The organism is Microbacterium sp. KR10-403 (assembly GCF_040196215.1).
In the GTDB taxonomy this organism is placed as follows: domain Bacteria; phylum Actinomycetota; class Actinomycetes; order Actinomycetales; family Microbacteriaceae; genus Microbacterium.
The window spans coordinates 1-55860 of sequence record NZ_JBEGDC010000003.1; the positions used below are offsets into that span (position 1 = coordinate 1).

Annotated in this window: 56 protein-coding genes and 2 pseudogenes; 25 read left to right on the plus strand and 33 right to left on the minus strand. The window is 70.7% G+C overall.

Going from position 1 to position 55860, the window contains the following annotated elements; genetic code table 11:
- Positions 1 to 476 (plus strand): annotated as a pseudogene (locus ABMQ42_RS06710) (hypothetical protein); the annotation flags it as partial.
- Between the two features lie 35 nt (positions 477 to 511).
- Positions 512 to 877 carry an MmcQ/YjbR family DNA-binding protein gene (locus ABMQ42_RS06715; RefSeq protein ID WP_349722099.1) on the plus strand — a complete coding sequence of 122 codons (366 nt, stop codon included), beginning with the start codon at positions 512 to 514 and terminating at the stop codon, positions 875 to 877.
- 9 nt (positions 878 to 886) lie between these two features.
- Here the strand turns inward: ABMQ42_RS06715 and ABMQ42_RS06720 are convergent, their stop codons facing one another.
- Positions 887 to 1087, minus strand: a complete 201-nt coding sequence (locus ABMQ42_RS06720; protein WP_349722100.1) for a hypothetical protein — start codon at positions 1085 to 1087, stop codon at positions 887 to 889.
- A 10-nt stretch (positions 1088 to 1097) separates the two neighbouring features.
- Positions 1098 to 1808 (minus strand): beta-ketoacyl-ACP reductase, encoded by a 711-nt coding sequence (locus ABMQ42_RS06725; RefSeq protein ID WP_349722101.1) that lies wholly within the window; start codon positions 1806 to 1808, stop codon positions 1098 to 1100.
- An 85-nt stretch (positions 1809 to 1893) separates the two neighbouring features.
- Here ABMQ42_RS06725 and ABMQ42_RS06730 point away from each other — a divergent pair, with 85 nt between their 5' ends.
- From ABMQ42_RS06730 to ABMQ42_RS06740, 3 genes are read left to right on the plus strand one after another with little or no spacing between them, the layout of a single operon-like run.
- Complete coding sequence (locus ABMQ42_RS06730; protein ID WP_349722102.1) at positions 1894 to 2268, plus strand: DUF3099 domain-containing protein; 375 nt, start codon at positions 1894 to 1896, stop codon at positions 2266 to 2268.
- Positions 2265 to 2486: a hypothetical protein gene (locus tag ABMQ42_RS06735; protein ID WP_349722103.1), complete on the plus strand. Its 222-nt coding sequence runs from the start codon at positions 2265 to 2267 to the stop codon at positions 2484 to 2486. The genes ABMQ42_RS06730 and ABMQ42_RS06735 overlap by 4 nt, the downstream gene beginning before the upstream one ends.
- Positions 2483 to 3403, plus strand: a complete 921-nt coding sequence (locus tag ABMQ42_RS06740) for an SURF1 family cytochrome oxidase biogenesis protein (RefSeq protein WP_349722104.1) — start codon at positions 2483 to 2485, stop codon at positions 3401 to 3403. The genes ABMQ42_RS06735 and ABMQ42_RS06740 overlap by 4 nt, the downstream gene beginning before the upstream one ends.
- Positions 3404 to 3439: 36 nt before the next feature.
- Here ABMQ42_RS06740 and ABMQ42_RS06745 read toward each other — a convergent pair whose 3' ends face one another.
- Complete coding sequence (locus ABMQ42_RS06745; protein ID WP_349722106.1) at positions 3440 to 5038, minus strand: ABC-F family ATP-binding cassette domain-containing protein; 1599 nt, start codon at positions 5036 to 5038, stop codon at positions 3440 to 3442.
- Positions 5039 to 5192: 154 nt separating this feature from the next.
- Between ABMQ42_RS06745 and ABMQ42_RS06750 the strand changes: the two genes are divergently transcribed.
- From ABMQ42_RS06750 to ABMQ42_RS06780, 7 genes and pseudogenes are all read left to right on the plus strand, one after another.
- Positions 5193 to 5834: a DedA family protein gene (locus ABMQ42_RS06750; protein ID WP_349722107.1), complete on the plus strand. Its 642-nt coding sequence runs from the start codon at positions 5193 to 5195 to the stop codon at positions 5832 to 5834.
- Between the two features lie 119 nt (positions 5835 to 5953).
- Positions 5954 to 6103, plus strand: a pseudogene (locus ABMQ42_RS06755) (response regulator transcription factor); the annotation flags it as partial.
- Between the two features lie 67 nt (positions 6104 to 6170).
- Positions 6171 to 7208, plus strand: a complete 1038-nt coding sequence (locus ABMQ42_RS06760; RefSeq protein ID WP_349722109.1) for an iron-siderophore ABC transporter substrate-binding protein — start codon at positions 6171 to 6173, stop codon at positions 7206 to 7208.
- Between the two features lie 22 nt (positions 7209 to 7230).
- Positions 7231 to 8277 (plus strand): FecCD family ABC transporter permease, encoded by a 1047-nt coding sequence (locus tag ABMQ42_RS06765; protein ID WP_349722110.1) that lies wholly within the window; start codon positions 7231 to 7233, stop codon positions 8275 to 8277.
- Positions 8274 to 9329 (plus strand): FecCD family ABC transporter permease, encoded by a 1056-nt coding sequence (locus tag ABMQ42_RS06770; RefSeq protein WP_349722111.1) that lies wholly within the window; start codon positions 8274 to 8276, stop codon positions 9327 to 9329. The genes ABMQ42_RS06765 and ABMQ42_RS06770 overlap by 4 nt, the downstream gene beginning before the upstream one ends.
- Positions 9326 to 10156: an ABC transporter ATP-binding protein gene (locus ABMQ42_RS06775; protein ID WP_349722113.1), complete on the plus strand. Its 831-nt coding sequence runs from the start codon at positions 9326 to 9328 to the stop codon at positions 10154 to 10156. Before ABMQ42_RS06770 ends, ABMQ42_RS06775 begins: the two co-directional genes overlap by 4 nt.
- Positions 10153 to 11046: a siderophore-interacting protein gene (locus ABMQ42_RS06780; protein ID WP_349722115.1), complete on the plus strand. Its 894-nt coding sequence runs from the start codon at positions 10153 to 10155 to the stop codon at positions 11044 to 11046. The genes ABMQ42_RS06775 and ABMQ42_RS06780 overlap by 4 nt, the downstream gene beginning before the upstream one ends.
- A 3-nt stretch (positions 11047 to 11049) precedes the next feature.
- On the opposite strand, the gene ABMQ42_RS06785 is transcribed toward ABMQ42_RS06780, so the two are convergent.
- The 6 genes from ABMQ42_RS06785 to sufB are packed head-to-tail and all read right to left on the minus strand — an operon-like array spanning position 11050 to position 16343.
- Positions 11050 to 12207, minus strand: coding sequence for a MalY/PatB family protein (locus tag ABMQ42_RS06785; protein ID WP_349722117.1), 1158 nt, complete (start codon positions 12205 to 12207; stop codon positions 11050 to 11052).
- A gap of 54 nt (positions 12208 to 12261) precedes the next feature.
- On the minus strand, positions 12262 to 12591 hold the full coding sequence (locus ABMQ42_RS06790; protein ID WP_275279567.1) for a metal-sulfur cluster assembly factor: 330 nt from the start codon (positions 12589 to 12591) through the stop codon (positions 12262 to 12264).
- 9 nt (positions 12592 to 12600) lie between these two features.
- The gene (sufC, locus tag ABMQ42_RS06795) at positions 12601 to 13383 is read right to left on the minus strand and encodes a Fe-S cluster assembly ATPase SufC (protein WP_349722118.1); all 783 of its coding nucleotides are present in this window, start codon (positions 13381 to 13383) and stop codon (positions 12601 to 12603) included.
- Positions 13384 to 13725 carry a non-heme iron oxygenase ferredoxin subunit gene (locus tag ABMQ42_RS06800; RefSeq protein WP_349722119.1) on the minus strand — a complete coding sequence of 114 codons (342 nt, stop codon included), beginning with the start codon at positions 13723 to 13725 and terminating at the stop codon, positions 13384 to 13386.
- Positions 13722 to 14924 carry a Fe-S cluster assembly protein SufD gene (gene sufD, locus ABMQ42_RS06805; RefSeq protein WP_349722120.1) on the minus strand — a complete coding sequence of 401 codons (1203 nt, stop codon included), beginning with the start codon at positions 14922 to 14924 and terminating at the stop codon, positions 13722 to 13724. Before sufD ends, ABMQ42_RS06800 begins: the two co-directional genes overlap by 4 nt.
- On the minus strand, positions 14925 to 16343 hold the full coding sequence (gene sufB, locus ABMQ42_RS06810; protein ID WP_349722121.1) for a Fe-S cluster assembly protein SufB: 1419 nt from the start codon (positions 16341 to 16343) through the stop codon (positions 14925 to 14927).
- Between the two features lie 248 nt (positions 16344 to 16591).
- On the opposite strand from sufB, the gene ABMQ42_RS06815 reads away from it, so the two are divergent.
- Both ABMQ42_RS06815 and ABMQ42_RS06820 read left to right on the plus strand, forming a co-directional pair.
- Positions 16592 to 17527 (plus strand): COX15/CtaA family protein, encoded by a 936-nt coding sequence (locus ABMQ42_RS06815; RefSeq protein WP_349722122.1) that lies wholly within the window; start codon positions 16592 to 16594, stop codon positions 17525 to 17527.
- 87 nt (positions 17528 to 17614) lie between these two features.
- Positions 17615 to 17989 carry a dinucleotide-utilizing enzyme gene (locus tag ABMQ42_RS06820; RefSeq protein ID WP_349722123.1) on the plus strand — a complete coding sequence of 125 codons (375 nt, stop codon included), beginning with the start codon at positions 17615 to 17617 and terminating at the stop codon, positions 17987 to 17989.
- Here ABMQ42_RS06820 and ABMQ42_RS06825 read toward each other — a convergent pair.
- Positions 17986 to 18891: a heme o synthase gene (locus ABMQ42_RS06825; RefSeq protein WP_349722124.1), complete on the minus strand. Its 906-nt coding sequence runs from the start codon at positions 18889 to 18891 to the stop codon at positions 17986 to 17988. The two genes, ABMQ42_RS06820 and ABMQ42_RS06825, sit on opposite strands and share 4 nt — an antisense overlap.
- Positions 18892 to 19120: 229 nt before the next feature.
- Between ABMQ42_RS06825 and tkt the strand changes: the two genes are divergently transcribed.
- Genes tkt through pgl form a run of 6 tightly spaced genes read left to right on the plus strand, consistent with a single transcriptional unit; the run spans position 19121 to position 27258 of the window.
- Positions 19121 to 21217, plus strand: a complete 2097-nt coding sequence (gene tkt / locus ABMQ42_RS06830; RefSeq protein ID WP_349722125.1) for a transketolase — start codon at positions 19121 to 19123, stop codon at positions 21215 to 21217.
- A complete protein-coding gene (gene tal, locus ABMQ42_RS06835) occupies positions 21214 to 22329 on the plus strand; it encodes a transaldolase (RefSeq protein ID WP_349722126.1) in 1116 nt (371 codons plus the stop codon). Before tkt ends, tal begins: the two co-directional genes overlap by 4 nt.
- The gene (locus ABMQ42_RS06840) at positions 22326 to 23945 is read left to right on the plus strand and encodes a glucose-6-phosphate isomerase (protein WP_349722127.1); all 1620 of its coding nucleotides are present in this window, start codon (positions 22326 to 22328) and stop codon (positions 23943 to 23945) included. Before tal ends, ABMQ42_RS06840 begins: the two co-directional genes overlap by 4 nt.
- Positions 23946 to 23952: 7 nt before the next feature.
- Entirely contained in the window at positions 23953 to 25503 is a 1551-nt protein-coding gene (zwf, locus tag ABMQ42_RS06845; protein WP_349722128.1) for a glucose-6-phosphate dehydrogenase, read from the plus strand.
- Positions 25500 to 26465 carry a glucose-6-phosphate dehydrogenase assembly protein OpcA gene (locus tag ABMQ42_RS06850; RefSeq protein ID WP_349722129.1) on the plus strand — a complete coding sequence of 322 codons (966 nt, stop codon included), beginning with the start codon at positions 25500 to 25502 and terminating at the stop codon, positions 26463 to 26465. The genes zwf and ABMQ42_RS06850 overlap by 4 nt, the downstream gene beginning before the upstream one ends.
- On the plus strand, positions 26458 to 27258 hold the full coding sequence (gene pgl / locus ABMQ42_RS06855; protein WP_349722130.1) for a 6-phosphogluconolactonase: 801 nt from the start codon (positions 26458 to 26460) through the stop codon (positions 27256 to 27258). Before ABMQ42_RS06850 ends, pgl begins: the two co-directional genes overlap by 8 nt.
- 14 nt (positions 27259 to 27272) lie before the next feature.
- Here pgl and ABMQ42_RS06860 read toward each other — a convergent pair whose 3' ends face one another.
- The 17 genes from ABMQ42_RS06860 to coaE form a co-directional block, all read right to left on the minus strand.
- Complete coding sequence (locus ABMQ42_RS06860) at positions 27273 to 27626, minus strand: RNA polymerase-binding protein RbpA (RefSeq protein ID WP_349722131.1); 354 nt, start codon at positions 27624 to 27626, stop codon at positions 27273 to 27275.
- A gap of 1 nt (position 27627) precedes the next feature.
- Positions 27628 to 27876, minus strand: a complete 249-nt coding sequence (gene secG / locus ABMQ42_RS06865) for a preprotein translocase subunit SecG (protein WP_349722132.1) — start codon at positions 27874 to 27876, stop codon at positions 27628 to 27630.
- Positions 27877 to 27966: 90 nt separating this feature from the next.
- Positions 27967 to 28758 (minus strand): triose-phosphate isomerase, encoded by a 792-nt coding sequence (tpiA, locus tag ABMQ42_RS06870; RefSeq protein WP_349722133.1) that lies wholly within the window; start codon positions 28756 to 28758, stop codon positions 27967 to 27969.
- Positions 28746 to 29978 carry a phosphoglycerate kinase gene (locus ABMQ42_RS06875; RefSeq protein WP_349722135.1) on the minus strand — a complete coding sequence of 411 codons (1233 nt, stop codon included), beginning with the start codon at positions 29976 to 29978 and terminating at the stop codon, positions 28746 to 28748. Before ABMQ42_RS06875 ends, tpiA begins: the two co-directional genes overlap by 13 nt.
- A 5-nt stretch (positions 29979 to 29983) precedes the next feature.
- Positions 29984 to 30994: a type I glyceraldehyde-3-phosphate dehydrogenase gene (gap, locus tag ABMQ42_RS06880; protein WP_349722136.1), complete on the minus strand. Its 1011-nt coding sequence runs from the start codon at positions 30992 to 30994 to the stop codon at positions 29984 to 29986.
- A 101-nt stretch (positions 30995 to 31095) separates the two neighbouring features.
- Positions 31096 to 31722, minus strand: coding sequence for a superoxide dismutase (locus ABMQ42_RS06885; RefSeq protein ID WP_275279542.1), 627 nt, complete (start codon positions 31720 to 31722; stop codon positions 31096 to 31098).
- Positions 31723 to 31817: 95 nt separating this feature from the next.
- Positions 31818 to 32786, minus strand: coding sequence for a DNA-binding protein WhiA (gene whiA / locus ABMQ42_RS06890; RefSeq protein ID WP_349722137.1), 969 nt, complete (start codon positions 32784 to 32786; stop codon positions 31818 to 31820).
- Positions 32787 to 32834: 48 nt separating this feature from the next.
- Entirely contained in the window at positions 32835 to 33722 is an 888-nt protein-coding gene (gene rapZ, locus ABMQ42_RS06895) for an RNase adapter RapZ (protein ID WP_349722138.1), read from the minus strand.
- Positions 33723 to 33763: 41 nt separating this feature from the next.
- On the minus strand, positions 33764 to 35629 hold the full coding sequence (gene uvrC, locus ABMQ42_RS06900) for an excinuclease ABC subunit UvrC (protein WP_349722139.1): 1866 nt from the start codon (positions 35627 to 35629) through the stop codon (positions 33764 to 33766).
- Between the two features lie 4 nt (positions 35630 to 35633).
- On the minus strand, positions 35634 to 38537 hold the full coding sequence (gene uvrA / locus ABMQ42_RS06905; protein ID WP_349722140.1) for an excinuclease ABC subunit UvrA: 2904 nt from the start codon (positions 38535 to 38537) through the stop codon (positions 35634 to 35636).
- Between the two features lie 52 nt (positions 38538 to 38589).
- On the minus strand, positions 38590 to 39102 hold the full coding sequence (locus tag ABMQ42_RS06910; RefSeq protein ID WP_349722141.1) for a hypothetical protein: 513 nt from the start codon (positions 39100 to 39102) through the stop codon (positions 38590 to 38592).
- Positions 39099 to 40373 carry a DUF58 domain-containing protein gene (locus ABMQ42_RS06915; protein WP_349722142.1) on the minus strand — a complete coding sequence of 425 codons (1275 nt, stop codon included), beginning with the start codon at positions 40371 to 40373 and terminating at the stop codon, positions 39099 to 39101. The genes ABMQ42_RS06910 and ABMQ42_RS06915 overlap by 4 nt, the downstream gene beginning before the upstream one ends.
- Positions 40373 to 41353, minus strand: coding sequence for an AAA family ATPase (locus tag ABMQ42_RS06920; protein WP_349722708.1), 981 nt, complete (start codon positions 41351 to 41353; stop codon positions 40373 to 40375). The genes ABMQ42_RS06915 and ABMQ42_RS06920 overlap by 1 nt, the downstream gene beginning before the upstream one ends.
- 20 nt (positions 41354 to 41373) lie before the next feature.
- Positions 41374 to 41862, minus strand: a complete 489-nt coding sequence (locus tag ABMQ42_RS06925; RefSeq protein WP_349722143.1) for a hypothetical protein — start codon at positions 41860 to 41862, stop codon at positions 41374 to 41376.
- Positions 41859 to 42581: a DUF4129 domain-containing protein gene (locus ABMQ42_RS06930; RefSeq protein ID WP_349722144.1), complete on the minus strand. Its 723-nt coding sequence runs from the start codon at positions 42579 to 42581 to the stop codon at positions 41859 to 41861. Before ABMQ42_RS06930 ends, ABMQ42_RS06925 begins: the two co-directional genes overlap by 4 nt.
- A gap of 31 nt (positions 42582 to 42612) precedes the next feature.
- Positions 42613 to 44694, minus strand: coding sequence for an excinuclease ABC subunit UvrB (gene uvrB, locus ABMQ42_RS06935; RefSeq protein WP_349722145.1), 2082 nt, complete (start codon positions 44692 to 44694; stop codon positions 42613 to 42615).
- The gene (gene coaE, locus ABMQ42_RS06940; RefSeq protein ID WP_349722146.1) at positions 44694 to 45308 is read right to left on the minus strand and encodes a dephospho-CoA kinase; all 615 of its coding nucleotides are present in this window, start codon (positions 45306 to 45308) and stop codon (positions 44694 to 44696) included. The genes uvrB and coaE overlap by 1 nt, the downstream gene beginning before the upstream one ends.
- A 70-nt stretch (positions 45309 to 45378) precedes the next feature.
- On the opposite strand from coaE, the gene ABMQ42_RS06945 reads away from it, so the two are divergent.
- The gene (locus ABMQ42_RS06945) at positions 45379 to 46098 is read left to right on the plus strand and encodes a response regulator transcription factor (protein WP_349722147.1); all 720 of its coding nucleotides are present in this window, start codon (positions 45379 to 45381) and stop codon (positions 46096 to 46098) included.
- On the opposite strand, the gene ABMQ42_RS06950 is transcribed toward ABMQ42_RS06945, so the two are convergent.
- From ABMQ42_RS06950 to rpsA, 3 genes are all read right to left on the minus strand, one after another.
- Positions 46039 to 47241, minus strand: coding sequence for a hypothetical protein (locus tag ABMQ42_RS06950; protein ID WP_349722148.1), 1203 nt, complete (start codon positions 47239 to 47241; stop codon positions 46039 to 46041). The two genes, ABMQ42_RS06945 and ABMQ42_RS06950, sit on opposite strands and share 60 nt — an antisense overlap.
- Complete coding sequence (locus tag ABMQ42_RS06955; protein WP_349722150.1) at positions 47231 to 48544, minus strand: sensor histidine kinase; 1314 nt, start codon at positions 48542 to 48544, stop codon at positions 47231 to 47233. The genes ABMQ42_RS06950 and ABMQ42_RS06955 overlap by 11 nt, the downstream gene beginning before the upstream one ends.
- 95 nt (positions 48545 to 48639) lie before the next feature.
- Complete coding sequence (rpsA, locus tag ABMQ42_RS06960; RefSeq protein WP_349722151.1) at positions 48640 to 50091, minus strand: 30S ribosomal protein S1; 1452 nt, start codon at positions 50089 to 50091, stop codon at positions 48640 to 48642.
- A gap of 204 nt (positions 50092 to 50295) precedes the next feature.
- Between rpsA and ABMQ42_RS06965 the strand changes: the two genes are divergently transcribed.
- Positions 50296 to 50793: an STM3941 family protein gene (locus tag ABMQ42_RS06965; protein ID WP_349722152.1), complete on the plus strand. Its 498-nt coding sequence runs from the start codon at positions 50296 to 50298 to the stop codon at positions 50791 to 50793.
- Positions 50794 to 50800: 7 nt separating this feature from the next.
- Here ABMQ42_RS06965 and ABMQ42_RS06970 read toward each other — a convergent pair whose 3' ends face one another.
- The gene (locus ABMQ42_RS06970; protein WP_349722153.1) at positions 50801 to 51844 is read right to left on the minus strand and encodes an FUSC family protein; all 1044 of its coding nucleotides are present in this window, start codon (positions 51842 to 51844) and stop codon (positions 50801 to 50803) included.
- A 63-nt stretch (positions 51845 to 51907) separates the two neighbouring features.
- Here ABMQ42_RS06970 and ABMQ42_RS06975 point away from each other — a divergent pair, with 63 nt between their 5' ends.
- Positions 51908 to 52390: a MarR family winged helix-turn-helix transcriptional regulator gene (locus ABMQ42_RS06975; protein ID WP_349722155.1), complete on the plus strand. Its 483-nt coding sequence runs from the start codon at positions 51908 to 51910 to the stop codon at positions 52388 to 52390.
- On the opposite strand, the gene ABMQ42_RS06980 is transcribed toward ABMQ42_RS06975, so the two are convergent.
- Positions 52391 to 52753, minus strand: a complete 363-nt coding sequence (locus ABMQ42_RS06980) for a TraR/DksA family transcriptional regulator (RefSeq protein WP_349722157.1) — start codon at positions 52751 to 52753, stop codon at positions 52391 to 52393.
- A gap of 54 nt (positions 52754 to 52807) precedes the next feature.
- Between ABMQ42_RS06980 and ABMQ42_RS06985 the strand changes: the two genes are divergently transcribed.
- Positions 52808 to 53860 carry an FUSC family protein gene (locus ABMQ42_RS06985; protein ID WP_349722158.1) on the plus strand — a complete coding sequence of 351 codons (1053 nt, stop codon included), beginning with the start codon at positions 52808 to 52810 and terminating at the stop codon, positions 53858 to 53860.
- A gap of 4 nt (positions 53861 to 53864) precedes the next feature.
- Positions 53865 to 54776: a 5'-3' exonuclease gene (locus ABMQ42_RS06990; protein WP_349722159.1), complete on the plus strand. Its 912-nt coding sequence runs from the start codon at positions 53865 to 53867 to the stop codon at positions 54774 to 54776.
- Between the two features lie 4 nt (positions 54777 to 54780).
- On the opposite strand, the gene trpD is transcribed toward ABMQ42_RS06990, so the two are convergent.
- On the minus strand, positions 54781 to 55842 hold the full coding sequence (gene trpD / locus ABMQ42_RS06995; RefSeq protein WP_349722160.1) for an anthranilate phosphoribosyltransferase: 1062 nt from the start codon (positions 55840 to 55842) through the stop codon (positions 54781 to 54783).
- Positions 55843 to 55860: the final 18 nt, after the last annotated feature.

A 55860-nucleotide genomic window follows, 5' to 3' on the forward strand; every position in this document is an offset into this window, starting at 1 on the left:
TGCGCGGTCACGTTCCGGGTCGCAAGGGTCTGAACCTGAACCGTAAGGCGCAGATCCCCGGCGAGGGCCCCATCGACGATGCGACCGCGCGGCAGATCCTCCTCGATGAGGGCGCGTTCACCCGGGTCGTCACCGATCCGGTCACCGGGGTGATCCTGGACATGGACCGCCGCTCCCGCACAGCCACCCCCGCGCAGCGGGCATGGCTGGCACTCTGGCACGGCACCTGCGTGCGAGACGGGTGCGACCGGCTCGCGATCGACGCGGACATCGACCACTACTGCCAGTACCACGGCCCCGGGCGGGGCCCGACGAACATCGGCAACCTCGGACCCGAGTGCGATCCCGATCACGCGACCAAAGACGTCACCAAGATCACACACCGACGCCGGGCCGATGCGAGCATCGAACTCGAGTTCCCCACCGGCCATCGCACCAGACCCACGCCCGAACTGCCCGACGCGCCACCGTTCTGAACGATGAGCGACTGAGACGAACGGCTGAGACGGTCATGGCAGGCATCGACGACGTGCGCGCGCTCGGGTCCGAGCTTGAGCGCTCGTACCCGGTGCGTGTGCGAGGGCGGCTGAAGTTCCGGGTCGGGCAGCTGGTCTACGTCGCCTTCTCGCCCGACGAGCGGGTGATGGGCTTCGCTTTTCCGAAGGAGGAGCGGGCGGCCCTGGTCGGCGGCCAGCCGGAGAAGTTCCAGCTGCCGTCGGCGTCAGACATGCGATTCCACTGGGTTCACGCCGAGCTTGCCGCGCTCGAGCCCGCGGAGGCCCGCGAGTTCGTCGTGGACGCCTGGCGCATGGTCGTGCCGCAGAAGCTCTCGCGGGCGTACGACCTCGCGCATCCCGATGGGCCGGGCGAGCCGTAGCGGGCCCGGTCAGTCCTCGGACGCCGAGCGCCGCTTCTGCGTCGTCGCCGCACCGATCAGCGCGCCGGCACCCGCGATGAGCACGACCGCGCCCGCGATCAGTGCGATCTTGCCGGGCACCGGCACCGACAGCACCACCGCGACAACACAGAGCACGACCGCGACAAGAGCGACAGCCGTGGCGAGCAGGCTCAACGTCTTCGAATTCACGCCGAGCCCCCTAGTGCCCCATGCCGAGGCCGCCGTCGACCGGGATGACGGCGCCCGAGATGTAGGCCGCGTCATCCGAGGCGAGCCAGGCGACGACGCCGGCGACCTCGTCGGCCGAGGCGTAACGTCCGGCCGGGATCGCCTTCTTGTACTCGGCCTTCTTCTCCTCAGGCAGCTCCGCGGTCATCTCCGTCTCGATGAAGCCCGGCGCCACCACGTTGGCAGTGATGCCGCGAGCGCCGAGCTCGCGGGTGAGCGAGCGCGCGAAGCCGACAAGGCCGGCCTTCGAGCTGGCGTAGTTGATCTGGCCGGCGGAGCCGTACAGCCCGACGACGGACGAGATGAGGACGACGCGTCCCCACCGGGCCTTCAGCATCCCCTTCGATGCACGCTTGACGACGCGGAACGTGCCGCCGAGGTTCGTGTCCACGACGCTGTCGAAGTCGTCCTCGGTCATCCGGAGCAGCAGCGTGTCCTTCGTGATACCGGCGTTGGCGACGACGACCGTGACGGGACCCAGCTTCTCCTCCACCTCGGTGAACGCGGCGTCGACGGATGCGGCATCCGTCACGTCCGCCCGCACGGTGAGCGTGCCCTCGGGGCCTTCCCCGCTGCGCGCGGTGACGGCGACCTTGTAGCCCGCCGCGACGAAGCGTGCGGCGATCGCGCGCCCGATGCCGCGGTTTCCGCCGGTGACGAGGACGACTCGGTCGTCGGACATGGGTGACCTCCGGGTGGGGACGAATGGATGCGCGACCCAGCCTAGCGGCGACCGGCACAGGCACTCGGCGTAGGCTGGAGGGACAGTGAAGAACTCCGCCCACACCCAATCCACGACATCGTTGCCGCGCGCACCGCACGATGAGGTCCATTCACGCTCCACGCGCTACCTCATCATGATGGGCGTCCGCGTGCTGTGCTTCATCCTCATGGTGTTCGTGCAGCCCTTCGGCTGGTGGACCTGGATCTTCGGCGCAGGAGCGATCTTCCTCCCGTACATCGCCGTCGTCCTCGCCAACGTGGGTGAAGACGGCAAGACGATCAACGCGGTGCCGCCCGGGCGTGAGCTCGAAGCCCATCCGACACCGCCCCCTTCCTCCGACGCGCACGATGAGGTCATCACGGTTCGCGAGACCCGCGAGATCCCGCATCCCGACCACGCGCCGAAGGACCCGTCGTGACCGACGCCCCGATCTGTTCGAGGGCGGGATGCCGCGAGCCCGCCACCCAGCAGGTTGTGTGGCGCAATCCGCGCATCCACCCCGTCGACCGCCGCAAGATCTGGCTGGCGTGCGACGAGCACGTCGTCTACCTGCGCGACTACCTCGCCGCACGGGCCTTCCCCGTCGCGGTCGAACCGTTCACCGCCCCGACCCCCGAGTCCCAGGAGTCCCGATGAGCCGCCGACAGTCCGCACCCGCCGCGGTGCGCTGGACCGCCTACATCGGCGTCGCCATCGTCTTCGCCATCGCCTGCGCGTTCCTCTCGCACTGGCAGCTGAGCAAGAACGAGGACCGTACCCGGCAGCTGGCCATCATCGCGGAGAACTACGACACCGCTCCCGTTGCGCTGAACGACCTGCTCTCCCCCGGCCAGACGCTGCCCGAAGGGCTGAAGTGGCGACAGGTGCGCATGACCGGCACCTATCTCACCGACCAGCAGCTGCTCGTGCGCAACACGGTGCACAACGGCACCGCCGCGTACGAGATCATCGTGCCGCTGCGTCTCGAGGACGGCCGCGTCTTCCTCATCGATCGCGGGTGGGAGCCCCCGGGGAACCGCCAGCCGACGCCCGACACCGTCCCCGACGCGCCGACCGGCACCGTCACGGTCGTCGCGCGCCTCGTGCCCGGACAGAACCTGCCCGCCTCGGGCGCCGACGCACCGGAGGGCCAGGTGCCGTCCGTGCACCTGCCGCTGATCGCCGAGAAGATCGGCGGCACCGACGGCGCCGCCCTCGATCAGGGAGCGTTCGGCCAGCTCGTCTCCGAAGACCCCGCACCCGCCGTCATGCCTCAGCCGTTCGAGGCCCCGTCCGAAGACAGCGGTCCCTACCTGTCGTACGGCATCCAGTGGATCATGTTCGCCGTCATGGGGTTCATCTTCATCTGGTACGTCATCCGCTCCGAGCGGCGCGCACGGCGTGAGGCGGCGGAAGACGCCGCGGCCGTCGCGGCCCTCGCGCAGACCGACCCCGAGGCCGCTGCGGCGCTCGCGGCCGAGACCTCCGCACGACGGATCCGGGAGAAGCGCGAGAAGAGCCGCGACCGCGACTCGGCCGACGAGGATGCGCTGCTCGACAACGCCCCGCACTGAGCGCGAGCACGCCGCGGCGGCGGTGCCGCGCCGACGCTACGCCAGCGTCACGAGGTCGGCGTAGTCGCGACCCCAGATGTCTTCGACGCCGTCGGGCAGGATGAGCACGCGCTCGGGGTTCAGCGCCTCGACGGCGCCCTCGTCGTGCGAGACGAGCACCACAGAGCCCTCGTAGTGCGCGAGGGCCCCGAGGATCTCCTCCCGCGACGCGGGGTCGAGGTTGTTCGTGGGCTCGTCGAGCAGCAGCACGTTCGCACTCGAGACGACCAGCGTCGCGAGCGACAGCCGGGTCTTCTCGCCGCCGGAGAGGACCCCGGCCGGCTTGAGCACATCGTCGCCCGTGAACAGGAACGAGCCGAGCACCTTGCGCGCCTCGACCGCCGTGATGTCGGGCGCCGCCGACATCATGTTGTCGAGCACGGAGCGGGTGACGTCGAGGTTCTCGTGCTCCTGCGCGTAGTACCCGATCTTCAGCCCGTGCCCGGGCTCGACCTGACCGGTGTCGGGAGCGTCGACGCCGGCGAGGATGCGCAGCAGCGTCGTCTTGCCGGCACCGTTCAGCCCCAGCACCACCACGCGTGAGCCGCGGTCGATCGCGAGGTCCACATCGGTGAAGATCTCCAGCGACCCGTACGACTTCGACAGCCCCGACGCCATGAGCGGCGTCTTGCCGCAGGGCGCGGGCTTCGGGAAGCGCAGCTTGGCCACCCGGTCGACGGCGCGCACCTCTTCGAGCCCGGAGAGCAGCTTCTCGGCGCGCGCGATCATCTGGTGCGCGGCGGCGGCCTTCGTCGCCTTCGCACCGAACTTCGCGGCCTGCTGCTGCAGCGCGGTCGCCTTCTTCTCGGCGTTGGCGCGCTCCTTCTTGCGGCGCTCCTCATCCGCCACGCGCTGGCGCTGGTAGTTGCGCCAGTTCATGTTGTAGATGTCGATGACCTGACGGTTCGCGTCGAGATAGAACACGCGGTTCACGGTCTCACCGACCAGCTCCACGTCGTGGCTGATCACGATGAGGCCGCCCTTGTACCCCTTGAGGAACTCGCGCAGCCACACGACGCTGTCCGCATCGAGGTGGTTCGTCGGCTCGTCGAGGATCATCGTCTCGGCATCGGAGAACAGGATGCGCGCCAGCTCGATGCGCCGGCGCTGACCGCCGGAGAGCGTGCGGAGCGGCTGATCGAGGATCCGGTCGGGAAGAGACAGGTTGTGGGCGATGGATGCCGCCTCCGCCTCGGCCGCATAGCCGCCGAGTGCCTCGAAGCGCTCGGTGAGGTTCGCATACTTGCGCATGGCGCGGGCCGCGGCATCCACATCGTCGGACGCCATGGCCTCCGACGCCTCACGCATGCCCAGCTGCAGCGAGCCGAGTCCGCGCGCGTCGAGGATGCGCGTGCGCGCGAGCATGTCAGGGTCCCCCGAGCGCGGATCCTGGGGCAGGTACCCCAGCTCGCCCGAGCGGTCGACGCGGCCGTCGGCGGGCAGCAGGTCGCCGGCCAGGACCTTGGTCAGCGTCGTCTTGCCGGCACCGTTGCGGCCGACCAGCCCGATCTTGTCGCCCGCGGCGACGCGGAACGACACGTCCGCCATGAGGGTGCGCGCGCCCACGCGGATCTCGAGGTCGTGCACGGCAAGCACAGGTCACATCCGTTCACTCGGAGGAATGGGGGAAATCGGCCGAACGGCCAGCCTCCCAGTATACGAGGCCCATCGCAAAGACCCCTCCGAGGTATGACGAGGTCGATACCTGAGAGGGATGCCGAGGACGGCACCGGCTTCCTATGGTTCCGGAGTGGACCTGATCAACGCCTTCATCCTCGCCGCGGCCGCCTCCCCGTGGGTGCTGCTCGTCATGTTCGTCGTGGCCGCGGTCGACGCCGTCTTCCCGCCGGTGCCGAGCGAGACGGTCCTGGTCGCCGCCGCGGCGGCGGCCGCGGCATCCGGGTCCCTCGTCGGCGTGCCGCTGCTGTGCCTGACCGCCGCCGCGGGTGCGGTGCTCGGCGACAACCTCGCCTATGCGCTGGGCAGGGTCGCGGGCACGACCCGCTTCGCGTGGATGCGCCGTCCACGGGTCGCCGCCGCGTTCGCGCGCGCCCGCCGGGCTCTCACCCGCGGCGGCGCGGCCCTCATCATCGGCGCGCGCTATGTGCCGGTGGGCCGGGTCGCCGTCGACATGAGCGCCGGCGCCCTCGGGTACCCGTGGCGCCGGTTCCTGCCCATCAGCATCCTGGGGGCGGTGCTCTGGGCGGTCTACGGTGCGGTCATCGGCGTGCTGGCGGGCAGCTGGCTCGGCGAGCAGCCGCTGCTGGCCGCCGTCATCGGGGTCGCCGTGGCCGTCGCCGCGGGCATCGCCGTCGACCGCATCACCACCGCGCGCCGCCGGCGCCGTGCCGCCGCGGCCGACCCCGCGACGTCGGCCGAGATGGCAGGATGAGGCGCATGCGCATCCTCGGGCTCGCCCTGCCGCGCATCCCGCGCGACGCCCGGACGATCGCGTACGTCGTTCTCGGCACGGCGGCCGGCATGATCACCTCCGCCGTCATCCCGTCGATCTCGAACGCCGAGATCGCGGCGGAGCTGTTCATCGCCGAGCAGACCGTCAAGACGCACGTGGGCAAGCTGCTCGCGAAGATCGACGCGCGCGACCGGGTGCAGGCCGTCATCTTCGCGTACGACGCGGGGCTCGCGACGCCGGCGTCCTGACACACGGCGCGCGGGGCTGTTAGGCTAGCCTTACCAACCTTCCCTCCCCCTCTGAAGGAGCCCCTCCGTGCCCGTTCGCCGTGCCCTCTCCCTTGCCGCGCTCGCCGTGGTCGCCGCCTCCTCGCTGGCCCTCGCCGGCTGTGCGGGCGGCTCCGCCGCGTCGACCGACGACGCCTCACAGGCTGCGGCTTCCGACGGCTTCCCCGTGACGATCGACCACGTCTACGGCACCACGACCATCGACTCCAAGCCCACCCGCGTCGCGACGGTCGCGTGGGGCAATGGCGAAGTGCCGCTGGCCCTCGGCGTCGTGCCGGTGGGCATGGCGAAGGTCACCTGGGGAGACGACGACCACGACGGCATCCTGCCCTGGGCCGAGGACAAGATCGCCGAGCTCGGCGGCGAGACCCCGGCGCTCTACGACGAGACCGACGGCATCGACTTCGAGGCCGTCGCCGACACGAAGCCCGACGTGATCCTGGCCGCCTACTCCGGCCTCACGCAGAGCGACTACGACACGCTGTCGAAGATCGCGCCGGTCGTGGCCTACCCCGACACCGCATGGGGCACCTCGTACGAGGACATGATCCGCCTGGACGCGAAGGCGATCGGCCTCGAGAAGGAGGGCGACGCGCTCATCGACCAGCTGCACGGGCAGGTCGACGATGCGCTGGCCGACTTCCCGAAGCTCAAGGACGCGAAGGTCCTCTTCTCGTACATCGACCCGGCCGACTACAGCAAGATCGGCTTCTACACCGACCACGACACTCGTCCCGGCTTCCTGCTGAGCCTGGGCATGCCCGAGCCGCAGATCGTGAAGGAGGAGTCCGCCAAGACGGACGAGTTCTACGTCACGGTCTCATCGGAGCAGGCCGACCGGTTCGACGATGTCGACCTGTTCGTCACCTACGGCGACGACGCCGACGCCATGATCAAGAGCCTGCAGGCCGACCCGCTGCTCTCGAAGATCCCCGCCATCAAGGCCGGCCACATCGCCGTGCTGCAGAACGACACACCGCTGGCAGCGTCCGCGAACCCGTCGCCGCTGTCGATCGGCTGGGGCATCCACGACTACTTCGCGCTGCTCGCGAAGACCCTCCGCTGATCTCGACACGGGTTTCGGACAGATGACCGCCACCGCGACCGCCCGCCCCGCGACGCTCGCCGTCGCCCGGCGGCGCAGTCGCACCGCGCGCACCGGCTGGCTCGTGGTCGCCGTGTGCGCGCTGGCGGCGCTGTGCGTGGCCTCCGTCGCGCTCGGCGTGCGCTTCGTGCCACTCGCCGATGTGATCGCCGCGCTCGGCGGGCACACCGACACCGTCGGCCAGGCCGCCGTCGTCGCGCGCCTGCCGCGCACGGCCCTGGCCGTGCTCGTGGGAGCGGCGCTGGCCCTGTCGGGGGCCTCGATGCAGGCCATCACCCGCAACCCGCTCGCCGATCCCGGCATCCTGGGCGTCTCGGGCGGGGCGGCGCTCGCGGTGGTCGTCACCATCGTCCTGATCGGGGCGTCCACGCCCGGTGCGCTCATGGCCGCCGCCGTCATCGGCTCGGCGGTCGCCGCCGTGTTCGTGTACGCGGTGGGATCGCTCGGGTCCGGCGGCGCGACCCCGCTCAAGCTCACGCTCGCGGGGGCTGCGACATCCGCCGCCTTCGCCTCGCTGGTGCAGGCGGTGCTGCTGCCCCGCGCCGACGCCATGGAGAGCTTCCGGTTCTGGCAGATCGGCGGTGTCGGCGGCGCGACCTGGGACCGCATCGGGCTCGTCGCGCCCGCCCTGGCCGTCGGCGCGATCATCTGCTTCCTCAGCGCACGAGGCATGAACGCACTGGCGCTCGGCGACGACCTCGCCGCGGGGCTGGGCGCCCACGTGACCCGCACCCGACTGATCTCGGCGGCGGGCGCCGTCATCCTCTGCGGCGCCGCGACGGCCGTCGCGGGCCCGATCGGCTTCGTCGGCCTCGTCATCCCCCACCTGTGCCGTCTCCTGGTGGGCAGCGACCACCGCTGGCTGCTGCCGTTCTCCGCGATCGCGGGTGCCGGTCTCCTCGTCGCCGCCGACGTCGCAGGGCGTCTTGTGGCCCGCCCCAGCGAGCTCGACGTGGGCATCGTCACCGCGCTGATCGGTGCGCCGTTCTTCATCTGGATCGTCCGTCGCCAGAAGGTGCGCGAGCTGTGAGCGCCGCAGTGGTGGCACCGGACGCCACGACCGTCCGCGCGCTCGTCGCCGGCCGCCGCCGTCGCCGGCGCCGCCGCGGCATCGTCGTCGCGAGCCTGGCCGTGGCGGTGGTCGCCGTGTTCGCCATCAGCCTCATGATCGGCGACACCTTCTACACGCCCGGCGAGGTGTGGCGGGTGCTGATCGGCGAGACCGTGCCGGGCGCCTCGTTCACCGTCGGCGACCTGCGACTCCCCCGCGCGACGCTCGCGGCCCTCGCCGGCTTCGCGTTCGGTGCGGCCGGCGTGACGTTCCAGACGATGCTGCGCAATCCGCTGGCCTCCCCCGACGTCATCGGCATCAGCTCGGGCGCCAGCGCCGCGGCGGTCGTCGGCATCGTGCTGCTGGGCCTCGACAGCATCTCGGTGTCGCTCCTGGCCCTCGCCGGCGCCCTCGTGACCGCCGCGGGCATCTATCTGCTCGCGTACCGCGGCGGTTTCGCCGGCACACGCCTCATCCTCATCGGCATCGGCGTGGCCGCGATGCTCGACAGCGTCATCACGTACGCGCTGTCGAAGGCGGCCTCGTGGGACCTGCAGGCGGCCATGCGGTGGCTGACCGGCAGCCTCAACGCGGCCGCCTGGCCCGCGATCCTGCCCCTGGCCGTCGCCTCCGCGGTGCTCGTGCCGGCGCTGCTCTCGCAGTCGCGGACCCTGTCGACGCTCCGCCTCGGCGACGACACCGCCACGGGTCTGGGCGTGCACACGCAGGCCACGCGCATCATCGCGCTGGTCGCGGCCGTCGCCCTGCTGGCCTTCGCCACGTCGGCGGCAGGCCCGATCGCTTTCGTCGCGTTCATGTCAGGCCCCATCGCTGCGCGTCTGGTGGGCCCGTCGACCTCGCTGCTGCCCGCATCGGGCCTCGTCGGCGCCCTGCTCGTGCTGATCGCCGACCTCGTGGGACAGTTCGCCTTCGACCACCGCTATCCGGTGGGCGTGATCACCGGGGTGCTCGGCGCACCGTTCCTGATCTTCCTCCTCATCCGTCTCAACCGCTCGGGGGCATCACTGTGACCGTGTCGCACACCCTGTCCGCAGCATCCCTCTCCCTCGCCTACGGCGAGCGCACGATCGTCGACGGTCTCGATCTCGAGGTGCCCGCCGGCGCCATCACCGCGATCATCGGCGCCAACGGCTGTGGCAAGTCGACGCTGCTGCGCGCGCTCGCGCGACTGCTCAAGCCCCGCACCGGCGAGGTGCTGCTCGACGGCGTGGCGCTGCCGAAGCTGCACACCAAGCAGATCGCCCGCACGCTCGGGCTGCTGCCGCAGAGCCCGGTCGCGCCGGAGGGCATCGTCGTGGCCGATCTCGTCGGCCGCGGCCGGCAGCCGCACCAGAGCATGCTGGCCCGGTGGAGCGCGCACGACGACGAGATCGTGGCCCAGGCGCTGGAGACCACGCGGATCGCCGATCTCGCCGACCGCAGCATCGACGAGCTGTCGGGCGGCCAGCGCCAGCGCGTGTGGATCGCGATGGCGCTCGCCCAGCAGACCGACATCCTGCTGCTGGACGAGCCGACCACCTTCCTCGACGTCGCGCACCAGGTCGAGGTGCTCGACCTGCTCACCGATCTCAACCGCGAGCGAGGCACCACGATCGTCATGGTCCTGCACGATATGAACCTCGCCGCGCGCTACGCCGACCACTTGTTCGCCCTGCGCGACGGCCGCATCATCGCGGCGGGCGCCCCGGGTGACATCATGAGCGCCGACCTCATCCGCGAGGTCTTCGACCTCGACAGCCTCGTGATCGACGACCCGGTCTCGGGCGCCCCCATCGTCCTCCCCCGCGGCCGCCACCACGTGGCCGCCCCCGCCGCCACCTCCGGAGCCGCCCTGTGACCGACAACCGCTTCTTCCGCGCCCGCGTCGCCGCCGTCACCGATGTGACGCCGAGCTTCCGCCGCTTCACGTTCACGGGCGACGACCTCGCCGACTACGCCGACCCCGGCTACGACCAGCGCATCAAGGTGGTCTTCCCGAGCGCGACGGCGACCCTGGACGACATGCCGACAGGTGCCGACTGGTACGACCACTGGCGGACGATGGATGCCGCGGCCCGGCCCCCGTTCCGCACCTACACGACCCGCGCGGTGCGCAACGACGCCCGCGAGGTGGATGTCGACATGGTCGCGCACGAGGTCACTGGACCTGCGTCGGCCTGGATCGCGAACGCGGCCGTCGGCGACGAGGTGCTGCTGCTGGCGCCGGTCAAGCCGCACGAGGGCGTCAGCTTCGGCATCGACTTCGTGCCCCCTGCGCAGACCGCGGCCTATCTCCTCGCCGGTGACGAGACCGCGGCGCCGGCGATCGCGGTCATCCTCGAGCAGCTGCCGGCCGACGCGCGCGGCACCGTGGTGCTCGAGGTGCCGCACGCCGATGACGTCGCCTATCTCCCGCGGCATCCGGGCTTCGACTACCGCGTCGCCGCCCGTGGCGACGAGCGGCACGCGCACCTGGTGCCGCAGGCGAAGGATGCCGCGTCCGCCCTCGTGCCCGCCGGCCGCGGTGCCGAGGTCGAAGAGGTCGACATCGACAGCAGCCTGCTGTGGGAGGTGCCCCGCACGGCGAAGGGCGGTGCGGCGCTGAAGAGCGCGCCGTTGTACGCATGGCTCGCGGGTGAGGCGGGCGCCATCAAGCAGCTGCGCCGGCACCTGGTCGCCGAGCACGGCGTCGATCGCCGCGCCGTGGCGTTCATGGGCTACTGGCGGCTCGGCCGCCCGGAGATGTGACCGTCAGCCGACGAGCGCGCCGATGCGCCGCACGGCCTCGGTGAGCACCTCGGGCGAGCAGCCGATGTTGAAACGCACGTGACCGGCGCCCTCGGCGCCGAACTTCGGGCCGAAATGCAGCGCGACCTTCGCATCGCGCAGGATCTTGCGCGCCGGATTGTCCCCCCAGCCCAGCGCCGACAGGTCCACCCACGCGAGATACCCCGCCTCGGGGAGCACGTACCGTGCCCCCGGCACGTGCTCTGTGAGCAGGTCGGCCAGCAGCCGGCGGTTGCGATCGAGCGCCGCAAGCAGAGACGCGAGCCACTCGTCGCTGGACTCGTCGAAGGCGACGACGCCCGCCATCGCTCCGAACAGGCCGGTACGCCACTCGACCTCATCGGGCAGCGCATCCACCACCCGCTGCGTCTCGGGCGAGGCGGTCACCATGAGCGCGCACTTGAGCCCGGCGAGGTTGAACGCCTTGCTCGCGCTGGTCACCGCATACCCGACGCGCGCCGCGGCCGCCGAGGCCGCCAGGAACGGCGTGAAGACGGCGGGCGCATGCGTGAGCGGGGCGTGGATCTCGTCGCTGACGACGAAGGCGCCGTGGCGCTCGACGATCTCGGCGAGGCCCGCCAGGCTCTCCCGCGTGTGCACGGTGCCGGTGGGGTTGTGCGGGTTGCACAGCAGCACGACCCGCGCCCCGTCGGCGAGGGCCGCATCGATGCCGGCGAGGTCGAGCTCCCACCCGGTCGCGGTGCGGCTGAGCGGAACCCGCTCGACCACGCCGCCGGCCTCGGGCACGCTGTCATAGAACGGCGGGTACACCGGCGGGGTGACCACCACGCGGTCGCCGGGCTCGATGATCGCGCGCAGGATCTCGGTGACGCCCATCATCACGTCGCACGTCGAGCGCACCCGCGCGGGCAGCACATCCCACCCGAAGCGGCGCTGCGCGAAGGCCGCGAACGCGCCGCGGATGCCCGGGTCCGGCGGGGTGTAGCCGGTGTCGCCGAGCTCGACCGCCGTCGCCAGCCGCTTCGTGATGCCGGGCGCGAGCGGGAAATCCGTCTCCGCCACGAATAGCGGCAGCACGTCGTCGGGGTACGTCCGCCACTTCGTGCTCGAACGCTCACGGAGTCGTTCGACGGGCAGGGCTTCGAGCGGTGTCACGGTCACCCCTCGAGCCTAACCGGCACGGCGGGTGGGTCATCCACCCGCCGTCACACGGTGTCAGATGGCGAAGCCGAGCGCGCGCATCATGTCGCGCCCGTCATCGGTGATCTTCTCGGGGCCCCACGGCGGCATCCACACCCAGTTGATGCGGAACCGCTCCACGACGTCGTCCAGCGCCTGGGCCGTCTGCTCCTCGAGGACGTCGGTGAGCGGGCAGCCCGCCGAGGTCAGCGTCATGTGGATGACGAGAGCATCGTTCTCGTCATCCCATGCGAGGTCGTAGATGAGCCCCAGATCGACGACATTGACCCCCAGCTCGGGGTCCATCACGTCTTTCAGCGCTTCGATGACGTCGTCATACTTCTCGGGTGTCAGCGTCGCTGCCATGGCTCGAGTCTACGCGTCGATCGACGCTTCGGGCTCGGGCTCGCCCTCGAGGTAGCGGTCGTAGCCCTCCTCCTCGAGGCGGTCGGCGAGCTCGGGGCCGCCCTCTTCGGCGACACGGCCCTTGACGAGCACGTGCACGAAGTCGGGGTGGATGTAGCGCAGGATCCGCGTGTAGTGCGTGATCAGCAGCACACCGAGGTTCGTGGCGTCCTTGGCGCGGTTCACGCCCTCCGACACGATCTTCAGCGCGTCGACGTCGAGGCCCGAGTCGGTCTCGTCGAGGATCGCGATCTTCGGCTTGAGCATCTCGAGCTGGAGGATCTCGTGGCGCTTCTTCTCACCGCCGGAGAAGCCCTCGTTGACGTTGCGCTGCGCGAACTTGGCGTCCATGCGCAGGTTCTTCATGGCCTGCTTGACGTCCTTCATCCACGTGCGGACGGCGGGCGCCTCGCCGTCGATCGCGGTCTTCGCGGTGCGCAGGAAGTTCGTGACGGTCACGCCGGGGATCTCCACCGGGTACTGCATCGCCAGGAAGAGCCCCGCGCGGGCGCGCTCGTCGACGGTCATCGACAGCACGTCCTCGCCGTCGAGCGTGATCGTGCCGCTCGTGACGGTGTACTTGGGGTGGCCGGCGATCGTGTAGGCGAGGGTCGACTTGCCCGAGCCGTTGGGGCCCATGATGGCGTGCGTCTCACCGGTGCGGATGGTCAGCGTCACGCCGTTGAGGATGGGGGTGACCCCCGCATCCGTCTCCACGGTGACGTGCAGGTCGCGGATCTCGAGGACAGACATTCAGTTTTCCTTCTCGGAAGTGGGAACAGTGACGTTGGGGTCGATGAGCACGTCGTCGCCGTCGATCGTGACGGCGTAGACCGGAACGGGCTCATACGCGGGGAGGTTGAGGGGCTGGCCGGTGCGCAGCGAGAAGCGTGAGCCGTGGGCCCAGCACTCGACGGTGTCGTCTTCCACGAACCCCTCGGACAGGGAGATGTTGCCGTGCGTGCAGGTGTCGCCGATCGCGAACACCTCGCCGGCCGAGTCCTTGACGATGCAGATCGGGTGGCCCTCCAGGTCCACCTTCAGCGGCGCGTCCTGCTCGAGCTCGCTGACGCCGCACGCGCGGGCGACGGTCATGCCTCCGTCTCCTCACCGAGCTCGCGCTCGATGTCGGCGATGAGCTCGGACTCGAGCGCGGGGATGCCGATGCGCTGCACGAGCTCGCTGAGGAACCCGAGGACCACGAGTCGGCGGGCCTCGGCCTCGTCGATGCCGCGGGCCTGCAGGTAGAACAGCTGCTCGTCGTCGAAGCGACCGGTCGCGCTCGCGTGGCCGGCGCCGACGATGTCGCCGATCTCGATCTCGAGGTTCGGGATCGAGTCGGCGTGCGCGCCCTCGGTGAGCACGAGGTTGCGGTTGGCCTCGTACGAGTCGGTGCCGACGGCGTCGGGACCGATCAGCACGTCGCCGATCCACACGGTGTGCGCCTGCTCGCCCTGCAGTGCGCTCTTGTACAGCACGTCGGCGCTGGTCGAGGCGCCCTCGTGGAAGACGTACACCTGGTTCTCGAGGTGCTGCCCGGCGTCGCAGAAGCCGATGCCGTACACGTCGGCGTGCGAGCCGTTGCCCGCCAGCCGCACGTTGGGGTTCACCCGGACCACGTCGCCGCCGAAGCTGACGATGAAGTGGCGGAGCGTGGCATCCTTCCCCACCAGCGCCTGGTGCGCCGACAGGTGGATCGCGTCGTCCTGCCACTCCTGCACGGTGACGACCTTGAGGTGCGCGCCCTCGCCGACGATGATCTCGACGTTCTCGGCGAGCGTGACGCTGCCGCTGTGGCGCAGCACGACCGTCGCCTGCGCGTTGGGGCGCGCCTCGATCACGAGGTGCTCGTGCGCGACGCCGCCGCGGCCGGCGACCTCGATCACGACGGGCTCGGCCGGCTCGCCGTCCAGAATGACGTGACGGGCATCGGATGCCGCGGCCCACGCGATCGCGGACGGCAGGTCCTCCGGCTCGAAGGCGGTGCCGCGGGGCGCCTCGCCGATCGCGAGCGTGCCCACCGGCGCACCGGTCACGGTCACCGACACGGCGTCGGCGTCGCCGGCGGTCGCGTCGAGCAGGGCACCGATGCGGTTCATCGGCGTGTGCTTCCAGTTGACCTCGCGCCCGGTCGGGGTGGCGAAGTCGGCGGGGTCGTACGACCGCAGCCGCTCGGACCGGGTCTGGACGGGCACGTCGTAGCCGGTCAGGCGTGCCGCCGGGTCGACGTGTGCGTGGTTCTCCTCCGTCCGAGCGGCGGGTGCCTGCTCGGACGCTGTCGTCGTGGCCGCCATCTAGCCGACCGATCCTTCCATGCCCATCTCGATGAGCTTGTTCAGTTCCAGTGCGTATTCCATCGGCAGCTCGCGCGCGATCGGCTCGATGAAGCCGCGCACGATCATCGCCATCGCCTCGTCCTCGGGCACGCCGCGGGACTGCAGGTAGAAGAGCTGCTCGGCGCTCACCTTCGACACGGTGGCCTCGTGGCCGAGCTCGACGTCGTCGACGCGGATGTCGATGGCCGGGTACGTGTCGGAGCGCGAGATGGTGTCGACCAGCAGCGCATCGCAGCGCACGGTGTTGGCGGAGTGGTGGGCGTTCGGCTCCACCCGCACCTCGCCGCGGTACCCGGAGCGACCGCCGCCGCGGGCGATCGACTTCGAGATGATCGACGACTGCGTGTAGGGCGCGAGGTGGATCATCTTCGCGCCGGCGTCCTGGTGCTGACCGGGACCCGCGAAGGCCACCGACAGCGTCTCGCCCTTGGCGTGCTCGCCGGCCAGGAAGATCGACGGGTACTTCATGGTCACCTTGGAGCCGATGTTGCCGTCGACCCACTCCATGGTCGCGCCCTCGTGCGCGATGGCGCGCTTGGTGACGAGGTTGTACACGTTGTTCGACCAGTTCTGGATCGTCGTATACCGCACGCGGGCGTTCTTCTTCACGACGATCTCGACGACGGCCGAGTGCAGCGAGTCGGACTTGTAGATCGGGGCGGTGCAGCCCTCGATGTAGTGCACGTACGAGTCTTCGTCGGCGATGATCAGCGTCCGCTCGAACTGGCCCATGTTCTCGGTGTTGATCCGGAAGTAGGCCTGCAGCGGGATCTCGACGTGCACGCCCTTGGGGACGTACACGAACGAGCCGCCCGACCACACGGCGGTGTTCAGCGCGGCGAACTTGTTGTCGCCGGCCGGGATGATCGTGCCGAAGTACTCCTCGAAGAACTCCGGGTGCTCGCGCAGGGCCGTGTCGGTGTCCATGAAGATGACGCCCTGGGCCTCGAGGTCCTCACGGATCTGGTGGTAGACGACCTCCGACTCGTACTGAGCCGCCACGCCCGCGACCAGGCGCTGGCGCTCGGCCTCGGGGATGCCCAGACGCTCGTAGGTGTTGCGGATGTCCTCCGGGAGCTCTTCCCAGCTCTCCGCCTGCTTCTCGGTGGAGCGCACGAAGTACTTGATGTTGTCGAAGTCGATCTCGCTGAGATCCGCGCCCCACGTCGGCATCGGTTTGCGCTGGAACAGCGCCAGGCCCTTGAGGCGGGCCTTCAGCATCCACTCCGGTTCGTTCTTCATCCGGGAGATGTCGCGGACGACGGCTTCGGTGAGCCCTCGCTTCGCACTGGCACCGGCGATGTCGTCATCGTGCCAGCCGAATTCGTACACCCCCAGACCGTCGAGCTCGGGGCGTTCGATCAGAACATCGGACATGACGTCACACACTCTCCTCAATGGACCGCAACGGTGTCATCCGTCCCGGCAACCTCGGTCCCCACGGGAGTGTGGTGGGGAGGATGCCGCTTTCCGGGTCCGCTCTGGCGACGCGCGCTGCGCGCCTAGACTGTCAGTGATGCGACCCTTCGTGCGCCGCATCCGACCCCTCGATTCTATAGGCTCCACCCGACAGTCGGGTCGGAGCCGCGCTTGCGCCCGGCGAGCACCCAGGAGGCTCCGACACGATGTCCACCGATCAGACCGTCACCGAACGCACGTCCCTGCGGCATCGTCTGTGGCTCTGGCTGCCCGACCGCGTCGACCGTCGGGTGATGGTGGCGGCCTGGATCTCGTTCATCACCGAGGTGATCATCATCGGCACCGGCGGCGCCGTGCGGCTGACCGGTTCCGGGCTCGGCTGCGAGTGGCCGCTGTGCGCCCCCGATTCGCTGGTGCCGGTGCCGGGCATGGGCCTGCACTCCTACATCGAGTTCGGCAACCGCCTGATGACCGGTGTCGTCGGGCTTGCCGGGCTCGCCGTGCTGCTGCTGGTGCTGCGGATGCGCCGCACCCGCAGGGACCTGTTCGTGATGGCCGTCATCGTGGTCGCCGGCATCCTCGCCCAGGCGGTCGTCGGCGGCATCACCGTGCTCACCGGGCTCAACGCCTGGATCGTGGGCTTCCACTTCTTCGCGACGCTGGCGCTCGTGGCGGTCACCGCCGCCTTCCTGGTCCGTGCGAAGACCGAGCCCGGCCCGCGCGAGCTCGCGGTCCCGCGCTGGTACATGATCCTCACCCATGTGACGACGCTGTTCCTCGCGGTCACGCTGATCATCGGCATCCTGACCACCGCGTCCGGCCCGCACTCGGGCGACTCGGCCATCGTCCGGCACGGCTGGAGCGCGGAGGTCCTCGCGCACGTCCACTCGGTCCCCGGCTACGCGCTGTTCGCCCTCGTCGCGATCCTCACCGCGGTGGCGTCGTTCCAGAAGCTGCCGACGCTGCGCTGGGCCGTTCTGCTGCTGATCGTGCTCGTGGTGCAGATCCCGGTGGGCGTCTACCAGGCCCGCGCGGGCCTGCCGGCGCTGTCGGTCGGCATCCACATGATCCTGGCGGGACTGGCGACCGCCGCGATGACGGCGCTGGTGCTGCACCTGAAGAGGCCCATCGCCCACGCATAGGGTCCGCATCGCGTTCTCCGAAGAGGGACTGGCATCGTGGGATGCCGCGGCCACCCGGGTCGCGACATCCCAGGAGTGAATCGACACATGCCCATCCGTCCCCGTCTCGTCCGCAACATCCCGTTCTGGCTTCTCCTGCTCGTCTCCCTCGGCGCCGTCATCGGCGGCGCGCTCATGATGAAGATCGAGCTCGACTGGATGACCAAGGCCCTCACCGACAACACCGCCACCGGGGTGGACGTCTACGTCGGGCAGCCCGCCGTCATCGTCGCCGGTGCGATCTGCGCCGCAGGAGTCATCGGCCTGCTGCTGACGCTGACCGTCGCCGCCCTTGCAGGGCTCCGCCCGAAGGCCGCCGCCACCGCTCCCGAGGCCATCGACTGGCAGGCCGCGGCCGCCGAACTCGACGAGAGCGACGCCGACGCCGACGCGACCGCGGCGGTGGGCGCCCCGACCGCCTAGAACGGCAGCAGCGGGTCGACCGCGACGGCCAGGAACAGCAGCGTCAGATACGTGATCGACGCGTGGAAGACCCGCATCGGCTGTGCGGCGGTGCCGCGCACCGCGCGGTTGTAGAGGACGTGCGCCTCATACGCGAACCAGCCGCCGAACACCAGCGCCGAGACCGTGTAGACGAGCCCCATGTGCCCGATCGGGATCAGCAGGAGCGAGCAGGCGACCGTCGCCCACGTGTAGAGGATGACCTGAAGACCGACCTGCTCGGCGCCCCGTGTGGCGCCGAGCATCGGCACGTCGACGCCGTCGTAGTCGTCCTTGTACTTCATCGACAGCGGCCAGTAGTGCGGCGGTGTCCACAGGAAGACGACGACGAACAGGACGAACGGCGCCCAGTCGAGAGAACCGGTGACCGCCGCCCAGCCGATCAGGACCGGGAAGCAGCCGGCGATGCCGCCCCACACGATGTTCTGCTCGGTGCGGCGCTTGAGGATCATCGTGTAGATGACGACGTAGAAGAAGATCGCGAACGCCGACAGCGCCGCGGCCAGCCAGTTGGTCGTCACCAGCAGCCACACCGTGGAGACGACCGCGAGCGTCCAGGAGAAGACGAGCGCGCCGCGCGGCGACACCTCGCCGGTCACCAGCGGCCGGTTCTCGGTGCGATGCATGCGCACGTCGATGTCGCGGTCCAGGTACATGTTGAAGGCGGCGGCCGATCCGGCCGACATCGCCCCGCCCAGCACGGTGGCCGCCACCAGCCAGAGGTTCGGCAGCCCGCGCGCGGCGAGGAACATCACCGGGATCGTGCTGACCAGCAGCAGCTCCATCACGCGCGGCTTGGTGAGCAGGAAATAGGCGCGCACGGTGCGTCGCAGAGGCGTCCGCGGCGTGCGGACGACGGTCACGTCGGTTGTCGTGGTGATGACGATCCTCCCCGGAACAGCGGCGCACGGCACCGGCAGACCAATCTCACAAGTCTATCGGCGGCCGCTGTGCGGACGATGTCATCCGCTGACTCACGGCACGGTGGGATGAGTAAGCTGGCCTTACGCGCGCGCCCTGTGCCGGACCGGCGCTGGCGACGCTTCGTCCGCCGGTCGTCCAGGGTGCTCCCCCTCTACGAAAGGCAGCCACGTGTCGGAACTGCGTTGGGAAGAGATCGACGAGCGAGCCGTGGACACCGTCCGCGTCCTCGCCGCAGACGCCGTGCAGAAGGTGGGCAACGGCCACCCCGGCACCGCGATGAGCCTGGCTCCGGCCGCCTACCTGCTGTACCAGCGGGTCATGCGGCATGATCCGTCCGACACCCACTGGATCGGCCGCGACCGGTTCATCCTCTCCTGCGGCCACTCGTCGCTCACCCAGTACATCCAGCTCTACCTCGGCGGCTTCGGCCTCGAGCTCGAGGACCTCGAGTCGCTGCGCACCTGGGGCTCGCTCACTCCGGGCCACCCCGAATACGGCCACACCAAGGGCGTCGAGATCACGACCGGTCCCCTCGGCCAGGGACTGTCGTCGGCGGTCGGCTTCGCCTACGCGTCGCGGTACGAGCGCGGGCTGTTCGATCCGGAGGCCGCGGCAGGCACCTCGCCGTTCGACCACTTCGTGTATGTCATCGCCTCGGACGGCGACCTGCAGGAGGGCGTGACCAGCGAGGCGTCGTCGCTGGCCGGCCACCAGCAGCTGGGCAACCTCGTCGTGATCTACGACGCCAACCAGATCTCCATCGAGGACGACACGAACGTCGCGTTCACCGAAGACGTCGCGGCCCGCTACGCGGCGTACGGCTGGCACGTGCAGACCGTCGACTGGAAGAAGACGGGCCAGTACGTCGAGGACGTGCAGGAGCTCTACGCGGCCGTCGAGGCGGCCAAGGGTGAGACCGACCGGCCGTCGATCATCATCCTGAAGACGATCATCGGCTGGCCGAGCCCCGGCAAGCAGAACACCGGCAAGATCCACGGCTCGGCGCTCGGCGCCGACGAGGTCGCCGCCACCAAGAAGGTGCTCGGGTTCGACCCGGAGCGCTCGTTCGACGTCGCCGACGAGGTCATCGACCACACGCGCGAGCTCGTCGAGCGCGGCGCCGCCGAGCACAGCGCCTGGCAGGAGCGCTTCGACGCGTGGGCCGCGGCCAACCCCGAGCGAAAGGCCCTCCTGGACCGCCTCGAGGCGCACGCGCTGCCCGACGGCGTCGACGACGTGCTGCCCGTGTTCGAAGCCGGCACCGACGTCTCGACCCGCTCCGCCTCCGGCAAGGTGATCAATGCGCTCGCCGGGGTCCTCCCCGAGCTGTGGGGCGGCTCGGCCGACCTCGCCGAGTCGAACAACACCACGATCGCCGAGGGCGGCTCGTTCAACCCGCGGCAGTGGAGCACGCACGAGTGGAACGCGAACCCGTACGGGCGCGTGCTGCACTTCGGCATCCGCGAGCACGCGATGGCGGCGATCCTCAACGGCATCACGCTGCACGGCCCGACACGGGCGTTCGGCGGCACGTTCCTGATCTTCAGCGACTACATGCGCCCGGCCGTCCGCCTGGCTGCGCTGATGAATATCCCGTCGACCTTCGTCTGGACGCACGACTCCGTCGCCCTCGGCGAGGACGGCCCCACCCACCAGCCGATCGAGCAGCTCGCGGCTCTCCGTGCGATCCCGAACCTGTCGGTGGTCCGGCCCGCAGACGCGAACGAGACTGCGCAGGCCTGGCTCGAGATCCTCCGCCGTCATGGCGGCCCCGTCGGCATCGCGCTGACCCGCCAGAACGTCCCCACGTTCGCACGCGGCGAGGGCGCGGCATCCGGCGACACGTTCGCCTCGGCCGCCGGCACCGCGAAGGGCGCGTACATCCTGGCCGAGGCCAGCGGCGGAACGCCCGATGTGATCCTCATCGGCACCGGCTCGGAGGTCCAGCTCGCCGTCGCCGCCCGCGAGACGCTGGAGGCCGAGGGCGTGAAGGCCCGTGTGGTCTCGGCGCCGTCGCTCGAGTGGTTCGCCGAGCAGGACGAGGCCTACCGCGAGCAGGTCCTGCCCGCATCGGTGACGGCCCGCGTCTCGGTCGAGGCGGGTCTCGCCCTGTCGTGGCGCGACATCGTCGGCGACCGCGGCCGCTCGGTGTCGATCGAGCACTTCGGCGCTTCCGCCGACTACAAGACGCTGTTCCAGAAGTTCGGCATCACCGCCGAGGCCGTCGTCGCGGCGGCCCGTGAGACCCTCAAGGAGAACGCATGACCACTCCCACTCAGCAGCTGTCCGCGCAGGGCGTGAGCATCTGGCTCGATGACCTGTCCCGCAAGCGCATCACGACCGGTAACCTCGCCGACCTGATCGTGAACCGCAACGTCGTGGGCGTGACCACGAACCCGACGATCTTCGCGAACGCCGTCAGCCACGGCGAGGGCTACCAGGACCAGGTCGCCGAGCTCGCCGCGGCCGGCTCGAACGCCGACGACGCGATCTTCCAGATCACGACGACCGACGTGCGCGACGCGTGCGACATCTTCCGCCCCGTCTACGACGCCACCGCCGGGCAGGACGGCCGCGTGTCGATCGAGGTCTCCCCCGACCTCGCGCACGAGACGCAGGCCACGATCGACCAGGCCGCCCAGCTGTGGAGCACGGTGGACCGCCCGAACGCGTACATCAAGATCCCCGCGACCAAGGCGGGCCTGGAAGCGATCACCGAGACCATCGCCGCGGGCATCTCGGTCAACGTCACGCTGATCTTCTCCCTGGCCCGCTACGCGGAGGTCATCGACGCGTACCTGACCGGGCTGGAGAAGGCCAAGGCCGCCGGCCACGACCTGACGCAGATCCACTCGGTGGCCTCGTTCTTCGTCTCGCGCGTGGACACCGAGGTCGACAAGCGCCTGGGCGCCGTGGGCACCGACGCGGCCGCGGCCCTGAAGTCGAAGGCCGGCATCGCCAACGCGCGCCTGGCGTACGAGCTGTACGAGAAGGAGTTCGCGGGCGACCGTGCGAAGGCACTGGTGGATGCCGGGGCCAACACCCAGCGTCCGCTGTGGGCCTCCACCGGGGTCAAGGACCCGTCGCTGCCCGACACGCTCTACGTGACCGAGCTGGTCGCACCGGGCACCGTGAACACCATGCCCGAGAAGACGCTTGAGGCCGTCTTCGACCACGGCGTGATCGGCGGCGACGCCATCACCGGCGCCTACGCCGACGCGCACGCGGTCATCGACGGCCTGGCATCGGTGGGCATCGACTTCGACGACGTCACCCAGGTGCTCGAGGACGAGGGCGTCGAGAAGTTCATCACCTCCTGGCACGAGCTGCAGGACACCGTGGCGCAGGCGCTGGCATCGGCGGGCGGAGCCCGGTGAGCTTCGACATCCGCGTCAGCGGGCATGTCAAGGCCGTCGTCGACGAGACCCTCCCCGGGCTCGTCGCCGACCTGGTCGCCTCCGGCGTGACCGCACAGGACCCCACTCTGTGGGGTCCTGACGCCGAAGCCGAGGCCGCCCGGCGACTCGGCTGGGTGCAGGCGGTCTCGGTCTCCCGGCCGCTCGTCCCCGAGATCACCGCGCTGCGGGCGCAGCTGGTCGAGAAGGGGCTGACCCGCGTGGTGCTGGCCGGCATGGGCGGCTCGTCGCTGGCGCCCGAGGTCATCGCGCGCACCGCAGGCGTGCCGCTGGTGATCCTCGACGCGACCGCTCCCGGCCAGGTGCTCGCCGCGCTCGAGGGCGACGAGGAGGGCGGCGGCATCGCGCAGACGGTGCTCGTGGTCTCGTCCAAGTCCGGATCGACCGTCGAGACGGACTCGGCCGAACGCGCCTTCGAGGCGGCCTTCCGCGACGCGGGCATCGATCCCGCCGAGCGCATCGTCGTCGTCACCGACCCGGGGTCACCGCTCGACGGCTCCGCGCAGGCGGACGGCTACCGCGTCTTCCACGCGGATCCGACCGTCGGCGGACGCTACTCGGCGCTGACCGCTTTCGGGCTGGTCCCCGCGGGCCTCGCCGGCGTCGACCTCGACGAGCTGCTCGATGAGGCGGATGCCACGCTCCTCGAGGTCGCGATCGACAGCCCCGAGAACCCGGCGCTCGTCCTCGCCGCCGCGATCGCCGGCGGCTCGCCGCGCCGCGACAAGCTCGGCCTGGTGTCTGACGGCACCCACATCCAGGGCCTGCCGGACTGGATCGAGCAGCTGCTGGCCGAATCGACGGGAAAGGCCGGCACCGGCATCCTGCCCGTCGTCCTCCTGCCGGTCTCCCCCGAGCTCGACAGCCGTCCGGACGATCTGCAGATCCTGCGGATCGTCGACGAGGCCGACGAGTTCCACCTCTTCGGCCGCCACGAGGGCGAGATCCTCGTGAGCGGATCGCTGGCGGCGCAGTTCGTCGTCTGGGAGTATGCGACCGCGATCGCCGGCCGCATCCTCGGCATCGACCCGTTCGACCAGCCCGATGTCGAGGCCGCCAAGGCCGCGGCACGCGGCCTGCTCGAGCATCGGCCGGAGCCGACGGCACCGGCGTTCGCGGTCGACGGCGTCGAGGTGCGCGTCTCCGACCCGGCTCTGGCCGCGTCCGGCACGATCGCGGGCGTCCTCGATGCCCTGTGGTCGCGGCTCGGCACCGACGGCTACGTCGCGATCCAGGCATACGTCGACCGGGTGGATCTGCCCGAGCTGGCGGGACTGCGCGAGATGGTCGCCGCCGATTCCGGTCGCCCCACCACGTTCGGCTGGGGCCCGCGCTTCCTGCATTCGACGGGCCAGTTCCACAAGGGCGGACCCGCCACCGGGGTGTTCCTCCAGATCACCGAGCGCACCGACGCCGACGTGGCCATTCCCGGCCGGCCGTTCACCTTCGCCGAGCTGGTGTCCGCACAGGCCGCCGGCGACGCCGCGGTGCTCGCGGACCACGGACGCCCCGTCGTCACCCTGACCTTGACCGACCCTCAGCCCGAAGTCCTCTCGCTCTTCGAGGCCGCTCAGTAGGAGTCCCATGACCGTCCAGATCGCCCGAGGGCACAATCCCCTCCGCGACCCCGACGACCGCCGCCTGAACCGCATCGCGGGACCCAGTGCGCTCGTCATCTTCGGTGTGACCGGAGACCTGTCCCGCAAGAAGCTCATGCCGGCCGTGTACGACCTCGCCAACCGGGGTCTGCTTCCTCCCGGCTTCGCTCTCGTCGGCTTCGCCCGACGCGATTGGGAGGACCAGGACTTCGCCCAGGTCGTCCGCGAGGCCGTACAGGCGGGCGCACGCACCGAGTTCCGCGAGGAGACATGGCAGCAGCTGCTGCAGGGAATCCGCTTCGTCTCGGGTGAGTTCGACGACCCCGAGGCCTTCCGCCGGCTGCGCGAGACGGTCGAGCGCCTCGACGTCGAGCGGGGCACGATGGGCAACCACGCGTACTACCTTTCGATCCCCCCGCGCGCGTTCGCCGTGGTCGCCGAGCAGCTCAAGAGCTCGGGCCTGGTGGATGACACCGCCGACCAGCCCGACCGGTGGCGCCGCGTGGTCATCGAGAAGCCGTTCGGCCACGACCTCGCGTCGGCCCGTGAGCTCAACAGCGCGCTGCGCAGCGCCTTCCCCGCCGACTCGATCTTCCGGATCGACCACTACCTCGGCAAGGAGACGGTCCAGAACATCCTGGCGCTGCGGTTCGCCAACGAGCTCTATGAGCCGATCTGGAACCGCAACTACGTCGACCACGTGCAGATCACGATGGCCGAGGACATCGGCGTCGGCGGCCGTGCCGGATACTACGACGGCATCGGCGCGGCTCGTGACGTCATCCAGAACCACCTGCTGCAGCTGCTGGCGCTGACCGCCATGGAAGAGCCCATCTCGTTCAACGCGAAGGACCTGCGCACCGAGAAGGAGAAGGTCCTCGCGGCCGTCTCGCTGCCCGAGGACCTGTCGCTGGCCACGGCCCGTGGACAGTACGGCGGCGGCTGGCAGGGCGGCGAGCAGGTGCTCAGCTTCCTCGACGAGGACGGGATGGACCCGCAGTCCACCACCGAGACCTACGCGGCCATCAAGCTCGGCATCAACACCCGCCGTTGGGCCGACGTTCCCTTCTACCTGCGCACGGGCAAGCGTCTCGGCCGTCGCGTGACCGAGATCGCGGTGGTGTTCAAGCGCGCGCCCGAGCATCTGTTCAACCGGTCGCAGACATCGGGGCTCGGCCAGAACGCCCTCGTCATCCGCGTCCAGCCCGATGAGGGTGTGACCATCCGCTTCGGTTCGAAGGTCCCCGGCGCGGGCACACAGGTGCGCGACGTGACGATGGACTTCGGCTACGGCCACGCCTTCACCGAGGCCAGCCCCGAGGCGTACGAGCGGCTCATCCTCGATGTGCTGCTCGGCGACCCGCCGCTGTTCCCCCGGCACGAGGAGGTCGAGCTCAGCTGGAAGATCCTCGACCCCATCGAGCAGTACTGGGCCGCGCAGGGCGGACCGCTCGAGCAGTACACCCCTGGCGGATGGGGCCCCTCCTCCGCCGACGAGCTCCTCGCCCGTGACGGACGCACCTGGAGGCGCCCATGATCATCGACCTGCCCGACACCAACGTCAGCAAGATCGCCAAAGCCCTGGTCAGCGTGCGCGAGGAGGGCGGGGCCGTCGCCCTGGGGCGCGTGCTGACCCTCATCATCCTGCTGCGCCACGGTGCGGAGGAAGAGGTCATCGAGGCCGCGAACGACGCCTCCCGCGAGCACCCGATGCGGGTGATCGCCCTGATCAGCGATCCCCAGGCGACGGACGCCGAGCCGCGGCTCGACGCGGAGATCCGCGTCGGCGGCGACGCCGGCGCCAGCGAGGTCGTGGTGCTGCGCGCCTACGGCGCCGCCGGCAACAACTCCGAGAGCCTCGTCACGGGTCTGCTCCTGCCCGACGCCCCGGTCGTCGCGTGGTGGCCGGGCGAGCCGCCGGCCAAGCGGCCCTCGCGCTCCTCCGTCGGCAAGATCGCCCAGCGCAGGATCACGGATGCGGCGACCCAGCCCGACCCGGCGGCATGGGTGGCCGGTCTCGGTTCGCACTACGCTCCGGGCGACACCGACCTCGCCTGGACGCGCCTGACGCGCTGGCGCGAGCAGCTCGCCGCCGTGCTCGATCAGCCGCCGTACGAGCCCGTCACCGCGGTGGAGGTGCGCGGTGCAGGGGACTCTCCCTCGACCGCCCTGTTGGCGGCGTGGCTCCGGCTCACCCTGGACGTGCCCGTGGGCTGGGAGTACCTCCCCGCCGACGAGTGGGCGCACGGCATCAAATCGGTGCGCCTTGTGCGCGCATCCGGTGACACGCTCCTCGAGCGCCCGGAGCCGGCGCAGGCCGTGCTGACCCAGCCCGGTCAGCCGTCGCACGAGCTGGCCTTCCCCCGGCGGACGCTGCGCGAATGCCTGGCGGAGGAGCTGCGCAGCCTCGATCCCGATCTGCTGTATGGTCGGGTCATCACCGAAGGCTGGGCGCTCCTGCGGGGTGCCGACGAGGAGGACGAGCGCAAGGATGCCTGACAGCACCGTCAAGAGGGTCGTCATCGCCGCCGATCCCGAGGCATTGGCCGCCGCCGTCGCCGATCGCTTCTACGCGAGGGTCGGCAAGCGCGCCCGTGCCGGCAAGACGGTGCACGTGTCGCTGACCGGCGGCGGGATGGGGACGGCCGTGCTGCGCGCGGCCGCCGCCCATCCCGCCGCCGCCACGACCGACTGGTCGCACGTCCATTTCTGGTGGAGCGACGAGCGGTTCGTCGAGACCGGGTCCGCCGATCGCAACGAGGTCGGCGCGACCGAGGCGTTCTTCGCGAAGGTCGAGGTGCCGGCCGCCAACATCCACCGCATGGCGGCGAGTGACGAAGGTCTCGACATCGAGGCGGCCGCGACCGCCTACGCCGCGGAGCTGGCGGCTTTCGGCCCCGCTCCGACGGCCGCCACCGGCATCCTCACCGGTGACTGGCCGTCGTTCGACATCTGCTTCCTCGGCGTGGGTCCCGACGGGCACATCGCATCACTGTTCCCGGACCGCCCCGAGATCGGCATCATCGACCGCACCGCGGTCCCGGTGCTCGACTCCCCCAAGCCGCCGCCCGCGCGCATCACGCTCACGCGCCCGGTGATCAACTCGTCCAAGCGGGTGTGGCTCGTGCTCGCCGGCCCCGACAAGGCATCGGCCCTCGGCCTGGCCCTCGCCGGCGCCAGCTACCACAGCGTGCCCGCCGCGGGCGCGAAGGGCCGCCGGCGCACGATCTTCTTCGTCGACGAAAAGGCGGCACAGAATGTGCCGCCTGATCTCATCGACGGGTCGTACTGACCCGCGTCGTCCGCCTACTGGCCGCGGCGCTCCCGCAGCTGGCGCAGGGCGTCGTCGAGGAGCTGCTCGGCCTCGTCGTCGGTCCGGCGCTCCTTCACGTACGCGAGGTGCGTCTTGTAGGGCTCGGCCTTCGCCATCTCGGGCGGGTTCGCCTTGTCACGCCCCGCCGGCAGCCCGGAGTGCGGGGAGTCGATGGTGTCGGGGATCTCCTCCGCCGGGATGTCGGCCGCGAAGTAGCGCACCGTCTCGTTGCCCAGGGCGTCCCAGTACGACACCGCCACACGCTCCGCGTGGTAGCCGTGGTCCTGCTCGCCCATCGGGCCCGCGCCCACGCGCGTGCCCCGGATCGCGTTTCCGCCGGTCGCCATGTCAGATCCCCTGCAGCTTGGTGATGAGGCCCAGCGCGACGATCGCGATGAACCAGACGAGGGCCAGCACCACGGTGAAGCGGTTCAGGTTCCGCTCGGCCAGCCCAGAGGAGCCCACCGCCGAACTCATGCCGCCGCCGAACATGTCGGACAGGCCGCCACCGCGCCCCTTGTGCAACAGGATCAGGAGGGTCAGCAGCAGGCTCGTGATGCCGAGCACCACCTGCAGGACGAACTCGAGGATCTCCAACGCTTCACTGCCTTTCGCGGCGGCCCGGCGGCCGCACCCGGTCAAGTATACGGGAGGTGTGCGGCGGGGTACGGGCCCCGCCGCACACGCTCACACGCCGACGTGCTTCTGGTAGCGGATGATCGCGGCGAACTCGTCGACGACGAGGCTCGCTCCCCCGACCAGGGCACCGTCCACATCGGGCTGACGCATGAAGCCGGCGATGTTGCCCGACTTCACCGATCCGCCGTAGAGGATGCGCGTCCGGTCGGCGGCGTCGCCGCCGATGGCCTGCACGACCACGTCGCGGAGCTTCGCGCACACGTCCTGTGCCTGCTCCGGCGTGGCCGCCTGACCCGAGCCGATCGCCCAGACCGGCTCGTACGCGACGACGATCTCGGTACCGGCGGGCACACCCGCGAGCGCCGCGGTCAGCTGCGCGACCGGGACCGCGCTGGCGCCGTGGGTCTCGAGGTCCTCCGCGGTCTCACCCACGCAGATCACCGGCACGAGGCCGTGCCGCAGGGCCGCCTGGACCTTGGATGCCACGACCTCGTCGCTCTCCGCGTGGTACTCGCGCCGCTCGGAGTGACCGATGATGACGTACCGGCAGTCGAGCTTCGCGAGGAACGCGCCCGACACCTCACCGGTGTAGGCGCCGGAGTCGTGCGCCGACAGATCCTGCGCGCCGAGCGCGAAGGGGATCTTGTCGGCGTCCAGCAGCGTCTGCACGGTGCGCACATCGGTGAACGGCGGGAAGACCGCCACCTCCACCGAATCGGCGTCGTGCTTGGCATCCTTCAGCGTCCAGTGCAGCTTCTGGACGAGCGCGACCGCCTGCAGGTGGTCGAGGTTCATCTTCCAGTTGCCGGCGATGAGCGGCGTGCGGGTCACTGCTCCCATCCGAGCACCTCCAGTCCGGGAAGCTTCTTGCCCTCGAGGAACTCGAGGCTGGCGCCTCCACCCGTCGAGATGTGGCCGAAGCTGTCGTCCGAGAAGCCGAGCTGGCGCACCGCCGCGGCGGAGTCGCCGCCGCCCACGACGCTGAGACCCGTCACCTCGGTGAGCGCCTGCGCCACCGTCTTCGTGCCCGCGGCGAACGCCGGCATCTCGAACACGCCCATCGGGCCGTTCCAGAACACCGTCGTGCTGCTGCGGATCGCCTCGGCGAAGACTTCGGCCGTGCGCGGGCCGATGTCGAGTCCGAGGCCGGAGGCGCCGAACGCGGTGTCTTCGAGCGCGTCGGCATCGGCGACCACGTGGTCGGCGTCGGCGGCGAAGGATGCCGCGACCACCGCGTCCACGGGGAGGACGAGCTCGATGCCGCGCTCGCGCGCGGTCTCCATGTAGCCGCGGACGGTGTCGAGCTGGTCCTGCTCGAGCAGGCTCGCGCCGACCTTGTGCCCCTGTGCGGCCAGGAAGGTGAACATCATGCCGCCACCGACGAGGAGCTTGTCCACGCGCGGCAGCAGGTGGGCGATCACGCCGAGCTTGTCGCTGACCTTCGAGCCGCCGAGGACGACCGTGTACGGACGCTCGGGGTTCTCGGTCAGGCGGTCGAGCACGTCGACCTCGGTCGCGATGAGCAGCCCTGCGACGCTCGGCAGGATCTGCGCGAGGTCGTAGACGCTCGCCTGCTTGCGGTGCACGACGCCGAACCCGTCGGAGACGAGGGCGTCACCGAGCGTGGCGAGCTCGCGGGCGAACGCGTCGCGCTCGACCTCGTCCTTCGAGGTCTCGCCCGGGTTGAAGCGGAGGTTCTCGATGACCGCGACGTCGCCGTCGCCGAGGCCGTCGACGACCTCGTGCGCCGATGCCCCCACGGTGTCGGCCGCGAAGGCGACCGGCGTGCCGAGCAGCTCGGACAGCCGCTCGGCCACGGGCTTGAGGCTGTACTTCGGGTCGGGCGCCCCGGCCGGGCGGCCGAGGTGGGAGCACACGACGAGGCGTGCGCCCTGGTCGATGAGGGACTTCAGCGTGGGCAGCGACGCGCGCACGCGGCCATCGTCCGTGATGACGCCGTCCTTGAGCGGGACGTTGAGATCACAACGGACGATGACGCGCGTGCCTGCGAGCGAACCCCCTACGCGGTCCGGCAGGGTGTCGAGGGTGCGCAGAGCCATGTGGATCAGAGACGCTCGCCGACGTACTCGGTGAGGTCGACCAGGCGGTTCGAGTAGCCCCACTCGTTGTCGTACCAGCTCGAGACCTTGACCAGGTTGCCGCTGACGTTCGTCAGCTCCGCGTCGAAGATCGACGAGTGCGGGTCGAGCTGGATGTCGCTGGAGACGATCGGGTCCTCGGTGTACTTCAGGATGCCGTTGAGGCGTCCCTCGGAGGCCGCTGCCTTGTACGCGGCGTTGACCTCGTCGACGGTGAGGCCCTCACGCGTGGTGACGATGGTCAGGTCGACGATCGACCCGGTGGGGACCGGGACCCGGTACGACGAGCCGCTGAGCTTGCCCTTCAGCTCCGGCAGGACCAGGCCGATGGCCTTGGCCGCACCCGTCGAGGCCGGCACGATGTTGATCGCGGCGGCGCGGGCGCGGCGCAGGTCCTTGTGCGGGCCGTCCTGCAGGTTCTGGTCGGCCGTGTAGGCGTGCGCGGTCATCATGAAGCCGCGCTCGATGCCGAACGCATCCTCGAAGACCTTGGCCAGCGGGGCGAGGCAGTTGGTCGTGCACGACGCGTTCGAGATGATGTTCATGCTCGCGGCGTCGTAGGTGTCTTCGTTCACGCCCATGACGAACGTGCCGTCGACGTCGGTGCCCGGCGCCGAGATGATGACCTTCTTCGCGCCGCCCGCGATGTGCTTGCCGGCGTCCGCCGCGTTCGTGAAGCGGCCGGTGGACTCGATGACGATGTCGACGCCGAGCTCGCCCCAGGGGAGGTTCGCGGGGTCGCGCTCTTCGAAGACCTTGATGGCCTTGCCGCCGACCGTGATCGCGTCGGCGTCGTAGCTGACCTCCTGGCCGAGACGGCCACCGACCGAGTCGTACTTCAGCAGGTGCGCGAGGGTCTTGTTGTCGGTGAGGTCGTTGACGGCGACGATCTCGATGTCGGCGCCCTGCGCGAGTGCCGCGCGGAGGAAATTGCGTCCGATGCGGCCGAAGCCGTTGATTCCGATCTTGACGGTCACGGAATGTCTCCCAGGTGTGTCATGCGCAAATGCGCGATTTTCTTTCACGGGGTTGGGACAACGGCGTCCCGGCGGGCTTCCCACCGGGACGCCTGCGCTCGCTATGACAGTACCAGCAGGCCTGCCGTCTTCTCACGTGCTGCGTCGAAACGTGACTGCACGTTCTGCCAGTTCGCGATGTTCCAGACCGCCTTGATGTAGTCGGCCTTCACGTTCAGGTAGTCGAGGTAGAAGGCGTGCTCCCACATGTCCAGCTGGAACAGCGGAATCGTGCCCTGGGCGGTGTTGCCCTGCTGGTCGAACAGCTGCTGGATGATCAGCTGCTCGCCGATCGGGTCCCAGCTCAGGACCGCCCAGCCGGAGCCCTGGATGCCCGCGGCCGCGGCCGCGAAGTGCGCCTGGAACTTGTCGAATCCGCCGAAGAACTCGTCGATGGCCGCCGACAGCTCGCCCTCGGGCTGCCCGCCGCCGTTCGGCGAGAGGTTCGTCCAGAAGATCGAGTGGTTGACGTGACCGCCGAGGTTGAACGCGAGGTCCTTCTCCAGCTTGTTGACGGCGCCCAGGTCACCCGACTCGCGCGCCTCGGCGAGCTTCTCGAGCGCGGTGTTCGCGCCCGCGACGTAGGCGGCGTGGTGCTTGTCGTGGTGCAGCTGCATGATCTTGCCGCTGATGTGCGGCTCGAGTGCGGCGTAGTCGTAGGGGAGGTCGGGCAAGGTGTACTTCGCCATGTTCTCTTCTTCCTGTCGGAGCCGCGCCCATGACGGAGACCAGGTCGCCTCGCGCGGACGCGGCGGGGATGACCTTCCTCATCCTAGTGACGCGGTCAGTCGACGGCGCCGGCGGGAACGGCGGACTCCGTTCCGGGGATGCCGTCGGTCTGCGCCTTCTTGTCGGCCATCGCCAGCAGACGGCGGATGCGCCCCGCCACGGCATCCTTCGTCAGCGGAGGATCGGCGTGGTGGCCCAGCTCGTCCAGACTCGCGTCGCGGTGGTCCAGACGCAGCCGGCCGGCCTCACGCAGGTGCTCGGGCACCTCATCGCCGAGGATCTCCAGCGCGCGCTCGACGCGCGCGCACGCCGCCACCGCGGCCTGTGCGGAGCGCCGCAGGTTCGCGTCGTCGAAGTTGACGAGACGGTTCACCCCCGCGCGCACCTCCCGGCGCTGCCGCATCTGCTCCCACGCCGCCGCCGCCTGCACCGCGCCCATCGCGCCGAGGGCGCCGCGGATCGCCTCCCCGTCGCGCACGACCACGCGGGGAACCCCGCGCACCTCGCGGGCCTTCGCCGCCACGCCGAAGCGGTGGGCCGCCCCCACGAGCGCCATCGCCGTCTCGGACGACGGGCAGGTGATCTCCAGCGCGGCCGACCGGCCGGGGTCGCTGAGCGATCCGGCGGCCAGGAACGCACCGCGCCACACGGCGGCCAGGTCGCCGCGCGAGCCGGTGGTGAGCTTGTTGGGCAGACCGCGCACGGGGCGACGGCGTTGATCGAGCAGGCCGGTCTGGCGGGCCAGGGTCTCCCCCGCCTCCACGACGCGCACGACGAAGCGAGGGCCCGCGGACCCCTGCATCTGCGCGAGCTCGGGGCGGACGCCGTACAGCTCGACGATCTCGCGGGCGGTGCGGCGCGCGAGGAGGTCGGAGTCGACCTCGGCCTCGACGGCCACCCGGCCGGCGATCGAGTGCAGTCCGCCCGACAGGCGCAGGAGCGCCGTGAGCTCCGCGACCCGGGCTGTCGGGCGCGGGTCCCGCACGGTGACGAGCTCGGCTTTCACGTCTGCGGTCAGCGGCACGGGACTCCTCGGGTGTGAGCGGATCGGAACGACGTTCCAGCCTACCCGCTACTCGCGACCGAGATCCCGGTGCGAGGCGCGCACCGCCACGCCGGGCACGTCCTGCAGTCTCCGTGCGAGCTCGGCGGCCATCGCCACCGAGCGGTGCTTGCCGCCGGTGCAGCCCACGGCCAGCACGCTGTGGCGCTTGTTCTCGCGCTGATACCCCTCGAGCACGTCGGTGACCGCGCGCGTGTAGGTGGTCAGGAAGTCCTCGGCCCCGGGCTGGCCCAGCACATAGTCGCGCACCGCGTCGTCCTCGCCGGTCAGCGCGCGCAGCTCGTCCTGCCAGTACGGGTTCGGCAGGAAGCGCATGTCGGCCACCATGTCGGCGTCGGCGGGCAGGCCGTACTTGAACCCGAAGCTGAGCACCGTCAGCGTGTGACGGGCGCTCCCCTGCTCGCTGAACAGATCGACCACGTGGGTGGCCAGCTGATGGACGTTGAAGTCGCTCGTGTCGATGACGACGTCGGCGCTCTCGCGCATGGTCGCCAGGCGCTCGCGCTCGCGACGGATGCCGTCGACGATCGTCCCGTCGCCCTGCAGCGGGTGCGGGCGACGCACGGCCTCGTAGCGGCGCACGAGCACGTCGTCCGAGGCGTCTAGGTAGACGACCCGCAGCTGCTCGCGGGCATCGCGCAGAGCCCGGGTCACCTCCGGCAGCTCGGTGAACAGCATCCCGCCGCGCACGTCGACGACGGCGGCCACCCGCGGCAGGGCGCCGGCCGCGAGTCCCGAGACGTCCAGAAGCGGCTTGAGCATCTGCGGGGGCAGATTGTCGACGACGTACCACCCCATGTCTTCCAGCGCGTTGGCGACCGTCGACCGCCCGGCCCCCGACATCCCCGTCACGATGAGGATCTCGCCCGCCCCCTGCTCCGCAGCCGTGTCGGCCATCGTTCCCCCGTTCCCCTGCGCTCCCAGCCTAGCGAGCGCCGTCACTTCTCGGACAGGCGCCGGTGCACCGCCGCGGCCGTGGCGGGGCCGACCCCGGGCACCTCGGCGATCTCCTCCGGCGTCGCGCCCCGCAGGGCCGTCACCGACCCGAAGGTGCGCAGCAGCGTCTTGATGCGCGCGGGGCCGAGCCCGGGCACCTCGGCGAGCACGGTGGTGATGTCGCGCTTGCGGCGCCGGCGCTGATGCGTGATGGCGAAGCGGTGCGCCTCATCGCGCAGGCGCTGCAGCAGATACAGCGCCTCCGAGGTGCGCGGGAGGATCACGGGGTACTCCTGATCGGGCACCCACACCTCTTCGAGGCGCTTCGCGATGCCGCACAGCGCGATCTCGGGATGGCCCGCCTCCTCGAGCGCGCGCGCCGCCGCGGCGACCTGCGGCGGACCGCCGTCGACCATGAGCAGCTGCGGCGGGTAGGAGAACCGCCTCTTCTTGCCGTCGGTCTCGGGCTCCTGCTCGTCGGGGTCGTCGAGCCGCGCCAGCCGGCGCATCAGCACCTGGTGCATCGAATCGGTGTCGTCGGTGGTCTCGGCGATCGAGAAGGAGCGGTACTGGTCCTTGCGCGGCAGGCCGTCCTCGAACACCACCATCGACCCGACGACGTTGGTGCCCGACAGGTGGGAGATGTCGTAGCACTCGATGCGCAGCGGCGCCTCGGCGAGCCCCAGGGCCTCCTGCAGGTCGGTGAGCGCCTGGGTGCGCGCGACGTAGTCGCTCGTGCGCCGCGTGCGGTGCAGCAGGAGCGCCTGCTGCGCATTGCGGGTCGCCGTCTTCATGAGCTCGGCCTTGCGTCCGCGCTGCGCGACCGAGATCGTCACCCTCTTGCCGCGCCGCTCGCGCAGCCACGACTCCAGCTCGGCGGTGCTGTCGGGGAGCTGCGACACGAGGATCTGACGGGGGATGTCGGTGGATGCCGCGGCCCCGTACACCCGCTGCAGCACCTGGTCGATCAGCTCGGGGCCGGAGATGTCGAGCTCCTTCTCGATCGTCGACGCCCGCACGCCGCGCACCCGCCCGCCGCGCACGACGAAGTGCTGCACGACGGCGGCCAGCTCGTCTTCGGCGATGCCGAACAGGTCGGCGTCCATGTCGGCGGCGAGCACGAGCGCGCTCTTGGAGAGCACCGCATCGATCGACTGCAGCTTGTCGCGGTACTCGGCGGCCGCCTCGTAGTCCATGGCGGCCGCGGCCTCCTGCATGCGACGGGTCAGATCACGGCGGAAGCGCTCGTCGCCGCCGGAGAGGAACGCCACGAAGTCGTCGACGACGGCACGATGCTCTTCGACCGTGACCTTCATCGAACAGGGCCCGCCGCAGCGGCCGATCTGGCCGGGGAAGCACGGGCGGCCGGTCGCCATCGCCTTCTTGTAGGACGAGTCGCTGCACGTGCGGATCGGGAAGACCTTGATCATCTCGTCGATCGTGTCGTGCACGGCCCACACCTTCGGGTAGGGCCCGAAGTACTTCGCGCCCTTGATGTTGTGGTTGCGCGTGACGATCACGCGGGGCGCCTCATCGGCCAGGGTCACGGCGAGGTAGGGGTAGGACTTATCGTCCTTGTAACGCACGTTGAAGGGAGGCTTGAACTCCTGGATCCACATGTACTCGAGCTGCAGCGCCTCGACGTCGCTGCCGACGACGGTCCACTCCACCGACGCGGCCGTGGTCACCATGCGGCGCGTGCGCTCGTGGAGCGTGCGCAGCGGAGCGAAGTAGTTCGACAGCCGGGAGCGCAGGTTCTTTGCCTTGCCGACGTAGAGGATGCGCCCATCGCGGTCGCGGAAGCGGTACACGCCCGGCTCTGTGGGGATCTCCCCCTGCTTCGGCTTGTACGGAAGCTGGTCGGCCATCGGGTCAGCCCGCCTTGCGCTGCTGTGCGTCCGCCCCGTCCAGGATCTCGGCCAGGAACGCGCCGGTGTGCGAGCCGTCGACGCGCGCGACCTGCTCCGGCGTCCCCGTGGCCACCACCGTGCCGCCCCCGGATCCGCCCTCGGGACCGAGGTCGATGATCCAGTCGGCCGACTTCACGACGTCGAGGTTGTGCTCGATGACGATGACGGTGTTGCCCTTGTCGACCAGTCCGTTCAGCACCTCGAGCAGCCGGCGCACGTCCTCGAAGTGCAGGCCCGTCGTGGGCTCGTCGAGCACGTACACCGAGCGGCCGTTCGACCGCCGCTGCAGCTCGGTCGCGAGCTTCACGCGCTGCGCCTCGCCGCCCGAGAGCGTCGTGGCCGACTGGCCGAGCCGCACATAGCCCAGCCCCACGTCGACGAGCGTCTGCAGGTAGCGGTGGATGGCCTGGATCGGCTCGAAGAACACCGCTGCCTCGCTGATCGGCATCTCGAGCACCTCGGCGATGTTCTTGCCCTTGTAGTGCACCGCGAGCGTGTCGCGGTTGTACCGCTTGCCGTGACAGACCTCGCAGTCGACGTACACGTCGGGCAGGAAGTTCATCTCGATCTTGATCGTGCCGTCGCCCGAGCACGCCTCGCAGCGGCCTCCCTTGACGTTGAAGCTGAAGCGCCCCGGGCGGTAGCCGCGGACCTTGGCCTCGGGCGTCTCGCTGAACAGGGTGCGGATGCGGTCGAACACGCCGGTGTAGGTGGCGGGGTTCGAGCGCGGCGTCCGGCCGATCGGCGCCTGGTCGACGTGCACGACCTTGTCGAGGTGGTCGATGCCGGTCACCCGGGTGTGCTTGCCCGGGACGGTGCGCGCACCGTTCAGGCGCGAGGCGAGCACCTGGTAGAGGATGTCGTTGACCAGCGACGACTTGCCCGACCCGCTGACGCCCGTGACGGCGGTGAACACGCCGAGCGGGAAGTCGACGCTCACGTTCTGCAGGTTGTTCTCGCGCGCGCCCACGACGGAGAGCTGCCGCTTCTTGTCGATGCGCCGCCGCTTGCGCGGCAGCGGGATCTCGCGACGCCCGGCGAGGTAGTCACCGGTCAGCGACGCGCGCTCCTCCAGGAGCGACGCCAGCGGGCCGGAGTGCACGACCGCGCCGCCGTCGACGCCGGCGCGCGGACCGATGTCGACGATCCAGTCGGCGGCGTGGATGGTCTCCTCGTCGTGCTCGACCACGATCAGCGTGTTGCCGAGGTCGCGCAGGGTCTCGAGCGTCTCGATGAGGCGCCGGTTGTCGCGCTGGTGCAGGCCGATCGACGGCTCGTCGAGCACGTAGAGCACCCCGGTCAGTCCCGACCCGATCTGGGTCGCGAGACGGATGCGCTGGGCCTCACCACCCGACAGCGAACCCGCCGAGCGGCCGAGGTTCAGGTAGTTCAGCCCCACCTGGACGAGGAAGTCGAGCCGCAGCCGGATCTCGCGCAACACCTGGGCGGCGATCTTCGCCTCGCGGTCGGTGAGCTTCAGCGTCGAGAAGTAGTCCTGCGCCTCGGCCAGGCTCAGCCGGGACGCATCGGCGATCGAACGACCGTGCACGGTGACCGCCAGCACCTCGGGCTTGAGCCGATCGCCGTCGCACGCTGCGCAGGGCACTTCGCGCAGGTACTCGGCCCAACGCTGCCGTGCCGAGTCGGACTCGGCCTGCATGTACTGCCGCTCGATGTAGGGGACGACGCCCTCGAAGCCCGAGGTGTACCGCATCTCGCGGCCGTAGCGGTTCTTCCATTTGACGGTGACCTTGAAGTTGTCGCCGTGCAGCACCGCGTCCTTCACGTCCTGCGGCAGCATGCGCCACGGCGTGTCGAGCGAGAAGCCGAGGTCATCGGCCAGGCCCGCCAGCAGCCGCTCGTAGTACTGGAACAGCCCCTTGCCCTGCGTGGTCCACGGGATGATGACGCCCTCGGCGATGGAGAGGTCCTCGTCGCCGAGCATGAGGTCGACGTCGACCGACATGCGGGTGCCCAGGCCCGAGCACGTCGGGCAGGCGCCGAACGGCGCGTTGAACGAGAACGTCCGCGGCTCGATCTCGGTGAGCTGCAGCGGGTGGCCGTTGGGGCACGCGAGCTTCTCGGAGAAGCTCTGCCAGGCGGCATCCCCCTCCTCGTCGACGAAGTTGACCTGCATGATGCCGTCGGCCAGCCCCAGCGCGGTCTCGACCGAGTCGGTGATGCGATCGAGGATCTCGCCCCCGGCCACGAGCCGGTCGACGACCACGGCGATGTCGTGCTTGTAGCTCTTCTTCAGCGCGGGCGGCTCGGCCAGCTGCACGAGGTCGCCGTCGACGACGGCGCGGGCATAGCCCTTCGCCGAGAGCTCTTTGAAGAGGTCGACGAACTCCCCCTTCTTCTGCGTGACGACCGGTGCGACGATCTGGTAGCGGGTGCGCTCGGGCAGCTCGACGAGCCGGTCGGCGATCTGCTGCACGGTCTGCCGCTGGATGACCTCACCGCACTCCGGGCAGTGCGGCACCCCGATGCGCGCCCACAGCAGGCGCATGTAGTCGTGGATCTCGGTGATCGTGCCGACCGTGGACCGCGGGTTGCGGTTCGTGGACTTCTGGTCGATCGAGACGGCCGGGCTCAGCCCCTCGATGAAATCGACGTCGGGGCGGTCGACCTGACCGAGGAACTGCCGCGCGTAGGCACTCAGCGACTCGACATAGCGGCGCTGCCCCTCGGCGAAGATCGTGTCGAATGCGAGGCTCGACTTGCCCGACCCGGAGAGGCCGGTGAACACGACGAGCGAGTCGCGGGGAATGTCCAGATCGACGTTGCGCAGATTGTGGACGCGCGCGCCGCGGACACTGAGCTTTCCGGAAGGATGGCCGGAGCTGGAGACGGGGACGATGGGCACCGCTCAAGTCTAGGTGTGGCCTCCGACACTGAGCCGGGAACCGCGTTCGCCCTCAGCGGCGCGCGGCCAGCGCCCGCACGAGCACCACCATCGCCACGATGCCCACCGCGGTCGCGACCGCGACGGCCCCCGCCGGCAGCAGTCCGTGCAGCGGCAGGCCGCGGGCCAGCAGCGCGAGCACGAGCAGCACCTGGGCCGGCACCTGCAGCGTCAGCCAGCGCCGCGCAGGCGAGACCAGAGCGCGCACCTGCAGACGGCCGGTCCACGGCAGGGCGAGCTGCAGCCCGCCGATCACATGCAGAAGATGCACGACCACGACGAAGAGGCTTGCCCGGGCATCGAGCGGCTGCCCGAGCTGGGCGAGCGCGAGCACCGCGATCGCCGCCCAGGTCGTGAAGGTGGCCGGCACCACCGCGCCGATCGCCGCGAGGACGACGACGAGGATCGCGTACGGCACAGGGATGAGGAAGAAGGATGCCGCGGACACGACCACGCCGGCCGCGCGCAGCGTCCACAGCGGCACGGTGCGCCCGACGGCGATCCGCACGTCCCGGTCGCGGGTCATCCGCGCCTCCGCTGCCGGGTCATCGCGCGCAGCGCCGCCGCGCGGGCGCCGGGCTCGGCATCCCACACCAGCACGTCCGCGCCCATCGCCCGCACGTCCGCGAGGCGGTCGGCGCGTGCTCCGAGCACGATCCGGGACGCGGCCGTCTCCTCGCGCCGCAACCGCTCGGTGCGCAGCTGGGGCAGCACGTCGACGGCGATCACGCGGTGTCCGCCCGCACGCCACAGCCCCGCCAGCCGCACCGGCTCGTCGTCGAGGAACGTCGACAGCAGGACGACGAGGGAGTTCGCCGGCACGAGCGGGGTCCGGCTGCGCACCATCCGCTGCTGCGCCGTCACGACGGCGATCGCCGAGCGGAGCCGCTCCCTGTGCCGCGCGCCGGAACCGCGCGGGACGGCGCTCGAGAGCCGCGAGAGCACCTGGAACGACACCTGGTCGGCACGGTCGAGGTAGGCGGTCGCCAGGCTCCACGCCGCCTCTCGCGCGACGTCCATGGAGGTCGGCAGACCGGCACCCGGGTCTCCGCGCACCCAGTCGCCCAGCACGCCGGTAAGGTCGTCGCCGTCGTCGAGCACCAGCGCGACGTCGATGTCACTGGTGGCCAGGGTGCGCCGCACGTAGAGGTCGCCGGGCCGTCGTCCGAGGCGCGCCGTCGCCTTCCAGTCGATGCGCTGCAGTCGGTCGCCGGGCGCGAACGGATGGATGTCGCGGAACTCACCGCCGTCGCCGGGCCGGGGCGCATCGTGCGCGCCGGTCAGCCCCGAGGGCACGCGTGGCAGCGGCAGGTCGCGCAGCGCGCGGGCGTGCGGATCGATGCGTGCCCGCACGGTCTGGCCGGGTCCGAGGCCGAGCGTCCACGCACCGTCGCGGCCGACGGCGAGCGCGTCGACCGTCAGCAGGTCCTGGTCGCCCGAGTGCACGGTGCGCACTCGCACCGGCACCTCGGCGATCGGCCCCGCCACCACGGTGCGCCGGGTGCGCCGCCCCGGAGCCGTCGTCGTGAGCACGAGCGCCTCCGCCTCGGGCACGGTCATGTCGATGCGCGAGGGAACCTCGACCGTCCTCCCATCGCCGTCGCGCCGCACCGGATCGCGCTCGACGCGCAGCCGGGCGCCCACACCGCGGCGCGCGGACATGGCCGACGCCGCCACGACGACGAGGAGCGCACCGGCCACCGCCAGGTCGACGCGGCCGAAACCGAGCGCCGCCGCCAGCAGGATGACCCCGGTGCCGATGCCGACCGCCGTCGCCGGTGACGGGATGCCGCGCATCAGGATGCGCGGCCCGCCCGGGCCACCGCAGGCGGGCCGGGCACGGCGGCGACGACGGCCTCGACGACGCGCGCGGGATCGGTGCCGTTCGCCCATGCCGCGGGCGTCAGGGTGAGCCGGTGCGCAAGCACCGGGACGGCCACGCGCTTCACGTCGTCGGGCGTGATGTAGTCGCGGCCGTCGATCACCGCGACGGCCCGCGCGACGAGCATGAGGGCCTGCGAGCCGCGCGGCGAGGCGCCCACTTCGACGGAGAGGTCGCTGCGCGTGGCCGCGGCGAGGTCGACGCAGTAGCGGATCACATCGGGGTCGACGTGCACGGCCTCGACGCCGGCCTGCATCGCGCGCAGCTCGTCGGCGTCGACGACCTGCGCCACGGTGGCCACCTCGGTGCGTCGCGTCACGCGGTTCTGCAGGATCTGCGCCTCCCCCGCGTGGTCGGGGTAGCCGACGCTCAGTCGCACGAGGAAGCGGTCGAGCTGCGCCTCGGGGAGCGCGTAGGTGCCCTCGTACTCGATGGGATTCGCCGTCGCGATGAGGTGGAACGGACGCGGCAGCGGGAAGCTGTTCCCCTCGACCGTGACCTGGCCCTCGGCCATCGCCTCGAGCAGCGCCGACTGCGTCTTCGGCGCGGTGCGGTTCAGCTCGTCGGCCAGCAGCAGCCCGGTGAAGACGGGCCCGGGGCGGAACTCGAACGTCCCCGCGTCGGGCGCGTACACGTACGAGCCGGTGATGTCGCTGGGCAGGAGGTCGGGTGTGCACTGCAGGCGACGGAAGCCGAGTCCGGACGCCTGGGCGAGCGAACGCGCGGCCAGGGTCTTGCCGAGTCCCGGCACATCCTCGAAGAGCACGTGGCCGCCCGCCAGGATCGCGGCCAGGGCCAGTCGCAGGGGCTCCGCCTGTCCGATGACGACGGTGCCGACGGCATCGAGGATGCGGCGCGCGATCTCTCCGGCATGCTCCGGCGTGTAGGGCTCGATCTCTTCGTCGATGGGGGATGTCACGAGAGTTGGTCTCCTGTCTTGTCGAAGGATTCGAGCACATCCAGACAGTGCTCGACGTCGCTGAGCCGCGTCGACGCGGCGCCCGAGAGCACCGCCCACGCACGCTCGCCCATCGCGCTGCGGATGGCGGGGGCTGCTGCGGGGTCGTCCAGGTTCCAGCCGTGCCGCGCCAGACGGCGGCGCGCGAACGCCCGCACCCGCTTGATGCCGGCGTCGCCGACCTCGCCGTGCCTCGGCCGCAGCGCCCAGGCCGTCTGGACGACGTCCGACCGGGTCCCGGGTCGCGGCTCGGTGCGCACCACCGGGTAGAGGGGCGGTGCCGAGCCCGTGTGCACGGACCATGCGACGACCGCCGCGATGACCAGTACGCCCGCCGCGATCGCGAACGGCAGGGTCAGTCCGAAGAACCAGAGCGCGAAGGCGACCGCCGCGGCGGCGACGAGCGCGCCGGCAGTCGGGCGGATCACCTCGCGCGCGGACGTCATCGGACAGCTTCCCGGGTCTCGTGCCAGGACGCCTGGAGGCGCAGGAGGCAATCACGTGCCGCGGCGACGGATGCCGCGTCCGCCGTGCGTCCGCCGAAGCGCACGTCCTGATACAGGCGCAGGAGCGCCTGCGCGGCCGCGTTGTCGGTGTCGAAGCGCTGCACGATCCGTGCGGTGTACTCGGCCGGGGTCTCCGCCGGCTCGCGGCCGGCTCCCGCGTCGGCCGCGGTCTCCTCCAGGCCCAGCCATGCCTGAACGACGGCGTCCGACGGCTCACGCTGCTCGTCGAGGATCTGCAGGGCACGCGCGATGCCGCGTCGCATGGCCGGCGCCGGCACCGCGCCGCCGGAGGCCGACACGACTCCCCCACCGACGTCGCCGCTCACGGCGCGTCGGCGCAGCAGGCGCCGCCGTTGGCGGATGCGGCGCACGATGAAGACGACGATCGCGGCGACCAGCGCCGCGACGGCGACGACGGCGAGCACCGCCAGGACGACCCCGACGATGCGCAGGAAGAGCGGGTCGGCCTCCGCCGTCTGCGGCAGCCTGCTGCCGGGCGAGGCGCCCGGCAGCTGGATCGGCGTCGGGGTCACCGCGGGAGGACTCCAGCGCGGCCCCTCGACCTGCACCGGGCCCGCGGTCAGAACCCCCAGGACGATCAGCACGCCCACGCCGACGACCGATCCGATCAGAAGACCGCGGCCGTTCGGGGTGCTCACACGATCACGCTACCGGATGCCGCACACCCGCTCAGGCGTGGCCGGCCCGCTCCATCGCCCGCAGCTGCTTCTTGAGGTCCTGCACCTCGTCGCGCAGCCGCGCCGCCAGCTCGAACTTCAGCTCGCCGGCGGCGGCCAGCATCTGCGTGGTGAGGTCGCCGATCGTGTCCTCGAGCTGCTGCGCGCCCTCGGCCGCCAGGCCCTCGCGCCGCAGCTGGGGCGTCGGGCTCTTGCCCTTGCCGCTCTTGGACTTCGCGGCATCCCGCTTCGACATCATGGCCGCGGTGTCGGCGCCCTCGCGGGCGAGCACCTCGGTGATGTCGGCGATGCGCTTGCGCAGCGGCTGAGGGTCGATGCCGTGCTCGGTGTTGTAGGCGATCTGCTTCTCGCGGCGGCGCTCGGTCTCTTCGATCGCGGTGCGCATCGAATCGGTCATGTTGTCGGCGTACATGTGCACCTGCCCCGACACGTTGCGCGCGGCGCGCCCGATGGTCTGGATGAGCGAGGTCCCGGAGCGCAGGAAGCCCTCCTTGTCGGCATCCAGGATCGCCACGAGGGAGACCTCGGGAAGGTCGAGTCCCTCGCGCAGGAGGTTGATGCCCACGAGCACGTCGTACACGCCGGCGCGCAGCTCGGTCAGCAGCTCGACGCGCCGCAGCGTGTCGACGTCCGAGTGCAGATAGCGGACCCGCACGCCGTGCTCGCCGAGGAAGTCCGTCAGCTCTTCGGCCATCTTCTTCGTCAGCGTCGTCACGAGCACACGCTCGTCGCGCTGCGCGCGCTGCCGGATCTCTTCGAGCAGGTCGTCGATCTGCCCCTTCGAGGGCTTCACGACGATCTCGGGGTCGACCAGTCCCGTCGGGCGGATGATCTGCTCGACGATGCCGTCGGCGATGCCCATCTCGTACCGGCCCGGCGTCGCCGACAGGTACACCGTCTGCCCGATGCGCTCCTTGAACTCGTCCCAGCGCAGCGGCCTGTTGTCCATGGCCGACGGCAGCCGGAAGCCGTGCTCGACGAGGGTGCGCTTGCGCGAGGCATCCCCCTCGTACATCGCCCCGATCTGCGGGACGGTCACGTGCGACTCGTCGATGACGAGCAGGAAGTCGTCGGGGAAGAAGTCGAGCAGCGTGTGCGGCGGCTCGCCCGGCTCGCGCCCGTCGAGATGACGCGAGTAGTTCTCGATGCCCGAGCAGAAGCCGAGCTGCTGCAGCATCTCGAGGTCGAACGTGGTGCGCATGCGCAGACGCTGGGCCTCGAGCAGCTTTCCCTGCCGCTCGAACTCGGCGAGCCGCCCGGCCAGCTCCTCCTCGATCGTGCCGATCGCGCGGTGGATCACGTCGGTGCCGGCGACATAGTGCGAGGCGGGGAAGATCGGCACCGAGTCGAGTGTGCGGATGACCTCGCCGGTCAGCGGATGCAGCAGGTAGAGCGCCTCGATCTCATCGCCGAACAGTTCGATGCGGATCGCATACTCCTCGTACACCGGGATGATCTCGATCGTGTCGCCGCGCACGCGGAAGTTGCCGCGCGAGAAGTCGATGTCATTGCGGTTGTACTGCATCGCGATGAACTGGCGGATCAGCGCGTCGCGGTCATACCGCTCGCCGACCTGCAGCGCCACCATCGCGCGCAGGTACTCCTCCGGGGCACCCAGTCCGTAGATGCACGACACCGTCGAGACCACCACGACGTCACGTCGGCTCAGCAGGGAGTTCGTCGTCGAGTGGCGCAGCCGCTCGACCTCGGCGTTGACCGACGAGTCCTTCTCGATGAAGGTGTCGGTCTGCGGGACGTACGCCTCGGGCTGGTAGTAGTCGTAGTAGCTGACGAAGTACTCCACGGCGTTGTGCGGCATCAGGTCGCGGAACTCGTTGGCCAGCTGGGCGGCGAGGGTCTTGTTGTGCGCGAGCACGAGGGTCGGCCGCTGCACCTTCTCGATGAGCCAGGCCGTCGTGGCCGACTTGCCCGTGCCGGTGGCGCCCAGCAGCACGACGTCGGTCTCGCCCGCGTTGATGCGCGCGGCGAGCTGTTCGATCGCCTGAGGCTGATCGCCACTGGGCGCGTATTCGCTGACGACCTCGAACGGCCGCACGGAACGAGTGGTCTGCATCACTCCAGGCTACGTCGGGGTTCCGACAGTCGGTCCCAGAGCGCGTCGGTCTGTGCGAGGGTGTGCTCGAGCGTGCCCGCGGTGTCGATGACGACGTCGGCCAGCGCCAGCCGCTCGTCGTCGCCGGCCTGCGACGCGATGCGGGCCCGCGCGTCGGTCGCCGTCATCCCCCGCAGCTCGATCATGCGCGCCTCGCGCACGTCCGCCGGCGCGTGGGCGACGACGACGAGATCCCAGGGATCGTCGGCGCGCGCCTCGGCCAGCAGCGGCACGTCGTACACGACGACGGCGTCGGGGTCGGCGGCGAACGCCTCCGCGAAGCGCCGCTTCGACTGCTCGCCCACCGCCGGGTGGACGATCGCGTTCAGCCGGGCGACCCGATCCGGGTGGCCGAAGACGTGCCCGCCGAGGGCGGCACGGTCGAGCGAGCCGTCGGGTCGCAGCATCCCTTCACCGAAGGCCTCCGCGAGGGCGACGAGCACGGGCGATCCGGGCTGCTGCACCTCGCGCACGATGGCGTCGGCGTCGACGATGACCGCGCCGTGCTCGGCGAGGCGACCGGCGACGGTGGACTTGCCCGAGGCGATCCCCCCGGTCAACGCGATGAGAGGCATGCCCACAAGGATGCCACGCGCACCGCCCCGCGCCCGCCTCGGCGATATCCTGACTGCCGGGGAGGACACCGTGTCTCAGCTGCGCTGCGCCGTCGTGATCGAGGACGAGCACGACATCCGGCACCTGCTGGAGACCGTGCTCGCCCAGGCGGGATTCCAGGTGCGCACCGCCGCCGACGGGGCGACCGGCCTCGCCCTCGTGCGCGACCACGACCCCCTCGTGACGACGCTCGACCTGAACATGCCGGGCATGGACGGCTTCGAGGCGGCACGGCGCATCCGCGCCGCTAGCTCCACGTACCTCGTCATCCTCACGGCGCGCACCGAAGAGGCCGACGCCCTGCAGGGACTCGAGGCCGGCGCCGACGATTACATCGCCAAGCCGTTCCGCCCCCGCGAGCTGCGGGCCCGCATCGATGCGATGCTCCGCCGGCCGCGCGCGCACGTGCTCGCGCCGCCCGCGGCCGCCGAGCCGTCGTGGCTCGAGCATCGTGGGCTGCGGCTGCACCGGCAGATGCACCTCGTCGAGGCCGACGGCACGCAGCTCGAGCTCACCCGGAGCGAGTTCGACATCCTGGCCGAGCTGCTGGCTTCGCGCCGGCTCGTGCGCAGCAAGACCGAGCTCGCGCTGGCGCTGCGCGGAGTGGACCAAGGGTATGTCAGCGACGCCGACACCCGGGCGATCGAGGTGCACATGGCGAATCTGCGCCGCAAGCTCGGTGAGTCGCCCTCACGGCCGCGCTGGATCGAGACCGTCCGCGGGGCCGGCTACCGCCTCACCGCCGAGTGACGTCGCCCGCGCGCGGGCGACGAGGGCCGTGGCATCCCACCCCTGCTCGTCGGTGAGCGCCACGCCCACGCCCACCGTCGGCAGCACCGCACCGGGGACCGTCCGCAGATCCTCGAACGCGCCCTGTGAGATCCGCTCGGCGGCACGCCTCGCATCGGCCGCCGACACCACCACCGTCGACACGAGCAGTGCCGACGGGCCGTCCTCGCCGACCCGTGCCGCCGCCGGCACATGGTGCCGGACGCTCTCCCGCCATGCCCGCGCGATGTCCGAGGCCGCCTCCGTGCCGAACGCGGTGGCGATCCGCTGCAGATCGTCCACACGGACCGCGAACACCGCCACGAGCTCGTTGTGCCAGCTCGCGCGTGTGAGCAGCCCCTGCAGGGCGATCCAGAACTGCTCGGCGACGAGCACCCCGCTGTCGGCGCCGGTCGCCCGCGCCATCTCCGCCGCCGTCCGCGCCCGCGGACCGGTGAGCATGCGCAGGCCGCGGATCGGCACCCGGCCGGCACGGAGGACGGATGCCGTCACCAGCGCGACGATCGTGAGGGTCACCGTCACGAAGCTCGCCGGGATCGTCGACAGCCACGTCACGAAGAAGGCACTGTCGGGGCCGGCGGCGACGAAGACGACCAGACGCACCAGGCAGAAGGCGCTGTGCAGGGCGAGCACGACCGCGAGCGTCCAGGCGACCCGGGTCGCACGCAGAGCGCCGCGCAGGCACTCGACGCAGCCGAGCACACCGAAGACGGCGAGAAGCGCGTAGGTCTCACCCGCGCCGGCCCAGTCGCCGCCGTGCGGCCCCGCCACGAGCACCACGACCGCGACCAGCGCGGCGCCCGCCGTGACCGCCGCGCTCGCAACGCCCATCCGCCGTTCGTTGTAGCGGCGGCATCCCAGCCACATCATCGAGATCGTCGAGACGAACGCGGCATTGCCGATCGCCACCGCCCACCAGGCCGAGCGATCCTGCGCCCAGACGAGGAAGGCCAGCAGCGCGAGCGGACCCGCCAGGAACGCTCCGGCCCAGATCCGGCCCACGGCGTCGTCGCGGCGCACGACGGTGTCGGTGATGAACACGGCTCCGCTGATCGAGACGGTCAGCGCTGTCATCGCCAGGACCGAGGTCAGATCAAGCTCCATCGGCGTCCTCCTTCGGCGTCGAGGCGGCACCGGGCAGCCGCACCGTGAAGGTCGTCCCCCGTCCGGGAGCACTGTCGACGAGGATGTCGCCGCCGTGCGCGCGGACGATGTCGCGGCTGATGGCGAGCCCCAGCCCGGTGCCGGCCACCATGCTCTCGCGCGCGGCACGGCCGCGGTAGAAGCGCTGGAACAGCTGGGGCAGGTCTTCTGCCGGGATGCCGGGACCGTCGTCACGCACGACGATCTCGACGTCCGCGTCGGCCGTGCGGGTGGTCAGGGCCAGCGTGCCCCCGTCGCTGTTGTAGATGATCGCATTCGCGATGAGGTTGTCGAGCACCTGGCGCAGGCGGGGCGCATCGATGTGGGCGCTCAGCGGGCGCACGGCGTGGGTGTCGATGGAGATACGGCGCTCCGCGGCCCGCGGAGTCAGCGACTCGGACGAGCGGAGGATGATGTCCGCCACGTCCGCGTCGGCCCGCTGCAACTCGACCCGCGTGTGCGCGTCATGCGTGCGCTGCGATGCCGCGAGGATGTCGCGGGTGATCCCCAGCAGGCGCTCCGCGTTGCGTCCGGCGACCTCGACATTGCGTCGCGCCCGCGCCGGAACGCTCGGATCCTCCAGGACCAGGTCGAGATAGCCCATGATCGAGGTCAGCGGGGTGCGCAGCTCGTGCGACACCGAGGCGACGAGCTCGTCACGCGCCTCCAGGGTCGCGAGGAGCTCACGCTCCTGGCGCTGAGTGCGCTCGAGCGCACGACCCAGTGCCCGCGCCTGTGCATCGAGCAGCGTCCGCTGTGCTGCGGCACGACGGGCGTTCACGAACGTCACGACGCTCACCGCGAGGATCGTCATCGGCAGCAGCAGGGTCGGCATGCCGATCACGTGGTCGGGATCGTGCGCGAGCGCGACGCCGAAAAGCGCCATGCTGGCCGCCATGCCGCCGACGATGCCGACGAGTCCGAAGTCTGCGGCGAGCCACATCGCCGGGAAGACCCACAGCAGTCCGATGCCGGTCGATCCCTCCGCGAAGCGCATCATGCCGACCGCGAGGATGTCGCCCGCGGGGATGACCAGCAGCCACTCCCGGTGCAGGCGATGCCACGGCACCAGAAGCACCGCCCCGGTCAGCAGGAACACCAGCGCGGCCCCGGCGAACAGCAGGGCCAGATCGCCGGCGAACCCCGGTGCGAACGCCAGGAACGTCGCCACCGCGACGACACCCGCCAGCATCAGCTGGTTCAGCAGCGCGGCGCGATCGCGCGTGCGGTCGGCCATGGGCGGCCCGGGCGCCGGCTCGTGCATACTGCGACGGTAGCGCGTGCCGGGGCCGTTTCCCCACAAGACGGCGGAAGGGCCGGAGCCCGAGGCTCCGACCCTTCCGTGCGATGCAGACCGAATCAGCGGCCCGACAGCTTCTCCCGCAGAGCGGCGAGCGCCTCATCGTCGGCGAGGGTGCCGACCGGGCTGGACTCGCTGGAGAACGACGACGACGGCTCGTTGCCGCCGAAGCCGGCGGCCTCGGCCTCGGCCGCCTTCGCGACCTGGGCCTTGTGGGCCTCCCAGCGCGCCTGGGCGGCAGCGTATTCCTGCTCCCACTTCTCGCGCTGCTCGTCGAAGCCTTCCTTCCACTGGTTGGTCTCCGAGTCGAAGCCCTCGGGGAACTTGTACTCCCCGTTCTCGTCGTACTCGGTGGCCATGCCGTAGAGGGCCGGGTCGAACTCGGTGCCGAACGGGTCGACGGCGTCGTTGGCCTGCTTGAGCGACAGCGAGATGCGGCGGCGCTCCAGGTCGATGTCGATGACCTTGACGAAGACCTCTTCGCCCACCGAGACGACCTGCTCAGCCAGCTCGACGTGCTTGCCCGACAGCTCCGAGATGTGCACGAGGCCCTCGATGCCGTCCGCCACGCGCACGAATGCGCCGAACGGAACGAGCTTGGTGACCTTGCCCGGTGCGATCTGGCCGATCGCGTGCGTACGGGCGAAGACCTGCCACGGGTCCTCCTGCGTCGCCTTCAGCGACAGCGAGACGCGCTCGCGGTCCAGGTCCACCTCGAGAACCTCGACGGTGACCTCCTGGCCGACCTCGACGACCTCGCTGGCGTGCTCGATGTGCTTCCAGCTGAGCTCGGAGACGTGCACGAGGCCGTCCACGCCGCCCAGGTCGACGAACGCACCGAAGTTGACGATCGACGAGACCGTGCCCTTGCGGATCTGACCCTTGTGCAGGTTGTTGAGGAAGTTCGTGCGCGACTCGGACTGCGTCTGCTCGAGCAGGGCGCGGCGCGAGAGCACCACGTTGTTGCGGTTCTTGTCGAGCTCGAGGATCTTCGCCTCGAGCTCCTGGCCCAGGTACGGGGTCAGGTCGCGGACGCGACGCAGCTCGATGAGCGACGCCGGCAGGAAGCCGCGCAGCCCGATGTCGACGATGAGACCACCCTTGACGACCTCGATGACCTGACCGGTCACGACACCGTCGTTCTCCTTGATCTTCTCGACGTCGCCCCAGGCGCGCTCGTACTGTGCGCGCTTCTTGGACAGGATGAGGCGGCCTTCCTTGTCCTCCTTCTGGAGGACCAGCGCCTCGACTTCATCGCCGACCTTGACGACCTCGTTGGGGTCGACGTCGTGCTTGATGGAAAGTTCGCGCGAGGGGATGACGCCCTCGGTCTTGTACCCGACGTCGAGGAGCACCTCGTCGCGGTCGATCTTCACGACGGTGCCTTCGATGAGGTCTCCGTCGTTGAAGAACTTCAGGGTCTTCTCGACCGCGGCCATGAAGTCCTCAGCAGAGCCGATGTCGTTGATGGCGACCTGCGTGGTGGCCGGGGCGGTCGTTGCGGTAGTCATGTAGTGGGTTGTCCTTGTTGGTTTCAGAGATCGGGCCCCGGCGCACGTGTTCCCCGTTCTGAGGAACAGAATGGATGCCGGAGCGAAGCGGATTGTGTTGCGGTTGTCGCTCGCGCATGCCGAACGGCCACACGATTGACACTCCAGGTTATCAGAACACCCCTGGTGCCCGCGATGTTCCCGCGGGCCGTCTACCGTTGAGTCGTGGCCGATTCCCCCGATGTCCTGACGTTCGTCTCCCCGCGGCGCAACCTGATCTTCCTGCTGGTGATCTGCGTGCTGTTCACTGCCATGGGCGTGGTCGTCCTGGTGCTCGCGCCGACCAAGACCCTGAACCTCATCGTCGGCGTCGCGGCCATCGGGTTCTTCGGCGCCGGCGGCGGATACTCACTGGTCCGGCAGTGGCGGCGCTCCACCGTGCTGGTCGCCGACGACGAGGGCATCCGCATCACCGACGCGGGCCGGATCCCCTGGGCCGACGTCGATCGGATCGGCGTCACGAGCGATGGCCTGGGCATCCGCCTGCGCCGCTACGACACCTTCCTGTCCACCTGCCCCGCGGGAACCGAGCACACCGCGACGTCCCTGCGCGCAGCCCGTACGCGCAACTCCGGCTATGACCTCGTGTTCGCCGCACGGCTGCTCGGCCGGCCCGCCGGCGAGGCCGCACGCGATCTGCAGCGCCGCCGGCCGGCCGCCTGAGGCGCACTCAGCCGAGCACGGCGCGGGGGTCGCGCCCGCGTGCGACGAGCGCCCGCGCACCGAGCACCAGCATCCCGATCCCGATGCCCACGACCGTCGCCGCGAACCGGTCGAGCAGAAGCCTCGCCGGGTCGCCCGGATGCGCCGCGTTGCTGATCAGCAGCGCCAGCGGCGTGATGAACAGCATCGCGAACCCGTAGTTGCGGGGCACGAAAAGCTCGGTGCCGAGCTGCAGCACGAGCGCGACGACGACGACCGCCCATCCCGGCATCGCCACCATGAGCAGCGGCGCGGCCAGCAGGACGCCGGCGGCGGTCCCGACGACACGGTGCGTGCCCTTGGCGATCCACGGGCCGCGCAGCGACACCGACGCCGGCACGACCGCCGACAGCACCGCCCAGTACACGTGCTCGAGCCCGAGCGCGAGCGCGACGGCTGCGGCGAGGGTGGATGCCGCGACGACGTCGACGAGCATGCCGTCGCCCGCGGCATCCCGCAGGCGACCGCGGACGGCACGGTCGCCGGACCCGGCGGAGCGCCGCACGCGCCCCGTCGCCACGGCCCCGGCCGCGCCCACGAGCACCGCGAACGCCGCCGTCGCGACCGTCACTCCGACGGCCAGTGCAGCCTGGGCCGCTCCGAGCGCCGGCGCTCCGGCGAATGCCCCGGACGCGAAGATGAAGAAGAGGGGTCCCGCCGGCTTCCACCGCACGACATTGCCCAGCACGCACGCCACGATGCCCACGGCGACGACCACGACGGTGCCGGACCACGGCCGCCAGGGCAGGTGCGCGGCGGCGAGTCCGATGAGGACGGAAGCCGTGAGCCCGGCTCCCATCAGCGCCTGCAGTCGTGCGCGGGCGCCCGGCCCCAGCTCGCGGCCGAACACGGCCGCGAAGGCGCCGAACGCCGCGGCACCCAGCAGATCGAGCCGATCGATGGCGAGCAGCACGAGCATCGGGACGCCGATGCTGACCATGCAGCGGACGGCGACGCGCCACGCTCCCCCGTCGGGTCCGAAATGGAACAGCTGCGCACCGAACGCCCTCATCGATCTCCTGTCTTTTCTTTCACCAGTGAACTATTATAGTTCACGCGTGAAAGGATTGACGCCATGGACGATGCCGTCGACCGCATCCGGGCCGAGTGGGCCGAGATGCGCCCCGAACTCGACACCGCGCCGGTCGCGGTCATCGGGCGCATCCTGCTGGCGGCCAAGACGCTGCAGGAGAGAGCCGATCGGAACCTGGCCGACGCCGGTGTGAGCCGCGCGGAGTTCGATCTGCTCAGTCAGCTGCGCCGCAGCCCCGAGCCGCTGCGTCCGGGCGATCTGACCCGCGGTGTCGTGGGGTCGCCTGCGGCGACCACGAAACGCCTCCACCGCCTGGGCGAGGCCGGCTTCGTCGTGCGCTCCGCCGATCCGGACGACGGGCGCGCGGTGCGCGTGTCGCTGACCGACGAGGGACGCGCACTCATCGACCGCGTGCTGCCGACGCAACTGGCCGAAGAGGCCGGGCTGCTGACGGCGCTCGCGCCGGAGCGGCAGGGCGAGCTGGCCGACCTGCTGCGGACGCTGCTGGTCTCCTGGGGCGTGTGATCAGACCCCGGCGCGCTCGGCGCACGCCACGCACAGCATCGCCATCGGGCGCACGCGCAGCCGGCCGACCGGGATGGGCTTGCCGCAGCCCTGGCAGACGCCGTAGGTCCCGGCATCCCACCTCCCCTGCGCGGCCGTGACCGCGTCGCGCTCCCGCTCCTGCTCGGCGCGCAGCCCCACGATGCGCGACCACTCCGCCGACAGGGTCACCCCCTCCGGGTCATGCTCGTCGTCGGCGGTGTCCTGCCCGCGCGCGGCCGCCAGGGCGTCCAGATCCGCATCGAGCGCCGCGATCGTCTGCGCGATCTCGTCGGCACGCGCTGCGAGCCGGGCGCGGAACTCTTCGCGGTGGGCCTCGTCCATGATTCCCCGAGCTTAGGACCCACGTGCGCCGATCGGGGGCAATAGCGTGGTGACATGCGCATCACCCAGCCGTTCCGAGCGACCCGTCGTGCGCCGCTGCTGCAGGTGCTCAAGTCGGCGGTCGCGACGATCATCGCCTGGCTGCTGTGCGCCTGGCTGATCCCCGGACCGCTCCCGGTCTTCGCCGCGATCGCCGCGCTGCTGGTCGTGCAGCCGAGCCTGAACCAGTCGTTTTCGAAGGCCGTGGAGCGCACCGTGGGCGTCATCATCGGCGTCGCCGTGGCGGGCGTGCTCGGACTCGTGCTGGGCAACGGCACCTGGATCGTCATCGCCGCGATCCTGATCGCGCTCGTCCTCGCCTGGGCACTGCGGATGACCGCGGGCACGGCGAACCAGGTCGCCATCAGCGCGATGCTCGTGCTGGCCCTGGGCACCGGCACCCGCGGCTACGCGGTCGACCGCATCGTCGAGACCATGATCGGCGCCGTCATCGGCTTCATCGTGAACGTCGTCATCGTCCCGCCACTCGCCGTCGCGCCCGCCCACCGCAGCGTGGATCTGCTCGGCACGGAACTCGCCGACACGCTCGACCGCCTGGCCGACGCCCTGCAGCGCCCGCAGACGTCCGCCTCCCTGACCGAGCTGCTGGTGACCGCGCGGCTGCTGCGGCCCATGCGCGACAGCGCGGACGGTGCGATCCGCACGGCCACGGAGTCGCTCACCCTCAATCCGCGCGCCGCGCGGCACCGGGTGGAGCTGGCCGAGCTGCAGGGGCTCGTCGACCGCTTCTCGACGGTCGTCACCCAGACGATCGGCATGACCCGCACGTTCTGCGACCGCTACGACGCCGACCTCGAGCGCGAGCCGACCGTCAGCGCGATCGCCGACCAGCTCCACCGCGCCGCACACGATGTGCGTCTGCTCGTGCAGCGGCTCGAGGACGAGACCGGCCTCGCGCCCGCCGAAGAGGACGAGCCCGCGCTCACGCGACCGCTGTCGGTGGCGGCGCCCCGCTCCGGGCACTGGGTGCTCGTCGGGTCGCTGCTCGTGGACCTGCACCGCATCCATGACACGTTGACGGAGGACGCCCCGCCCGTGTCACACTGACACGATGGCCGCTCCCCTGATGCTGCTCGACTCCGCCTCGCTCTACTTCCGCGGATTCTACGGAGCCCCGGCATCCATCACCGCTCCCGACGGCACGCCCGTCAACGCCGTCCGCGGATTCCTCGACATCATCGCCAAGCTCGTCACGACCTACCGGCCCGGCCCGGTGGTCGCCTGCTGGGACGACGCATGGCGCCCTCGGTGGCGCGTCGACCTCATCGAGTCGTACAAGGCGCACCGGGTCGCTCGCACGCTGGCGGACGGCACATGGGCCGAAGACGTCCCGCCCGAACTCACCGTGCAGGTGCCGATCATCCGCGAGGTGCTGGAGGCGATCGGGATGCCGCCGGTCGGCGCCGTCGACAGCGAAGCCGACGACGTGATCGGCACGCTGGCCGCACGGGCGACCGGACCCGTCGACGTGGTCACCGGCGACCGCGATCTCTTCCAGGTCGTCGACGACGCCCGTGGCGTGCGCGTCGTCTACACCGCGCGCGGGATGAGCAGGCTCGAGGTCGTCACCGACGAGGTCGTGCAGTCGAAGTACGGTGTGCACGCCGCGCAGTACGTGGACTTCGCGGTGCTGCGGGGCGACCCTTCGGACGGCCTGCCCGGCGTGGCGGGGATCGGCGAGAAGACGGCGGCGGGGCTGCTGTCCGCCCACGGCGACCTCGCCGGCATCCGCGCGGCGGCCGACGCCGGGCAGGGGCTCACACCGCGAGCCCGCGCGAGCGTGGTCGCCGCGGCCGACTACCTCGATGTGGCGCCCGCCGTGGTGCGCGTGGCCGACGACGCCGATGTGCCGCCGGCGCCGACAGAGCCGCCGACGCCGGATGCCGACGCCGCCGCAGCGCTCGCTGCGCGGTGGGGCCTGGGCTCGTCGATGGATCGCGTCCTGGCCGCCCTGGCCGGCTAGCCGATCAGCCGGCGAGCTCGTGCGTCGTGCGGATCCACTCGTCGAGCTTGGCCGCCGCGGCGCCGCTGTCGACGACCGCAGCGCCGTCGTGCAGCGCCTCGGTGAGACGCTCCAGGATCGGCCGCTGCACCTGCGTCGGGTCGCGGAACAGGCGGTACGAGACCAGGCCCGCCGCCGCGTTCAGCAGGACGACGTCGCGCACCGGACCTTCCTCGCCGCCGAGCGTGCGACGGACGACCTCGGCATTGTGCGCCGGATCGCCGCCGATGAGGTCCTCGAGTCGCGCGAGCGGCAGGCCGAGGTCGGGCGGGTAGATGTCGTGCTCGTGGATGTCGCCGAGGCTGACCTCCCACACGCGGGTGTGGCCGGTCGTCGTCATCTCGTCGAGGCCGTCGTCGCCGCGGAAGACGAGCGCCGTCGCGCCACGGGTGCGGAACACGCCCGTGATCAGCGGCACACGGTCGAGCTGGGCGACGCCGACGGCATTGGCCTCGGCGCGGGCCGGGTTGCACAGCGGACCGAGGAAGTTGAACACCGTGGGGATGCCGAGCTCGGCACGCGTCGGACCCGCGTGACGGAAGCCCGGGTGGAACGCCGACGCGAAGGCGAAGGTGATGCCGGTGCGCGCGAGCACCTCGGCCACGGTCTCGGGCGAGAGGGTGAGGTCCAGACCGAGCGCAGCGAGCACGTCGCTCGACCCCGACGAAGAGCTCGCCGCCTTGTTGCCGTGCTTGACGACGGGCACGCCGGATGCCGCGGCCACCACGGCAGACATGGTGGAGATGTTCACGGTGCCCACGCGGTCGCCGCCCGTGCCCACGATGTCGAGCACGTCGGCGCTGACCGGCAGCGGCAGCGCCGCTTCGAGGATGGCGTCGCGGAAGCCGACGACCTCGTCGACGGTCTCCCCCTTCCGCCGCAGAGCGACGAGGAAGCCCGCCAGCTGCGACGGCGTCGCCTCGCCCGCCATGACCTCGCGCATCGCCCACGTCGCCTCCGAGACGCTCAGATCGCGCCCTTCCAGAAGTGCGGTGAGGACATCGGGCCACGACGTGAGATCTGCCATGACTGAAGATCCTACTGG

Excerpts from the sequence above, each read along its gene's own strand:
- ABMQ42_RS06715 (WP_349722099.1), top strand. The coding sequence starts at position 512 with ATGGCAGGCATCGACGACGTGCGCGCGCTCGGGTCCGAGCTTGAGCGC.
- ABMQ42_RS06725 (WP_349722101.1), bottom strand. The coding sequence starts at position 1,808 with ATGTCCGACGACCGAGTCGTCCTCGTCACCGGCGGAAACCGCGGCATC.
- ABMQ42_RS06740 (WP_349722104.1), top strand. The coding sequence starts at position 2,483 with ATGAGCCGCCGACAGTCCGCACCCGCCGCGGTGCGCTGGACCGCCTAC.
- ABMQ42_RS06765 (WP_349722110.1), top strand. The coding sequence starts at position 7,231 with ATGACCGCCACCGCGACCGCCCGCCCCGCGACGCTCGCCGTCGCCCGG.
- ABMQ42_RS06790 (WP_275279567.1), bottom strand. The coding sequence starts at position 12,591 with ATGGCAGCGACGCTGACACCCGAGAAGTATGACGACGTCATCGAAGCG.
- sufC (WP_349722118.1), bottom strand. The coding sequence starts at position 13,383 with ATGTCTGTCCTCGAGATCCGCGACCTGCACGTCACCGTGGAGACGGAT.
- ABMQ42_RS06800 (WP_349722119.1), bottom strand. The coding sequence starts at position 13,725 with ATGACCGTCGCCCGCGCGTGCGGCGTCAGCGAGCTCGAGCAGGACGCG.
- sufD (WP_349722120.1), bottom strand. The coding sequence starts at position 14,924 with ATGGCGGCCACGACGACAGCGTCCGAGCAGGCACCCGCCGCTCGGACG.
- sufB (WP_349722121.1), bottom strand. The coding sequence starts at position 16,343 with ATGTCCGATGTTCTGATCGAACGCCCCGAGCTCGACGGTCTGGGGGTG.
- ABMQ42_RS06815 (WP_349722122.1), top strand. The coding sequence starts at position 16,592 with ATGTCCACCGATCAGACCGTCACCGAACGCACGTCCCTGCGGCATCGT.
- ABMQ42_RS06820 (WP_349722123.1), top strand. The coding sequence starts at position 17,615 with ATGCCCATCCGTCCCCGTCTCGTCCGCAACATCCCGTTCTGGCTTCTC.
- tal (WP_349722126.1), top strand. The coding sequence starts at position 21,214 with ATGACCACTCCCACTCAGCAGCTGTCCGCGCAGGGCGTGAGCATCTGG.
- zwf (WP_349722128.1), top strand. The coding sequence starts at position 23,953 with ATGACCGTCCAGATCGCCCGAGGGCACAATCCCCTCCGCGACCCCGAC.
- ABMQ42_RS06850 (WP_349722129.1), top strand. The coding sequence starts at position 25,500 with ATGATCATCGACCTGCCCGACACCAACGTCAGCAAGATCGCCAAAGCC.
- pgl (WP_349722130.1), top strand. The coding sequence starts at position 26,458 with ATGCCTGACAGCACCGTCAAGAGGGTCGTCATCGCCGCCGATCCCGAG.
- ABMQ42_RS06860 (WP_349722131.1), bottom strand. The coding sequence starts at position 27,626 with ATGGCGACCGGCGGAAACGCGATCCGGGGCACGCGCGTGGGCGCGGGC.
- tpiA (WP_349722133.1), bottom strand. The coding sequence starts at position 28,758 with ATGGGAGCAGTGACCCGCACGCCGCTCATCGCCGGCAACTGGAAGATG.
- ABMQ42_RS06875 (WP_349722135.1), bottom strand. The coding sequence starts at position 29,978 with ATGGCTCTGCGCACCCTCGACACCCTGCCGGACCGCGTAGGGGGTTCG.
- ABMQ42_RS06885 (WP_275279542.1), bottom strand. The coding sequence starts at position 31,722 with ATGGCGAAGTACACCTTGCCCGACCTCCCCTACGACTACGCCGCACTC.
- rapZ (WP_349722138.1), bottom strand. The coding sequence starts at position 33,722 with ATGGCCGACACGGCTGCGGAGCAGGGGGCGGGCGAGATCCTCATCGTG.
- uvrC (WP_349722139.1), bottom strand. The coding sequence starts at position 35,629 with ATGGCCGACCAGCTTCCGTACAAGCCGAAGCAGGGGGAGATCCCCACA.
- ABMQ42_RS06910 (WP_349722141.1), bottom strand. The coding sequence starts at position 39,102 with ATGACCCGCGACCGGGACGTGCGGATCGCCGTCGGGCGCACCGTGCCG.
- ABMQ42_RS06915 (WP_349722142.1), bottom strand. The coding sequence starts at position 40,373 with ATGCGCGGCATCCCGTCACCGGCGACGGCGGTCGGCATCGGCACCGGG.
- ABMQ42_RS06925 (WP_349722143.1), bottom strand. The coding sequence starts at position 41,862 with ATGACGTCCGCGCGCGAGGTGATCCGCCCGACTGCCGGCGCGCTCGTC.
- uvrB (WP_349722145.1), bottom strand. The coding sequence starts at position 44,694 with ATGCAGACCACTCGTTCCGTGCGGCCGTTCGAGGTCGTCAGCGAATAC.
- coaE (WP_349722146.1), bottom strand. The coding sequence starts at position 45,308 with ATGCCTCTCATCGCGTTGACCGGGGGGATCGCCTCGGGCAAGTCCACC.
- ABMQ42_RS06950 (WP_349722148.1), bottom strand. The coding sequence starts at position 47,241 with ATGGAGCTTGATCTGACCTCGGTCCTGGCGATGACAGCGCTGACCGTC.
- ABMQ42_RS06955 (WP_349722150.1), bottom strand. The coding sequence starts at position 48,544 with ATGCACGAGCCGGCGCCCGGGCCGCCCATGGCCGACCGCACGCGCGAT.
- rpsA (WP_349722151.1), bottom strand. The coding sequence starts at position 50,091 with ATGACTACCGCAACGACCGCCCCGGCCACCACGCAGGTCGCCATCAAC.
- ABMQ42_RS06970 (WP_349722153.1), bottom strand. The coding sequence starts at position 51,844 with ATGAGGGCGTTCGGTGCGCAGCTGTTCCATTTCGGACCCGACGGGGGA.
- ABMQ42_RS06975 (WP_349722155.1), top strand. The coding sequence starts at position 51,908 with ATGGACGATGCCGTCGACCGCATCCGGGCCGAGTGGGCCGAGATGCGC.
- ABMQ42_RS06980 (WP_349722157.1), bottom strand. The coding sequence starts at position 52,753 with ATGGACGAGGCCCACCGCGAAGAGTTCCGCGCCCGGCTCGCAGCGCGT.
- ABMQ42_RS06985 (WP_349722158.1), top strand. The coding sequence starts at position 52,808 with ATGCGCATCACCCAGCCGTTCCGAGCGACCCGTCGTGCGCCGCTGCTG.
- ABMQ42_RS06990 (WP_349722159.1), top strand. The coding sequence starts at position 53,865 with ATGGCCGCTCCCCTGATGCTGCTCGACTCCGCCTCGCTCTACTTCCGC.
- trpD (WP_349722160.1), bottom strand. The coding sequence starts at position 55,842 with ATGGCAGATCTCACGTCGTGGCCCGATGTCCTCACCGCACTTCTGGAA.